Raw genomic sequence first — 57,070 nt, 5'->3', positions numbered from 1 at the left:
TTCTTCAAACTCATCCCACAAAGACGCATAAGACGATGTATAAAGGGGCTCGGACAGGTCCAAATCGGCTTCAATTTCTCTGGCGCTGAGTCCGGGGCCGCTGCTCTGGCGAAGAACCGGGATAGCAGCGCTCTCCATCGACGGGTCGATCGAGATGGGCAGGGGCATCAGGGAAAGCAGTTCATCGGAGTGCTCAAAAATGTAACGCGTCTCAGCGCCTTCGAGCATGGCGATGAGGCTCAAATAGGGCACCAGGCTTTTGAACCCACCTGTGGGATTGAAGACCATGTCGTAGCCGCCGGCGTCTCTCAAGATGCGGTACACTGTGTCGATATACTTCGGCAGCCCTTTACGGCGAAACGCGCTCGCGGAGTCTACCCGCAGGCCTTCGATGCGATGGGAGGTGATCGCGACGTCTTTAACACCGCGCGCCGCAAAGAGCGCGTTGAGTGCCAGCTCCACACCTCGGGCGGCGATCACACCGTCGACGGTGTCGCTGCTGAGCAAATGACACTCCAAAAGCTGATCATCGCCCCGGGATTCGAGGATGCGCAGTGTGCTGTTGATCTCCGCCGACGCGCCGTAACTGGTCTCCACCGCCCAGTCGCGAATCGCCTCGATCAAGGCGCGCGCGGGGTTTTGATGCCCCGTCTTCTCCAGAATGGAGCGGGGCTCCTGAGTCTTAACGAGCGTGCTGAGGGACGCTTCAAAGGTCGCGCGCGCATCTTCTGAAAGGGAGCGTTTGTAGTTGTTGAGAATGCTCGTGCCGGTGTTTGCGATAAGCCAGTAATAAGGCATGAAGAGCTCCATAAGTCATAGGGAAGTGATCGAAAATCACCGGAGTCATACACAGAGCCGGGATTAGTTGGGCTACTATGGGAGGAGAGTGCGTTATCGACAAGACCGGCTCCCGTGAACGCGTCCTCCCGGCCAGAGTTCCGAGCAAAGTCTCCCCGACGACCTTCAGGGCAACGGATTGCCACTTTTGTGAAGGCACGGGGACAACTCCCACGGACAAAAAAAGCCACTCCCCCCCATCCGCGAAGTACGCGTCTACAAAGTCGACGGTGAGCGTGGCATCGCCGTCTTATACGGCGATACCTGGGCCATCTTGCGCACCGACCAGAAGTCGACCCTCCTGGATCGCGGCGTCGTGATGCTTCAGCCGAGCCGCATCTGGGGGGAGCGCCTTGAGCCCGTGAAAGTTCCAAAAGACGGGGAGGATATTGGGTTTGATATGACGATACATAACGCCGTGGTGGATCACCGCCTGGCCCGGCTCATCTTAGAGTTTCGTGACGGGGCGCAAACAAGCCTCGACCTGCACTTTGCCGGCGAGTTTGCGCGCCTGCCGGATCTGTGGTCGGAGGAGGAGGGTTGAGGGGTATGGCAGGCAGTGGTCTCGCCCCCCATCAGACTGTCAGCTTCCCAATCTGAAGGTCGTGGGTTCAAATCCTTCTTCACCCCTCACTCGTCCCCTGAGACGCCCCAAACCTCCCCCGCACAAACTCCCCGGATCCACACGTTGGGCAGCGCAACGCCAGCTCGACAACCTGCCCCCGGTGGACGATCTCACTCACGCTGAGGATGCCCTCGTCGCAGGAGGGGCACGCCACATGGGCGTTGCGATCTTGCGAGAGCGTGACGGCTGTAGCGAGCCAGCGCTGGCGATGTTGATGCGCGGCCAGGTTGGCATCGGAATGGCTTGAAGGTGGGTCGGGCATCGGGACATCCTGCTCGAAAAACAACACGCCAAAGCTGGCGCCAGGCCCATTCTAACGCGCACTCGCCCCATCCTTCCAACGCCACCCTTTTTTCGGATCAAAAAAAAACGGGCGCCCACAAGGGGCGCCCCGATACGAGAAGGGGCACGCGGCCCCCCATGCCCTGGGGTGAGGCCTTGTGCCTCACCCGCACGTGCGTGCCCGGCTTCTAGCTGCCCCCCCATGCCGTAGGGTGAGGCCTTGTGCCTCACCCGCACGTGCGTGCCCGGCCTCTAGCAATTGCTACAAAACCCAAAACTACAACAATTGGACTGACAGACCCTCGAATCCACGCAGAGGGAGCCGTTGGGCACCTTGTTCTGGCAGTCGCCACCGACGTTGCAGAACTGGTTGCTGGAGCAGTGGCCATCGTTGGTGCACTGGGCGCAAAAACCCGCCGAGCAGATGCCCGTGGAGCAGTTGGCGTCGCGCAGGCAGGGGGCGTTGTTGCCCACGTCGTCGACGCAGTTGTTAAAGGCGTCGCAATGCTGGCTTGCGGGGCATTGGGAGTCGTTCTCGCACTGGGCGCAGAAGCCGGCCAGGCAGAGGTCGGTGGTACACGCCGAGTCGCGCAGGCAGGCCGATCCGTTGGGCACATCGTTGACGCAGTTATTAAACGCATCGCAGTGCTGGCTGGCGGGGCACTCGGAGTCGTTTCGGCACTGGGCGCAGAAGCCGTCGAGACACAGGTCGGTGGTGCACGCCGAGTCTTTCAGGCAGGGAGAGCCGTTGCCGACGTCGGGAGCGCAGTTATTCAACGCGTCGCAATGCTCGTTGGCGGAGCAGTTGGCGTCGTTGGCGCATTCGCCGCAGACAAAGGCCGTGCACTGGCCGCTGGTGCACTCAAAGCCCTCGGCGCACACAGAACCGTTGTCTTTGCGCGCGATGCAGGCGCTGGCGCCGGGGGCCGGGTCGAGCGAGCAAAACTCGTTGGAGGCCGGACAGTCGTTCTGCGCGTTGCACTCCACGCAGAAACCCAGGTAGCAGCTGTCGGAGGCGCACTCCAGGTTCTGGGCGCAGGTCGCGCCGTTGGCCTTACGCGCGATGCAGGCGCTTGCGCCGGGGGCGGGATCGAGCGAGCAGAACGTGTGGGCATCCGGGCAGTCGCTCTGCTCGTTGCAGCCGGCACAGAAGCCCAGGTAGCAGCTGTCGGAGGCGCACTCCAGGTCCTGGGCGCAGGCCTGGCCATTGGGTTTGCGATCGATGCACGCGCTCTGGCCCGGCAGCGGGTCCAGCGAGCAGAACTGGTTGGGGTCGGTGCAGTCGGACTGTTCGTCGCAGGCCACGCAGAAGCCCGCAAAGCAGTTGCCGGAGGCGCACTCAAAGGTCTGCGCGCAGGTCTCCCCGTTGGGTTTGGGGGCGATACACGCGCTCTCACCGGGCAGGGGGTTGAGCGAGCAGAAGGTGCCATCGCCGCAGTCGGACTGCTCGTCGCACTCGGTGCAGTAGCCCAGGTAACAGGTGTTGCTGACGCACTCCTGTGCGTTGATGCAGCCCTCACCGATGGCCTTCTTCGGGGAGCAGGTGCCATCGAAGGCGCAGAACTGATCCTCCTGGCAGTCGGAGTCTTGCTCGCAGCCCGTGCAGGTAAAGAGCGAGCAGACCCCGCTGGCGCACTCTTCGGGCTCGGTGCAGAGGCCGCCGCCGGGAAGATCCGCAAAGCAGGCGTTGAACCAGCCGTTGCAGTACTGATCCTCGCGGCAGTCGGCGTTGTCGGTGCAGCTCACGCAGACCCCGAAGAGGTTGCAGACCCCGGCGTCGCAGTCGCTGTCCTGGCGGCAGGTGTCCGGCTGCACCTCGGGGCAGGCCGAGACGATGTCGTTGTCGACACGCGCCCAGTCCAGGGGTTCGGGATCGGCGTTGTAATAGTTGACAAAGATCACGTTGGGCCGGCGCCCCTCTTCCTCCTGGCAGGCGAAGAGGTGGTTCTGCACGTAGCGGTTCCAGCAGGCCGCGCCCACAAAGGTCGACGAGCCCTGGCCGGCGTTATGCACCACGCCATAAACCGGCGAGGAGACGATCGCCTCGGAGGGGCCGATGTTGGTGCTGGTTACGCAGTTGAAGGTGTGGGTGGTGTGCGTCTCCTGCCCGCTGAAGACGATGGTCGGGGGCGGAGTGCGGGGGATGCCGTCGACCACCTCGTAGCGACGCGAGTCGCCCAGAAAGATGTTGAAGGGGGGGACGAAGTCCCGATCGTAGATGACCAGACGCTGGTTGGAGGCGATAAGCTGTGCGCGCGCGGCGGCGAAAGGCTCCAGCGTGGAGAACCCGACGGTGGTGAGGGCGCGGCGGTAGAGAAGTTCGCTTAAGCCGGCCTGGTCGATGACCTCGCGCAGATCGCCACGCTCCAGATACGAGCGCACATAGAGCTGCACGATGCGCGCGGGGTGGCTCAAAAGGTAGTCGCGCACCTCCGCCAGGCGGTCGCGAAGCGGTGTGCTGGCCAGGCCGCAGGTGTCGTCGTCTTTGCAGACGCAGATGGGCCCGGAGCTGGCGCCCGGGGAGCAGTAGTCGACGATGAAGTGAAGCCACTCCACGCCGTCTTCGAGCTGGCGGCGGATCGTCTCGGTCTGGCGGGCGTCGAGCTCGGGGATGCCGTAGGCGATGCTCATCGCGGAGTTCCAGGTGCCCAGCACGGCCTCGTTGTTGAGGGGCTCGTCGCAGGTGAGGTAGGAGGTGGGGGAGGTGCCGCAGCCCTCCCGGACGCAGTCCTCAAAGCAGTGGTTGGGGTTGTTGCGGTACTCGGCGTCGATATCGCAGAAGCCGTCACCGCAGCTTCCGGCCGAGCACAGGCCCAGCTCGCTGATGCAAGATGCGCCATCGAGCTCGCACTTTGGGTCCCCGTTGACGACCACGCAGCCCCCCTCGTCGGGGCGGCACTCAAACGCGGCGCAGCTGCGCATCGACTCCGGGTTGCAGACGTTGTCGACGGGCTCGCAGACCCCCTCGGTGCTGCAGACGCCGGCGCCGCAGGCCATCTCGCAGCTTACGCCCGGGGTGATGCGCTCGGTGCAGCCGCCTTCGCCGTCGCAGGCGGGCACGGTGCAGGGGTTGCCGTCGTCCTCGGCGCAGAGCTGGCCGTCGGGGCCGGCGCACTCCCCGACACACTGGCCCCATGGCGAGCAGGTGTCGTTGATGGTGCTCGGATCGCCGTCGTCGCAGCTTGCGCCCACGTCGATCTCACAGCCTCCGATGCCCTCACGGCAGGCGCCGCCGGTGTGGCAGGGGCCATCGCAGGTCACGGTGCCGTCGCGCTGGCAGCTCCCCTCCTGGCAGGAGTAGGAGGTGACGCAGACGTTGATCTCCGATGACTGGCAGGTGTCGCCATCGAGCGGGGCCGGGTCGTTGTTGCAGTACCCTTCGACGCACTGGTCGAGGGTGCAGGCGTTGCGGTCGTTGCAGTCCGCATCGATCTCGCAGGGGGAGCAGGCCCCCCCGTCGCAGACGTTGGCGCAGTCGTTGGTGATGTCGGCGTCGCACTGGCCGCAGGCGTCTTCATAGGCCGGGCCGTCGAGCTCGCCATTGCAATCGCGGGGGCAGCCGGGGCCCTCCTCCACGCAGTTAAAGCAGCCTCCGTTGAAGCAGGAGGGGTTGAGCGCGTCGCAGCCTGCGTCAATGCCACCGACGACGGTATCGGCGCAGACCGCGCAGGTGCCTGCACCGTCGCAGAACCCCTCCTCCATCTCCGTCTCACCGTAGAGACACGAGGTGCCGGCGCTTAAGGGTACTTCCTCGCAGCCGTTGACGGTGCAGATCGAGGTGACGCAGGGGCCGGAGGGCTCGCATTGGGAGTCGTCGAGATCTTCGCTGATCACACCGGTGGCCGGGTCGCAGCTTCGCTCCACACAGGTGATGGGCTCCATCAGGTCGATCTTCGAGGGGCCCGGCACGCAGCCGGTGGTGGGGTCGGCGCGCTCGTCGCGGGGGGAGCAGAAAGGGGCACGTGCGGCGCAGGCATCGCCCCCACCACAGGAGCTCCCCAGGGGGAGGACATCGCATCTGCCGGTCGAGAAATCGCAGAGGTTCAGGGTACAGCTTGCGCCATCATCGCATTGGGCGTGGTCGGTGCAGCCGGTGCACACGCCGTCCTCACAGCCCAGGCCTTCCGGGCAGTCCGTGCTGTCTTCGCATTGCACGCAGGCCCCATCCACACAAAAGGGCTCGCCGCCACCGCAACCCGAGTCGACGCCGCCTTCGCTATCATCGATGCAGGGGATGCATTGGCCGCCGGAGCACACCATGGTGTCATCCATGCAGAGGGTGCCGTCTTCGGCAGGCTCGATGACACAGCCTTCCACCGGATCGCAGAGGCTCACGGTGCAGGGCTCATCGCTCTCGCAGCGCAGGTCTTCGCCCTGGTGCACGATCTGGTCGTTTTCTTCGTCGCAGAAGTCGAGGGTGCAGCTGATCCCGTCGGCAAGCACCGGGGGCTGACCGGCCACACAGCCGCTCGCGGCGGCCAGCGGGTCTTCGGGGGCGCACATCTCATAGCCGTTGCAGAAGAGCTCGTCGTCGCAGCGGGTGTGCGCGGTGCTCACGACGCATTCGCCGGCCTCGGTGTCGCAAACATCCTCGGTGCAGGCGATGCCATCATCGCAGTCGGCGTCCACCTGGCAGGCCGGGCAGCCCTCGGGGGGGCAGGGGAGCACGGTGTCGCCGGGGCGCGGAATCTGTGTGGCGCCTTCGATGACCCGGGGCTCGCGGACCTTCAGGAGCGTGGCGTCGTCGACATCACCGACATCGTCGGCATCAAGCCCGACGTCGAGGTCGGGGTTTTCACGGTTGGCCGTGTCTTCGCCGGAGCAGGAGAGGGCGCTGAGTGCCAGCAGCATCATCAGGATTATAAACGCCGGACGAAGTCGCGTGCGAGGGTGAGGTCTCATGATCGAGGTCTCTGGGTGAGGTCGCCGCGCTCAAGCGCGGAGAGGTCGGGGGACGTCGAAGTGGGGGCTCGACAGCCGCCAGCGTTACGTGGGGGATGACCTCGGCAGTATCGCGTCGTGTTACCTGATGTGACAATTTGCTGATAAGTAACAGGCATTGCGAAAGGGCGCATAAAATAAGGGGAATCGGGGTGTGGGGCCGGACGAAACCTCGCATAAGGCGCAGATGGTCGTGGGGCTCGGGGAGTCAGATCCGCCGGGCGCTGTTCATCCGGGGGGGAAGTCTGCCATGATGATGTGATCGTGACGCGCCGCGGCACGACGACCACAGTCCGGGGGGCAGACCAGCGAGGATGCAATGGATGATGAAGGGCAACGAGAGGCGGTGAGCGAGGTGTTGGCCAGCGGGGATGCGGCCAGCGAGCGCCTCATCCTGAGCAAGAACGCTGAGCTTGAGGGGCTTGTGGAGGAGGCCCGCGCGCTGCGCGCGCTGCTTGTCTCTTTGAGCGCGCAGGCGGCCAAAAGCGCCGCGCGCGGCCGGGCGCTACGCGAGGAGCGCGCCCGGCTGGAAACAAGACTCGACGCTATCTTCTGCGACCTGGGCGCCCGCGTTTTCGATCTTTTTGATCAGGGGAGCGCGCTGGAGTTCGGAGAGGGGACGGGCTCGCTGGCGAGTGTCGAGTCGGGGGAGGGGGAGGCGTGTGAAGACGGTTCGGCGGCTGAAGAGGCCGAGATCGCGGTGGATGGGCAGGCAACACATACATTGAACGATGATCGTCGGCACGCTGAACCAGGAGAGCCATCAGGCACAGACCTTCCAGACTCGCCGGCGCGCAAACCACCTGTGCTGCGGGTGGCGCCGAGCTTATCCAAAACGATGAAGCTGCGGGCGGGGGCAAAGAGCCACGCGGCCACCGGCGCGCAGATCGTGGCGCATCTCTTGCCGGATATTCGCGATCAGCTCGGGGAGCCGCCTTCGATGGTGCGTTCCTACCCGCAGGTGGTCGGTGAGCTGGGGAGGTTGAAGGCGGCCACCGAGGATGAGCGCCTGCGGGGGTGGGAGGAGCTGCCGCATGAGGTGCAGGTGGCGCTCGGGTGTATGATTACGGCGCGTTATCGCCACCTGCAGGAAGAGACGCCGGCGGCGTGCAGCGGCGTGGTGCAGAACGATAAAGATGCGGTGAAGGTGCTGCATCGCCTGAGCAATCATTTCAACATCACGCGGGCGGGCTTTGTGCACGGGCTCGCGCGCGATCATCAGCCGGCGCATGGGGCGCGCTGGAGCGATGACGCGGCCTACTACCACCGCGAGCTCGCGCGCCTTGCCCATGATCTTTATGGCGAGGAGGTCGAGGAGCAGAGCGCCCCGCAGAACCCGGAGCGGGCGCTGGGGCAGATCGAAGCGCTGATCGACACAAGCCCGCCGGTCGACCGCATTCGCGCGCTGGTCGAAGACATCCTCTCGACTCCGGGGGGCTTAGGCGGCGACGATCCCCGGCTGGTACGCCTGATGCGCCCCTTTCGCGATCATTTGAGCGGCGCGGCCCTCTCGAAACTTCGCCAGGCCATCGACGCGGCCGAGGCCGAAAAAGACGCTGAGCCCGACTTCGTCGAGGAGCTTCTGCCCGAGGGTTGGCCCTGGCATGAGGTGCTTCAAAACTCGCGTGTGGTCATGGTCGGCGGCGATACGCGCAGCGAGGCGCAGGCGCGCATCGAGAAGATCTTTCGGCCCGGGTCTTTTGAGTGGATTCCGGTCAAGAAGGGCGAAAACATGCGCCAGGTGCAGGCCCTGGCCGGCCGCATGCTTCAGGGGAGCGTGGATATTGTGATCCTGCTCACCGACTTCTTGAGCCATAAGGCCAGCGACCAGCTCACCGACGCCGCTGGCAAGTCGTCGGTGGAGCTCGTCTACTGCAACCGGGGCTACGGGGTGGCGCAGCTGCGCGAGGGCATCGAGAACTTCGTCAAGCTCGATCGAGCCGAGCGAAGCGAGGTTTGAGGTGAGGCTCATCATTGTGAAATGTGTGCACATCCTGAAGGTTTGAACTCCCCTGACACCTTTGCTATCGCTCCTCCATCTGAGGGATAGCACTATGTCACACCTTAATAAGGGAGAGGATGCGATGCGCGCGCGAAACCTGATGGCGATGATGATGGTGGTGATGATGACGCTGGCATTTGGGACGGCGGCCTGCGGCGATGATGACGACACCAGCGCCGCCCCCCACACGTCGGAGGATGCGGGCAGCGACGCCGGAGCCGACACAGGCCTGGGATGTACCGAGCCCGATCCGACCGGTTGCACCGACGACGATCAATGCCCGGGGGATCAATTCTGCGCCCGCGGTGAGGATGTATGCCAACCGTCGAGCTGCATATGCTCAGAGGAGGGTGTGTGGTACTGCTCGGAAGACTGTGGAGGCGGGGAGTGCCGCGACCCGGAGGCTCGCTGCGAAGAGCCCAACCCTGCCGGCTGTCTGGACCACGAGGAGTGCGCCAGCAATGAGCTCTGCGTGCCCGACGAGGAGCAGTGTACCCCTACCGAATGTGTGTGCACCGAGGAGGGGGAGTGGTTCTGCAACCGCGATTGCTCTGGCAAGGTCTGCAAGCCGGCCGATGAAGCGTGCCAGGGCCCTAATCCCCAGGGCTGCACCCAAAGCTCGGACTGCGGTGCCGAAGATCTTCGATGCGATATCGACGACGAGGTGTGTATTCCCACCGACTGCAGCTGCCAGGGAGGCGAATGGGTCTGCGACGAAGAGTGTGGTGGCGGGGTCTGTAAGCGGGTGTTAGACGGGCTTTCATGCGATCTCTTCGAGAGACCTCAGGGCTGCACCCCGGGAAGCTGTCCGGCCGGGAGGACGTGTGTGATCGATCCTGAGGTCTGCATCTCTTCCTACTGCGTCTGCACGGACACCGGGGAGTGGGCCTGCGTCGATGACTGCGCCGGCGGGGAGTGTCGCGACATCTAAGTTGGCGTGGCGAGGGGTTAAACACAGGGCCGGAAAGCAATCCGGCCGGATCTGACGAGCTTGCATCTCGCCGGGAGTGTCGACTACAACGCGCGCAATTCTGACTGAGAACACGGTCGATCGTCGCTGACCCTCCCTGGAATGAGAGCATTGAGCCGCCTATGCTTCCGCCTTACCTGCGTATCAATGGATTGCGCCTGGAGTTTCGCCCCACCACCTCGTTGAGCGCCGCCGAAGTTGAGAGGGTCTGCGCCTTTGCCAGCCGCTTTATGGAGGGCCGCCCCGAGGTGATCGAAGAGGGGTATTTGAGCAAACGCGACGTGATCCTTGTGCGCGAGCGCCCCGACGGGCCGCTTGTGGGCGTGGGCACGATGGATGTGCAGCGCTACGAGGTGGAGGGCCAGACGCGCATCGTGCTCTACCCGGGCAACGCGCTTTTGGAGCCCCATGTTCGCGGCAAGAACGTGCTGCAGACGGTGGTGATGGCCTACTTCCTGGAGGCGCGGCTCAAGCACCCGCGCACCCCGATCGACCTGGCGATGGCGGTGTTCAGCTACAAGAGCTACCTGCTGCTTCCTCGCACCTACCAGACCTTCTGGCCGCGCTACGAACAGCCGACGCCGGCGGCCGAGCGCGAGCTGATGCGGCAGGTCGCCACCCGCTACAGTGACAACGTGCGCCCGGGCCCCGGCGGCGAATGGATCGGCACGGTGCCCAAACACCTGCGGGGTGATGTGGCGCCGATCACCGAGCGCGAGCTCAGCGACCCGCACGTCAGTTACTTCTATGCGCAGAACCCGGGCTTTGGTCAGGGGGATGTGCTGATCACGCTCACCCCGCTCGATCTTTCGAACTGGCGGGCGATGGTGCGCACCACGCTCAAGCGGCAGCTGCGGCGACAGGGGAAGGTGGCGGGTGCGGCATGAGAGGGCGTTGATGGGGTGACGAGTCTCTCCCCACCTTGCCTCCACCCCCACCACGCATTACAACTAAGGGCATCGCACCACCCACCCAACCCGTTATTCTGGAGGAGGACCCAATGTCGTATTACAAAGAGATCGATGGCAAGAAGTACGATCGTGAGCTGCTGGAGTTGGCCGAGAAGTTGACCAAAGGCCAGGGCGACGGGCGCCTCTCCAAGAGCGATGCGGACCGGTTGCTGGAGGCGGTCAAGGATGGCAACAGCTACACCGATGTAGAGAAAGACACGGTGAAGTACATCCGCGACAATTTTAGCTGGACCGATGCGGCCGATGAGTACTTCCGCACCGAGATTCGCAAGTGGGCGGCGACCAAATAAGGCGCCGCGCTTCGGCGCGAAGACGATCGAGACGAAAAAAGCCCCGCGACCGATATGGTCGCGGGGCTTTTTTGTGGGTCGTGTTTCAGCTCGACCGGCTCAGCCCTGGGGCTGAGCCGGTCGAGGTAGAGATAGCCTTAAAGGAAGCTGTGCTCAGGTTGGGCGAAGCGCAGGTTGTCGATCCAGCCCTGATCGCTGCCGCCGCTGGCGCTGCTGTCCTTTACGTAGATCCAGGAGAAGGTGTAGATGCCGGCTTCCGGGATGTCGTAGGAAACGGTGCTCCAGTCTAAGTCCCCGTGGATTCGCGTCACATAAGCGTCGAAAAAACTGCAATCTGCCGCGGCACTGTCGCAGAAGACCAGGCCGTCATAGAAAGTGAAGGTCCGTTCGGAGTCGACGTTCCAATCGAAGACGAAGGTGCCGGGGCCATCAAACTCCAGCGTGATCTCCAACTCCGAGCGCTCACTGTGAGTGATGCCCCCGCTGGTCAGAGCGTAGGTGCCCTCCGAGGAGCTGCCGTCGGTGATCTCCCAGGGGAGCACGCCGCCGGTGACGAACTCGGTGGGCAGGGTGCCGTCTTCGAAATCGAAGAGGGTGGTGGAGGGGCTGGAGCTGACGAGCTCAACCGCGCTCGCGAAGTTCAGATACTGCACCAGCAGACGCACGTTACCCTGAGCAGTCTCGAAGGCGAAAATGTTGGCGATGTCGCCGGGGAAGATCGCGGAATCGACGCCATCTTCAAAGTCGAGGAGCACGCCACCGGCGTTGAGCTGGATGGCGCCAAAACCGTCGACGAGATAGTCGGCAAAGTCGCCGACCGCACCCACGGGAAGAGCGCTGACCAGAGTGGCGAGGTTGTCGATGTCGGGACCGGTGCTGACGTCGACGGGGCCGGCGATCTCGGCCAGGTGAACCAGACGCAGGCTGGCGCTGTCTTCGTCGGCCGGTGCGCTCAGATCGTCTTCGAGCAGCGTGAAGTCGAGCGCGCCCCCGGTGCCGTGAGCAACGACCGTATAGTGGACGGCGGGCTCAAAGGTGAAGTCGTCGGAGGTGCCGATCGACGAGCCCTCTTCGAGCACATCAAAACTTGCGGTGCCCGGCTCAAGCTCAAGCAAACTCGCTGTCGAGCCAAAGGTCAGCGCCGCTTCGGACTCGGTGGAGCCGGAGAGGGCAAAGTCAATCTCACCGGCGCCGGGGAAGATATGCACGAAGCGGACATAGCTCAGGTAGGGCTCGACCTCGCCGAAGGTAAGTGTGACGACATCAGTGCCGCACTGGCCGGCGGCCACCACGGTGATCGGCTCAACCTCGCCAAGTTCCTGCGGGGTGATCGTGAAGCTGGTGTTGGAGGCGAGTGAGGGCTCAAGCGCATCGCCGCCTACAAAGGCCAGGGAGACATTGGCGTCGTCGTTGGTCGCCACGGTGATCGGGGCGCTTTCCTGGCCCTGGTAGAGGGCCTGGTCGGCGCCGGTGACACCGGTGATGGCAAAGGCCTCGTCGCAGAGGTCGTTTGCGCCATCGTTCTGGTTGCAGACGGTCTCGGAGGCGTCGACCTCGTCTTCGTCGAGGACGTCGTCGCCGTTGTCGTCGATGCCGACCGAGACGGTGACGCCGCCGTTGGCGCAGACTTCGCCGGGCTCAACGCTCTCGGTGATGACGAGCGAGTTGAGACCCGCTTCGCCGTCGGTGCCGTCGTCGCCGTCGTCGCCGTCTTCGCCGTCGGTGCCGGGCTGTCCGGCTTCGCCGGGCTCGCCCTGCTCACCGAGGGGGCCCTGGGGGCCCTGGGCGCCCTGCTCGGCTTCGGCGCCGCCACAGGCGAGTGCGCCGGTGGTCAGGGCCGCGCAGAGCAGCAGGCGTAATGTATAGGATGGAGATGTGTTCATAGCGTCGGTACTCCAGAAATGGGGCTTCATCGTGCCTTCGAGGCCGGGCGCCTCCGCGAAAAGTTGGGAGGTGCCGCGGCTGCAATGATCGCGTGAGGTTGTGCTTAAGCGCGATCAGGGAAGGCCGGGGGTGAAGGTCAGGTTGTCGATCCACCCGCGATCATCACCTCCAGCAGTAGAGCTGTCTTTGCGGTAGAGCCAGGTGAAGGTGTAGGTGCCCGCTTCCGGAATCTCGTAGGTGATGTTGGTCCAGGCCACTTCACCGCTGATGCGCTCGATGTAGTTGCTGAAGTAGTTGCAGTCCTCGCCCTCGGTGTCGCAGAAGATCAGGCCGTCGTAGAAGCTGTACCCTTCGGGCTCGGAGCTGACACTCCAGTCGAAGGCGAAGACACCGGCTTCGTCGAACTCAACGGTCATCTCAAGCCAGGACGTCTGGTAGTTCTCAATGATGCTGTTGGTGGCCGAGAAGTCACCGGTGTTGGAGTTGGCATCGGTGACCATCCATTCGGCGGCGCCGCCAGTGCGGAACGTGGCGTTGAGCGCGTCGGCGTCAATGGCGACCGGCAAGGTCTCCAGACCGGGAATGAGGATGGCGTTCTGGCCGGCATCGCTGAGCTGTTGGACGAAGATGTGGGGTTCTCCTTCGAGCATGAAGGCGAAGGCGTTAGCGATGGCGCCTTCAGCGAAGGTCATCGACGAGAAGCCGACGTAATCGAAGAGGGTCCCGGCCGAATCGATCTGCACGAACTCTACGCCGGTGGCGAGGTCGGCGGCGTCGGCGGCGGCGGCGAAGGCCAGGTCGGCGACGAGCTCGGCAGCGGAGGTTTCGTCCGCGCCGGCGCTGATGGCGACGTTGCCCACGCCGTCGGCGGCGTGGATGGCGCGCAGACGGAAGGTGTCATCGGCCAGGGGGCTGACGACGTCGTCTTCGAGGATCATGAAGTCCAGCGCGCCGGCGTTGCTGTAGGCGACCACGGTGTAGGATTCACCCAGCAGGAAGTCGGCCGGGTCGGTGGTACCGACGGGGGAGCCTTCGGAGAGGAGGTCGAAGCTGTAGTTGCCCGGGTCGACTTCCAGGGGGCCTTCGGCGGTGGCGAAGTCGATGGAGGTCAGCACCTCGGTGGTGCCGTTGAGGGCCACGTCGACTTCACCGGCGCCTTCAAAGAGGTGCACCAGGCGGATGTTGGCCACCGGCGCTTCAACTTCCTCGACGGTGAAGTTGACCACCGCGGTGCCACACTCGCCATTGGCGATAAGCGCGAACTCAAGGCTCTCGCTCTCGTCGAGGAGGTCTTCGGGGGTGAGGGTGAAGGTGCCGTCGCCGGCGGAGGCGTCGAACTCCGCGCCATGACCGATGAAGCTCAGGCTGAGGTCGCCTTCGCCGTTGGTCTCCACGGTGATCGGGTCGCTGGCGTTGCCGGCGAAGAAGCGCTGGTCGATGCCGGTGAGGCCGGTGATGGCCAGGGCTTCGTCGCAGAGGAGGGAGCCGTCGACGCCGTTGCAGACGTTTTCGGTGGAGGTGATCTCGTCTTCGTCGAGGACGCCATCGGCGTTGGCGTCGACGCCCGAGGAGATGGCCACGCCGCCATTGGCGCAGACATCGCCGGGCTCAATGGTTTCGGTGGCGATCAGGGAGTTGAGGCCGTCGGCGCCATCCTCACCGTCTTCGCCATCTTCGCCGTCCTCACCGTCGGCGCCCGGGGCGCCGTCTTCACCCGGCTCACCCTGGGGGCCTTGCTCCCCTGCGGGGCCTTCGGGGCCGGTGGCCCCCTGCTCAACTTCCCCACCACATGCGACCGCGCCGGCTGCGAACATCGCGCAGATCAGCAGACGAATTCCCTGCTTGCTACCAAACTTCATACGTCTGTGCCTCGGTTGATTTTGTCTTACGACAATGTGCGTCAGCTGCCTCCTGCCACCACGGTCAGGGCGGCGTGCTGACGCCAGAATAAATGACGAGTTGGCGGTACCTTAGCACATTTTGAAGCAAAATGTAGTCGGATGTGTGCCTGCCTCTTTTTCCGGGGTGTTTTTCTCCGGTGGCCAGCGATTTAAACGCGCCGCAGAGGGCTTCAAGCCTTCACGCGCGTGTCACTGTACAAACGCGGCGAGCTTGGGGAGGATACGGGCCTGAGCAGGAGAGCTAATGTTGAGGGCCGAGGGCATGGTGTTAATGCGTGCGCGGTGCCAGCTGCAAGGCGCGCTCTGACGCGCCCTAATGACGTGGAGCAGTAGAGGATGACGATGAAAGCAAAAATTTTGATTGGCGTGCTGGCGAGTCTGGCGTGGAGCGGGTGCGGCGACGATGGGCCGCGTCGCGGGGAGGCCAGCGGCTGCGATGCGGCGGTGGAGGCGAACTGCCCGGGGCTTCCGGATAGCGGTGATGAGGAGGATACGGGCGATCCTCAGTTTGATGTCTCGGAGCCGGATGCTTCAGACCCCGAGCCGGATACCGACCCTGAGCCCGATCCCGATGGCACGCTCTACCCGCTGGGGCCGGAGTTCGGGGTCGTGGACGGGCGTTTTGACGAGCGCCTGGAGGCGGCCTTTGACGGGCAGATCGATCAGGGGGTGGATGCGGCGGCGATCACGCCGATCTATGAAAACCTGGATGATGATCCGCTGCTTTATAAGGAGTTCCGTTGCGAGACGCGGCTGCGACGCCTGGAGGTGCACGCGCCCGAAGATGGGTTCTTCATTTATGACGAGACGAACTTCCCCGCCGGCGGCAGCGGGACGGTGCAGGTGGTGGGGCGCCGCGCCGACAATACCCACTGGTATGGCGTGACCTCCAAGCCTTTTGATGCCGAGAGCCCGGTGGTCTTTACCCCGGAGGAACTGAGCAACGCGCGCGACTATGTAGCCTACGGCGTGACCTTTGCCTCGGATTCGCCCCTGGTTGGCGAGGTGCAGGTGGCTGAGGTCAGCCTCTTTGGCTACTGCGCAACCCCGGAGCACGAGATCGCCTGGGAGGCCACCGAGTGGCTCTGCACCGGGGTGGAGTGTGTGAACGAGACTAACCCCGGCGGCGTGGCCACGCGCACGGTGACGTGTGCGCGCGACGCCGGCGGCTTTGCGCACCCTGAGTTCTGTGAAGGGGAGGAGCCCGCGTCGCAGGGGGAGAGCTGCGAGCTGAGATGCCCCTACACGCTGACCCATGTGGGCGGCCGGCCCTTTACCTACAGCAACGAATCGGGGTGGTTGCATGAGGGCAACGTCGAGCGCCGCGCCGGTCCGCTGCCTTCCAATGTGGAGCACGGCACCACGGTAGAGGCCATTGAGGGCAAACCCTGCTCGATCCTCACCGAGAACCCGCTGGCCTACTACGTGGGCATCTCCTGCACGGTGCCGGTGGAGGAGGGGGAAGAGAGGCTTTACTGTGCGTTCCGGTGTGAGTGATGCGTGCCGAGCGCCCCAGGACGACGCTGGCTGTGTCGCTGCGTCGTCGCGGTAGCGCTGCTACACGCTCCTCCTGGCTCCTTGCCGGCCCCGCCCTGGATGCGCTCGGGGTTTTTATTTTTCGAGAAGTGCCGAGCTCACTCAGGACGACGCTGACGGCGTCGCTGCGTCGTCGCGGTGGCGCTGCCACAGCGTCGTCCTGGCTCCTTGTCAGGCCCCGCCCTGGGGCGCTCGGGTCGGCGGTTTCGGGGGGACTTTCCCGAGCGGGAAAATTGTGGGGGAGTTGGTGAAACGAAGGGGGGATTTTCCCGAACGGGAAGATTGTGTTGATGGGAGGACGTGGCGTTGCTAATTTTCCCGAACGGGAAAGTTGCATCATCGCCGGGTGGTGAGTTCCCGTGTTGCGTGCTGACGCAGTGGAGGAACGTGATGAAGACGCGAGAGCCGATACACAGCGTGGCGGAGTTGGGGGCAAGAATTCGGGAGGCGCGCCAGTCGCAGGGGTTGACCCAGCAGGAGTTTGCCGATGCGTGCGGCGTGGGGGTGCGCTTTCTCTCGGAGGTTGAACGCGGCAAAGAAAGCGCGGAGATCGGGTTGGTGCTGCGGTTGCTCAGCCGAGCGGGGCTCGATGTGATGGTGTTGCGTCGACACCATGAGCAGAGCCGGTACTGGGGCGAGTCGCGGTATGAATGAGGCGGCGCTGTGGGTGTATTATGAGGATCGTCGGGTCGGTAGAGCCGACCTGCATGACGGCGATCGTCTGAGTTTCGTCTACGATTCAGATTGGCTCGCCCACGGTGGGGCTTTTGCGCTGAGCCAGTCGTTGCCGCTTCGGGAGAGAGGTTTCGGCCCGGAGGTGGCGCACGCGTTTTTCGAGAATCTTTTGCCGGAGGGGGGAGCTCGCGAGATGATCGCGGCGCAGTTGGGCATAAGCGTCGAGAATGATGTCGCGTTGTTGGCGGCGTTGGGCGAGGAGACGGCCGGGGCTTTTCGTATCGTCGGAGCCGAAACACAAACGAAGCAACGTTTTGCAAACGCACGAGTTCGTCGCATCCTCACCACGTCTGAATTGGAGCGTTGGGCTGATGGCGAGCCTGTGGGCTGGGCAGAAGAATCAGGTGAGCCGCCGCGTTTATCCCTGGCCGGCGCTCAGCACAAAATGGCGTGCATTCGGGAGGGGGACCACTACGTGGTGCCGGCAAGTCATGAGGCGAGCACCCATATCTTGAAGTTTGACTCTTTGAGGTTTCGGCATCTTTCAGTGAACGAGTTTTTGACGATGCGTTTTGCCGCAGCGCTGGGGCTGCCCGTCTGTCATGTCGACCTTGACGTTGGGGCGAGCACCCCTTTTCTGGTCGTGGAGCGTTATGATCGGCGTGACCTCGATGGGGCGACGGTGCGTCTTCATCAAGAGGATTTTTGTCAGGTCTTCGCTTTGTCACGGCATCGCAAGTACCAGAGTGAAGGGGGCCCCACACTGCTGGAGATCGGCAGGCGTTTAGGTGAGGTGTCGACGCAAGCCGCAAAGGACCTTGTGAACCTGCTGCGGTGGGTGATGTTCAACGCGTTGAGCGGCAACGCGGATGGACACGCCAAAAATCTATCGCTGCTCTATGGCGCGAGAGGTCCTTGTCTTGCGCCCTTTTACGATCTTGTGTGCACCCGGGCGATTGAGGGGGTGCATACGGGGTTGGCGATGGCTGTGGATGGCGAAGTCAACGCAGATCGTTTGCGACCGCGCCACTTCGAAGCGCTCGCCGAGGGCTGGGATATGCGCCCCGCACTTGCGACGCGAGAGCTTGAGCGTCTTTTGGGTCAACGTAAAAGAGCCTGGGAGACGGCGCTCGCTGCATTGCACGAGCATGTTGAGTACTCGCCAGCCGTCGAGAGGGTCGAACGCGCGATGGAGCAACGCGCCCGTGCGCTCGAAAACAACCTGCGTCAGGACCGTCCCTGATCGTGGAGGGGGATGAAGAGGGCGATGACGATCTTCATCTCGCGGGGGTAGGCGAAGGGGGAGGGGCGGGTGTGGGCGGGGCCGCGGTCGCGGTAGCCAGTGATGAGGTGTTCGATGCGCGCGATCAGCGGCCAGCCGGCGTCGAGGAGGCGCGCGGGCATCTTGTTGAGTCGGCGAGGAACGTAGCCGATGCGGCGGTCGCCGGCGTAGAGGGCGATGGCGCGGGCGTCGTAGGGGTTGTCGGGCTCGCGTACCACGCGCAGGCGTTGGCCCAGATCCAGGGGAAAGGCGGCCAGCTGGAACTCATGAAATTGCAGGCCGGCCACCGGGGTGTGGATGAGCAGGGCGTGACCCGGGGGCGGCGGTGGCGAGGTGCGGTGATGGCGCGAGCTTTCGATTCGGTGCATGGGAGCCTCCGGGTTGCGAGTGAGGTTTTTCTCATGCCTCAAGATAGGGGCGTGGATGACGCCGGGACAGCGCGTGTTTGAGCCTCCTGCGATCAAATGATTGAATAGGCTGGTTTTTTTTGCGTAAGAGAGGCCCCTGCGGGGAAGGATGTGGCCCGGATGAATGGAGGCCGTCCTCGCCAGATCCTGGAACCAGGTGTAAGGACGAGGGCCCCACAGGTTGAATATGGAGTGCGACGACGCCTTCGAGGCGCGGCGCGATCGAAGACTTAATGTCGAAATGTGTTGATGGAGAAAGGTATGAAACGAATCATGATCGTCATGTTGGCCGCCGCGTGGATCACCGGATGCTCAAGCGACTCGCCGGATCCCACCCCGATCGCAGAGCCGGACGCCGGTGATATTTCGGATGTTTCGGAGGACGCGGATGTCGATGAGGAGGCGGATGTCGCCGATGCGGAAGACGAGGACACCGCCGCAGACGAAGACGCCGCCGATGTGACGGAAGAGGACACGGGCAACGACGATGACGACGAACTTCCGAGCGACTCTGTGAGGTTCTGGGGCGAGGATGTGCGTTATGCGTATCGCCTCGGGGAGGAGGTGGCGTCGCTGGAAGAGGTCTTCTTGCTGGTGGACGCGAAGCTGGAAAACATCAGCGCGGACCCGGGTGTGGGGATGGCGCTGGAAGATCTGGAGCTTCAGATCTCCACCACCGAGGGCGATGTCTGGGTGGAGGCGATGGCTCTGGGCGCGGAGCTTGAGGGTGGATGCGCTTCGGGCACTCCGGCCGAGATTGCGGCGACAGGTGAAGAGAGCATCTGCACGGTCGCCTTCCGGATCTCTCCGGATACCACGGCGACCTTCTTGCGCTACACCAACCCGCGGATTTTCGGGGGTAAGATGGCTGCGATCTCGATGCCGCTGGACGGGCCGGTGACCGAGACGATGCTCCAGGAGGTGCGCGAGACCTACGCGCAGCGCGTTGTGACGTCGCTCGAAGCGAGCTGCGCCTGCGATAGCGAGCCCTTCTCCAGCGAGCAGGAGTGCGTGGATGCGCTCGTGCACGATATGAGCGGCTGCGACGAGGTGGTGCTGCGCGACCGAGGCGCGATGTATGAGACGATTGAGTGTCTCAACGCCTTCACGCTCATGGAAGCGAACTGCTACGAGACCTGCGGTGAGGCGCAGTCCTGCGTGGACACGCTCGGTTTTGAGAGTTGCTGGGAGATCCTCGATGAGCCGCTGCGTACGGAGCTGCGTGGCTGCTGAAGAGCTGCCGGCTGAAGAGCTGCCGGGCAGGTCGCCGCACATGAGCAGCGAGATGCTGCGCCAGGTTTTTTGCTCATGGTTCAGTGCTCAGTGCGATCCGCTCCCGGTGCCGGGGCGCTCGTTGAGCTGAAGGTCGAGCTCGACCTTTCGCATGCCGATGCCGCGGCTTGTCGTGGCGTCGGGCTCGACGTAGCGAAGATCGCGGATGAAGACGGTGTGGCCCTCCTGGTGGGATCGCACTTCGATGGCCGTGTCCACACCGCAGTCGACCCGGTCGAACGCGTCGACCAGGAAGTCCGCGTCCCGCATGCTGAGGTCCTCGAAGAAGCGGTCGCCCTGGAGCACCGCGCCCCAGTCGATGTCCTTGTCACCGAAGTCGTAGAGCCCCGGCTCGAGCGTCTCCTCCCAGCACGCGCCGAGCAGCGCGTCGACCTGCCCGCCGCTCTTAACAAACTTCCGGTCGGCCAGGACACGCTCCTCGCAGACCTTCATGCCGCGGATGCGGCCCGTGAGCCCCGATGGGCAGGTGATGACGTGGGACATGCGCTCTCCTCCGATACGGTGTTCCCCTCGTGGGGGTCGTCGGAGGACGGCAGGTGCACGGCCTCCATCGGAGTAGAGCCGGGGATGTGGGGGCGTGGGACGGCACACGTCCTGGGACTCGGCCTCGAAAAAATCGGATCGACCCTTGACTCTGTAGTATACTACAGGCCTTACGTTGTCTGTGTAGAGGGTAACCGCCTCCCCGGAGACGACGTGAACAACGCCACGAACAGCACCACGCTCACAATCGGAAAGGTCGCCAAGCGCGCCGGGATCGGCGTGGAGACCATCCGCTTTTACGAGCGAGAGAAGCTCCTACCGGAGCCCGCGCGCGACCCGTCGAGCGGCTATCGACGCTACCCCGAGAGCACGATCTCGCGCTTGCAGTTCATCGCCCGCGCGAAGGAACTCGGGTTCACCTTGCGGGAGACACGGGAGCTCCTCGAGCTCCGCGCGGGACCCGCGACGTGTGGGACTGTGAGAGCGCGTGCCGAGGACAAGATCGACGACGTCCGCCGAAAGATCGAGGACCTCCAGCGAATCGAGCGCGCACTCCTGACGTTGGCGGAGGCATGCCCCGGTGACGGCGCCTTGGACGACTGCCCCATCTTGGGGGCTCTTGAGGGAGGGTTCGGCGATGGAGGTTGAGCTCATCTGGCAGCGTGATTGCCCGAACGTCACCGCGGCCCGGCAGAACCTCATGCGGGCCTTCTCCGTCGCCGGCGTCCCAGCGCGGTGGCGCGAGTGGTGCGTCGATGAGACGGACTGCCCCGATCACGCTCGCGCGTTCGGCTCCCCGAGCATCCTCGTCGATGGAGTCGACGTTGCGGGCCATCCAGCCGGCAACGGTCAATCGTGCCGTCTCTACCACGCGGCCGATGGCGCTCTCCTCGGCGCGCCTTCCGCCGACGTCATCGCCGCCGCGTTGAGGCCTCCGGCCCAGCTTGCCGCTCCACCGAACGGCGACCGGTTCTCCTGGAAACGACTCGCCGCGGCAGCGCCCGCCTTCGGGGTTGCGTTACTGCCCAAGATCGCCTGCCCAGCGTGCTGGCCTGCATACGCGGGGGTGCTCAGCTCGCTGGGGGTCTCGTTCCTGATCGACGCCCGCTACCTGTTCGCCCTGACGGCTGCCTTCCTCGTCGTCGCGCTGTTCTTCCTGGGGTTCCGCGCAAAGCGTCGTCGCGGACACGGACCCCTCGCGCTCGGGCTCATCGCCTCGGCGCTCCTGCTCATCGGCAAGTTCTACTTCGAGAGCGACCCCGCCATGTTCGGCGGCGTGGGCGTCTTGATGATCGCCTCTTTCTGGAATTCGTGGCCTCGCAAGCTGGCCGCATCGCCGGAGTGCTCGGCATGTGAGCCGACCGCGCCGGTCAGGTCGTGCTGTGACACGACAACACCCCAAGCCCCGACCGCACAAAGCGCGTCGGCCATTCAAGGAGAAACAACATGAGTCAACGTCACATCGAAATCTTCAGCGCTGGTTGCCCGGCATGCGTCGACACCATCGATCTCGTCAACGATACGATCTGCGGGTCGTGTTCGGTGGAGGTCCTCGACATGAGCGACACCGAAGTCGCCGCTCGAGCGCGCAACCTGGGAATCAGGTCCGTCCCGGCCGTGGTGGTCGACGGCAAGCTCCTCGACTGCTGCGCGGGGGGGGTCGACAAGGCTTCGCTCCAGGCGGCTGGCGTCGGGAGGCCCACCGCATGAAGCCTCGGCTGCTTCAACTGCTCGTCGGCAGCCTGCTCGCGGCCCTCGCCGCGGGCGGCTGCTCGCGGGCCGAGCCGCCACCGCCTCAGACCTTCGAGGGGGCAGAGCAGGAGTCAGCGGGGTCCAATGAGGCGGCGGAAGCCGAGGCCGTCATCGCCGTCGAGGGGATAGTCTGCCAGGGATGCGCGAACGCGGCCGCCGAGGCTGCTTCCCAGGTGCCTGGCTGTGTCTCTGCGCGCGGCGTGTTCGAGGACGGTACCGTCGTCGTCCGCTACCGCCCAGACGCGACCACGCCAGAGGCCATAGCAGCCGCCATCACAGGCGCTGACCGCGGCGACGCGCCGGCGTTCACGGCACGCGTCGCGTCCCCTTGAGCCAGTGGCCTCCGCCTACTGGATCAGCTCGAAGAAGTCGTAGGTCAGCGTCACCGACTCGATGACGTTCTCGTCGCTCTCGTTGTCCCAGTCGCCAGCGACGAACTTCACGGGCCACGCGCGGGAGAGCGACCAGCGCCGCAGCGTCGTGCCGTCGCGGTCCTGCTGCACGATGTCGAGGTTGCGCTTGTAGTTGACATCGGTCAGGCCGAGGCCGCTCAAGGTGAGCGCCACGTCCTGGAACCAGTCGAAGATGTTGCGGTTCTGGGTAGCGCCGCGAACGAAAATGACGTCTGCGAAGGTCAACCGGTCGGAACTCTTGTTCGGGATGAGCGAGCCGCCCGCGAAGTGCTGGACGTTCGCCACCTCGATCGAGAGCTCGCTGCATTTGTGGAAGCCGGCGTGCGTGATGTTGTATTAGAGTGAAATGTGCTTGATCCACGATGACGCCGTCAAATGCCCTGGAAAAGGACGTGGACCACGGTGGAATGCTGGAGCCGCGCACATGAAACTAACTGTTTCAAAGGACGGCTAGCAGCACCTGGACGTGTGCGCTTCCTCGATGAGAGCAGATGTTTTGTTAGTCTGCGATAAGCCGCCGTATACGGAACCGCGTATACAGTGGTGTGGTAGCCCGGGGCGAGACATCACCCCGGGCTACCCGATTTTTTAGTCGGAGTTGCCGGGGCGCTCGTTGAGCTGAAGGTCGAGCTCGACCTTTCGCATGCCGATGCCGCGGCTTGTCGTGGCGTCGGGCTCGACGTAGCGAAGATCGCGGATGAAGACGGTGTGGCCCTCCTGGTGGGATTGCACCTCGAAGACGGGGAAGCGCACCCAGTTGGCAAAGCCGCGCTGGGAGGGGGCGTTGAGTGCGGCCTGGGCGATGGGGTCGGGTTCTTCGATGGGGACGGGGGCGTAGCGGGAGGTGATGGCGTCTGTGCCGGGCCAGAGGTTGAGTTTGAGGGCGTGGTAGTGGGTGGAGGACCTGGCGAGCACTTCGCGGGCGAAGGGGTTTGCGGCGGCGGGGCCGGTCATCACGGCTTCGGCGTCGACGCCCTGGCTGGCCAGATGCTCGGTGACGCGGGAGGAGGCCAGGGTGTTGCCCAGGCCCATCAGCCCCAGGTAGGTGCAGAAGATGGCCAGGCAGGAAGCCGCCGCCAGGCGGCGTTTGTCGGGGGTGTAGCCCGAGGCGCGAAGGGCAATAATGGCGGCAAGGCCCACCCACCAGGCGATGCGGGCCGGGGTGGGGACCATCTCAGCCAGGGTGATCACGGCGCTCATCGCGGCGCCGAGGATGGCCCAGGCGCCGATGGCCAGGCGACGTTGGGAGTAGGTCAGCACGATGGTGGCGCCCATCAACAACCACATCCAGGGGTCGATGATGAAGAGGGTGTCGCCGTAGAACCAGCGCCCGTCGAAGGGCATCAAAAGTCGCACGCCGTAGGTGTTGAGCCAGTCGAGCGCGGGGTGGCTTAAGGTGCCCAGGTAGGCCAGGCCTAAGGTGACGCGGGGGTCGACGGGGACTTTTTGAGGATCGCGTCGGCGTCGCCAGAGCCGGTCGTAGGCCAGCATCAGGGCGGTGAGGATCAGCGGCAGGAGGATCATGGCGAGCACCCCGTGGGTGTGGCCGCGGCGGTGCAGGAGTGAGGCGTCGTCGCCGAGCACCGAGACGATAACGTCGATGTCGGGGATGTTCGCGCCGATGATCAGGGTGGCGGTCGCCAGCGGGGTGAGCTCTTTGAGACGGGTCTGCGCCAGGGTGGCGCCGGCCAGGGTGTGGGCGATGGGATCCATGATTGAGACTGCCAGAGAGGGAGGGACGAATCGGGAAGACGCCGTCGATTGTGGGGCTTCGGGCAGTCTCGGCAAGGGCGTTTAGCGTATGTTTTGAGGATGCCTCAACGCAACGAGCGCCGCGCCCTCATGCGCTGAGGGGGCGGCGCTCGTTTTTTTCGATCACCCACACACGCTGGACGTGTCTGGGTCTGTGTTTGGCATCACCGGATTAGATAGGTTGGATTGAAAACACCTGACTGAAAAAACCTGATTGAAAAATCGAAAAAATCAGGCGGCGTTTTCGGGGTTGGCGGGGGTCTCTTCGCGGCCGTCGGCGTGGATGGCGAAGCGACCTTTGTCGCGGGGGTGGACCGGGGCGTCGGCGTCAAAGGGCCAGCCGCCAAAGCCGGTGTTCTGGTAGTCGATCATGATCTGGCGGATGTCGCCCTGGTAGTTGCCCACAAAGGGCCCGTGCTGGACCACGGGCTCACCGATGGGGCGGCCCTGCAAGACGAGCACTTCGGCCAGGGTGGAGCCGGTGTTCTGCAGGGTGACCTCGGCGTCGCCTTCGACCTGGGCGCCGTGTCGGGGCTCCATGACGACATCTTCCAGGGTGAGGGCGTCGCCTTCGAAGAAGTAGAGCACGCGGCCGGTCTCGTCGTTGGCGGCCGGAAGCGTGAAGGAGGCGCCGGGTTGAAGTTTGATCGTCCAGATGGCGATGTTGGACTCGTCGCGGGCCGCCCAGGAGCTCGGGGGCGGGGTGGGGGCGTCGAGCCCGTGCAGGGCGCCGGCGATCACTGCAACTTCGCCCACGGTCGCGTCGCCCTCTTTGATGAGGTGGCGCGGGATGGTCTCGTTCCAGAACATCGTGAAGTAGGCGTCTTTCTTTTTGTCTTCGCGCGGCAGGTTCAGCCAGATCTGAAAGAGCTCGGTGGTGTTGGGGTTTTCGCGGTCGAGGAGGGGAAAAGCCTCGGAGTGCACCACGCCTTTGCCGGCGGTCATCCACTGCACGTCGCCCTGGCCAAAGCGCGCGGAGGCGCCCATCGAGTCGCTGTGATCGATAAACCCTTTGCGGGCGATGGTCACGGTCTCAAAGCCGGCGTGAGGGTGGCGCGGAAAGCCGGGGACGGTGTCGCCGTGGTACATCGACCAGCCGTCTTTGCCCGAAAAGTCATTGCCGATGTTGCGGCCGGCCAGAGAGGCGTCGGGGCCCATCTTCTCGTTGGCCACCGGGTAATGGTCGTTGTGGTGCACGCAGAAGAGAAAGGGATCGAGGGTGGGCCAGGGGGTGGAGGTGAGGGGAACAATGGCGCGGATCGCGTCTTTTTTCGTCTCGCTCATGGGGGGCTCCGTGGGGGCAAACAGCGTCATGATGACGGGAAGTTGGGCGCAGTGCTGCAGGGGCAACCTCTGCGCAATCGTCGAAATAACGAGCGAGCAGGGCGGCGCAATCCCCCGCAGGATGGACGGCGATGTTGCGTGAGCGCAACGCGCCCGAGGTGACCTCAGGGGGAGGCGGAGGCGTCGTCGCGGGGGTGAATAAATACAATGCCCTGGTCGCCATCGACGGTGATCAGGTCGCCGTTTTTGATGATCTCGGTGGCGCGGCGAGCGTTGACGACGGTGGGGATGCCGTACTCGCGGGCGACGATGCAGGAGTGGCTTAAGGGACCGCCCAGGCTCATGACGACGCCGGCGGCGGTCAGGAAGAGGGGGGTCCAGCCCACATCGGTGTAGGGGGCGACCAGGATGTCGCCGGGGCGAATCGAGGCGTCTTCGCTGGAGGGATCGAGGATTACGCGGGCCGGGCCGGTGACGCGGCCGGGGCTTCCGCCCAGACCGCTGAGACGCGAGGTGGCGCGGGAGGGGTCGGGGGCGTGTTGATGAGGATCGTCGTCGGCGATGATCTCGTGGCCGCGCAGCAGAAAGGTATCCGGCGGGTCGGGCAGGTGTTTGTAATGGTGAAAGAGCGCGCGTCGGGCCAGCACGCGCAGCGCGAAGGTGGAGGCCAGGTGCGGGGCGCCCAGCCAGGCGCGCAGCTCCGGGGCGGTCAGAAAGAAGACCTCGTCGGGGCTCTGCAGGATGTTGTGTTCGGTGAGACGGCGGCCGCACTCCAGGAAGAAGCGGCGGTAGACGTCGAGGGCGTCGACGACGCGGTCGCGCATGTATTCGCGCTGGCGGGCGTTTTTGCGCGTCAGGCCGATGACCGCCGAGAGCGCTTTACCCAGCGGGGCGGGGAGCTCGGGGGTGGGGAGCTGGCGGGCGCGTTTTTGCTGGCGCACGCTCTCCATGGGGCTGGGGAGGTGCGGGGCGTCGATGAAGCTCTGGAGCACCTCGAAGAGAAAGCTCATGTCTTCGCGCCAGCGGGGTGTGGCGAGCTCGGCCTCGCGGGGGGCGCGGTGGCCGTAGTGTTTGCGAAAGGCGTCGAGCTCGACCAGAAACATCGCCACATCATCATGTTGCGACTGCGCATGCAGCGCTTCATGGACCTCGGCGGGGGCGTTTTCGGTGATCAGGCGTCGCAGGCGCAACGAGCGCCGCGCGATGCGGCCGAGCTCCAGAAGCGCCAGGCCGGGCTCGGCGCTTTTGACGTCCAGGCCGGCGATGAAGTCGCGGGGGGAGGAGGGGGCGTCGATCCCGGTAGCGCCCAGGAGACGGAGTGCCTCGGAGGTCAGCGCGTAGCTCATCAGGAAGTTGGAGCTTACCGAGAGCATCACAAGGCCGGTGCGCTCGAAGAGGCCGTCGAGGTGGTCGAGCTCCCCGAGAAGTTCGGTGGAGGAGAGCTGGGAGAGGTCGCGATCGAAGAACTCGTCGACCTTGCTCGTGAAGTAGCGGCCCCATAAGGGGGCGACAAGCGGCATGGAGAGCTGGGCGCCGAGGATTTTGGGGATGGTGGTGGGCAGGCGTTTGAAGAAGTCGCGTTTGGAGCGGCGCTCGTAGATGTCGCGCACAAGCTCCACGCCGCCTCCGCCGGCCATCTCAAAGAGGCGCTCCGGGCTGAAGATGGGCAGCCCGCTGGCGATGCTCATAAAGCGGGTGAGGTTGAGGTAGATGCGGCCTTTAAAGGCGCGCACAAGCTCGGCGTCGTCGGGCACGCTCAAGCCCAGGGAGCCGAAAGCCTGCTCGAAGCCGCGGCGGCTAAAGCTCTCTAAAATGCTCCAGGTCAGCGGGGTGGCCACCCCGGGCAGGGCTTCGCCGACGTTGGTGTTGGTCCAGACCTGGTCGGGGAGGGCGTTGCGGGTGGCCGAGGTGGTGATGGGGCGAGCCTGGACGAAGAAGAGGGTGGGTCGGTGGGCGCCGGGGTGGGGGAAGGCGTAGGCCCACTCGATGTCGACGGGCAGGCCTAAGGCCGACTCGATGGTGGCGCCGGCGCGGGTGAGCTCGACGCGCTGCTCGGCGCTGAGCGTGGGGGGCTGCTCGGGGGAGGCGTCTTCGCCGCCGGCGGCCACGTGGCGGCGCACATAGCCGGAGTGTTTGTCGAGGTAGAATGTCTCAGAATCCTGGCCCAGCACCACGGCGGTGCCGGCGCCCGGGGCGCAGCTGATCACAACTTCGTTGGTGTCGCCGCTCAAGGGGTTTTGAGAAAAGAGCACGCCGGCGCAGGCCGGTTTGAGCATGGCCTGGACGATGACCGCCATCGGCGCCGGGGTCAGGGTGATGGTGTCGTTGGCCTCGTAGACCAGGCGCTCCAGGCGCAGGGCGCTGGCCCAGACCTGACGGATGGCGTCGACGATGGCCTCGCTGCCCTGCACATCGAGCAGGGAGAGGCCCTGGCCGGCAAAGGAGCGCTGCTGGCCGTCTTCGCCGGTGGCCGAGGAGCGCACCGCCCAGGCGTCGGTGGTGCTCGACGCCAGCCGGGCGTCGATCTCTTCGAGAAGCGTGCGCGGGAGCTCGGCCTCTAAGATGGCCTCTCGGAGCTCAGCGAGGGAGGAGGCCTGGAGGGCCAGGGGGTAGAGGGCGGCCTCGAAGGCTTCGGTGGTGATGACGAAGGCTTCGGGCACGTTAAACCCGGCGCTGACCAGCTGCCAGAGCCCGTAGGCTTTGCCGCCGACGCGCTGGCGGCTGATGGCGCCGCTCTTGCCCGGGGTGCTCAGCCCCAGCGTCCAGCTCGACGGGGCGTCGGGCTGGCGGTGGGGGCCAAAACGGACGATGGGATCAGGTGTCAGAGAGCGTTTCATGAACCCAACTGTGATAGGCGGCGGCCACGCGGGCGCTGTCCAGGGCGATGTCTTCGGGCACGCTGTAGGGGTGCAGCTCGGCCAGGCGTCGGGAGAGCTCGGGGTAGCGCTCCTCGGTGGTCTTGATCAGCAGGGTGTGCTCCTGATCTTCGCAGAGCTCGTCGTCCCACATATAAAAACTGGTGACCCCGGGGATGACGTTGACGCAGGCGGCCAGGCGCTCTTCGACGAGCTGGCGCGCAAGGCGGTTGGCGTCTTCAGGGGGGCAGTTGCAGAGGACGACGCGGACCATGGCTTAGACCTCGGTGGGGGCGGCGTTGTCGGACGTCTCCGTGCGGTCGAGTGCTACCGGCTGGCCGGCGCTGGCCGGCTCCCCGATGGGCTCGATGGTGCCCGCTAAGAAGTGCATGATCAGGTGATCGACAATGGCGCGGGGCTCGGCGTCTTTGAGTGTGCCGTAGACGACGCGCTCGAGGATCACGCGCTCAACCATGCCGATGGTCATCGAGCCCAGGATGGTAAAGTCCATCGGGGCGATGAGCCCGCGCTGGCAGAGAATGCGGTTGAAGTCGGAGAGCATCGCCTGGAGCGTCTCGTAGAAATGGCGGATAAGCTCGTTGATCTCCGGGGCCACGGCCATCGCTTCGTTGAAGAAGATGGCGGTGGAGAGCTCGTTTCTCAAAAGCTCCTCGGTGAGCATCAGGCCGACCCGGGTGAGCTCCTCGCGAAGATCCTCGCGGGAGTCGATCGCGCCGGGCTCCCAGCTGGCCACGGTGGTGACGACCATCTCGAGAAAGTCGCTGATGATCTCGGAGAAGAGCTGCTGCTTACCCTCAAAGTAGAGGTAGAAGGTGCCCTGGGCGACACCGACTTTTTTGACGATCTGGGAGACGCGCGCGGCGTGGTAGCCGTGCTCGTGGAAGACTTCGATGGCGGCCTGCTTGAGCTCTTCGCGGCGTTCATCGCGGCGGGCCTGTCGGCGTTGTCGCTGGGCACTCATCGGGGCTCCAAAAGAAAGAGAGTCGGGCTCGGGCGCTGAGGATTCTCAACCCCCTTACCTCAGTTGAGACAGAAAAGTCAGGCTCAGTCGGCCAGGATATGGTCGATGCGCGAGAGATCGCCGTCGTGTTGGGCGGGCTCCAGCGCCAGAAGATGGGCCATCAGGGCGTAGAGATCCACGATCTTCAGCGTCTCACTTTGCAGGCCCTGCTTAAAGTCGGGGCCAGAGGCGGCGAAGAAGCCGTGCATCTCCTGAAATTCAGGGTCGTAGCCGTGGCCGCCTGGTTTGAACTCCCAGTCCTGACCATAATCGTGGAAAATTGAGTAAGGCGGGTCGGCGATGACAATGATCTCGGGGATGCGTTCGTGGTTGGAGTAGCGCAGACGCTCGGGAAGATCTTCTTTGCGATAGACGGTGTAGTTCTCTTCGGCGGCTTTGAGCGCCTGGTAGACCTCGTCAGCTTTGCCGGCGTCGGGGATAAGGGTGGCCACCGGCGACTGCTCCAGGATGAAAACATCGTTCATATTAATAATTTGGTCGATGCGGATCACTTTGTCTTCGTCCAGCGCGGTCATGCCGTGGTCGCTGACGATGACGATGTTGACGTTGGGCCAGATGCCTGCCGCCTCCAGCTCGTCGATGAGGTAGCCCAGGTTGGCGTCGGCCTCCTGCAACTCATTAAAAAGTCGCGACCCGCGTGGGCCCTGGTCGTGGCCGACGCCGTCAAGGTCAGAGAAGTAGAGGGTGGCGAAGTCGACCGGCTCGTCGCTGCTTAACCATTCCACAACACCGTCGATTCGTTCCCGGTTGGGGGTTTGATAATCATAAGGAACCCACTCCGAAGGTCGTACACCATTGATCTCGGCCTCGGAGCCCACCCAGAAGTAGGTGCCGGCGCGTTTGCCCTGCTTCTCGGCCGTGATCCAGATGGGTTCACCACCCCACCAGCGAGACTGGCCCTGAAGCTCGGCCTTTCTCATTGTTAGAAGGTTGTCGGTAGTAAACCTTCCGGAGTCGGCGTCCCAGACGGTGTTGCCCACAATCCCGTGGTTCTCAGCGTAGAGACCGGTGACGATCGAGTAGAGGTTCACAAAGGTCTTGGTGGGAAAAACCGGCTCAAGCGAGTCGGCGACAACGCCCTGGGCGATGAGGCGATCGAAGTTTGGCGTGGGGGCCAGTGCGAGGTAGTCAGGGCGAAAACCATCGAAGCCGATGAGGATCAGCGGGGTGTCTCCGCTGACCGGATCAGGGGTGGTGTCGTCGCCGTCGGGCTCTTCGGTCGCGTCGGGCTCTTCGGTCGCGTCGGGCTCTTCGGTCTCAAAGCCCGGGGCGTCGGGGGTGTCTTCGGCTGGCGAGGAGGAGCAGGCCGGGGCGGCCAGGAGGAGGGCGGCCAGGAGGGCCAACGCCAGCGCGCGGGTGGGGGAGGTCATGGGAGGCTCGGTGGGGAGAGGGGTGTTGCGGACGCGGGCATAGTGGCGAAGTTGTCTTCCGCACGCAAGGTGCCGGGTTGGGGGGAGCGCGGGGTGGTTAGGAGGTTGTGGGGTTGTGTGGTTGAGGGACGCCGGGGTTCGCGACGTTGGGAGATTTGTGAGGGCGTCTGGTGGGGTGCGTTTTGTGGTCAGGGGGTTATGGGGTTGTGGGGTTGAGGGGCGCCGGGGTTTGCGAAGTTGGTCGATTTGTGAGGGCGTCTGGTGGGGTGCGTTTTGTGGTTAGGAGGTTGTGGGGTTGGGTGGTTGAGGGGCGCCGGGGCTCGCGATGTTGGGCGATTTGTGCGTGCGATGGGGGGCTCGCTTTACGGGCATGTCGCAGGTTGATCACCCGCATATGTTTAAACCCGAGCGCCATCAGGTCGGACGACGCCGAATAATCACCCGCAAATTCCCCAACCCGAGCGCATCCAGGGCGACGTCCAGCAAGGAGGCAGGGATGAAGCTGTAGCTTTAGCTACCGGCGACGACGCAGCGACGTCGCTGGCGTTGTCCTGGGTGCGCTAGGCACGGGTGAACCATGCGAGATATTCGACATTTCCGGCCGGGCCGTGGACGGGGCAGTCGATGCCTTTTACGAAGTGCATGCCGCTGGCGAGTGCCTGAGCGATGACGCGTTCGATGGCGTCCTGGCGAGCCTGGGTGTCGCGGACAACGCCGCCTTTGCCGACGTTGTCGGGGCCGACTTCGAACTGGGGTTTGATGAGCGTGATGAGGTCGGCGGTGGGGGAGAGGAAGGGGAGGGTGGCGGGCAGGACGAGATCGAGCGAGATGAAGGAGCAGTCGATCACGGCCAGGTCGCAGGAGGCGTCGAGGGCGTCGGGGGCCAGGTGGCGGATGTTCTGGCGTTCCATGTTGATGACGCGGGGGTCCTGGCGGAGTTTCCAGGCGAGCTGGCCGTAGCCGACGTCGACGGCAAAGACTTTGAGGGCGCCTTCCTGGAGGACGCAGTCGGTAAAGCCGCCGGTGGAGGCGCCGACGTCGATGACGACTTTGTCGGTGCAGTCGTAGCCGAAGGCGTCGAGGGCGGCTTTGAGTTTGAGGCCGCCGCGGGAGACGTAGGGGAGCTCGTCTCCCTTGAGCTCGATGGGGGCATCGAGGGGAATGCGGGTGCCGGCTTTGTCGACGCGCTGGCCGTTGACGAAGACGTCACCGGCCATGATGCGGGCCTGGGCGCGGGTGCGGGTCTCGACGAGCTCGCGCTCGACCAGCAAGAGGTCGAGGCGTTGTTTGGTGGCCATGGGTACGGCTCTGCAGCAAAGAAATGAAAAGATCGACGACGAGGTGGTGTTAGCTCTCTTCGTCGTAGCCGTAAACGTCGGCCAGGAAGTGGGGGCGGCCCTCATCGTCGACGCTCACGGTGTAGTACTCGATGTGCACCGGCACCTGGTGGGTGAGGAAGATGGGGGTGTATTCGCCGCCTTCGAGGATGCGGTCGACGTTGGGATCCTGGCCGTCGAGTTCCAGCAGGGCTTCGGCCATGGTCAGGGGCTGCTCCATGCGGATGCAGCCGTGGCTGTAGCCGCGCACCGGCTGGGAGAAGAGGGGCTTATGGGGGGTGTCGTGCAGGTAGATGTCGTGAAGGTTCGGGAAGATGATTTTTACAAAACCCAGAGCATTATCTTCGCCGGGGAGCATGCGCACGTACTCCCACGTGCGGCCGGGGAAGGCGACCTCGTAGCGGTTCTCCTCGTACCAGGAGGGGATGTGGTCGGGGTTGGTCACCGAGACGTCGACGATGCCGGTGGCCGGGTCCAGGTAGGGGAACTGGGCCTTGAAGCGTGCAGCGCCATCCTCACCGGGGAAGTGGTGGTTGATGATGCGCTGGAGAAGATCGCTTTTGAAGGCGCGGGTGCGGCCGGTCTCGGTGGAGCGCATGGTGGTGAGCGACTCCAGAAGATCGACGGGTTCGGGGGCGACGGGGATGGCGGGACCATCATCGGGGTCGCCGGCGGCCGGTGCGCGCGCAGGCTGGTCGACCGGCGCGTTGGCGGCCTGGGCAGAAGCATCTTCTTGAGGAGGGCGCCCCACCATCCCGGCTTCGCGCTGAGGGGCGGCGGTCGACGGAGCGGCGCCGGGCTGTGAGCCGAGCAAGTTCGGGCGGAAGACGCCCTGCGTGGGAGCGGATGTGGGTCGGGCGGTGGCGGACTTGAGCATGTTGCTCAAGCGCGCCGCGTAGCCGCCCATGACCTGCTTTTTGACTTCGGGGAGGATCGACTCGGCGCGGATGCGCGGGGTGACGTTCCAGTAGGGGTTGTAGATGATGCGGTCGATGTAGGCGGAGACGGTGGGCGTCTGGTTGGCGCGCTCTTCTTCGCCGGTGAGGGGGTTGACCTCTTTGTTGTTGTTGCCCACGACGACGGCAAAGCGCAGCCTGCGCTCCTGCTCTTTCCAGAGTTCGACGTTGAAGTCGGGGATGTTGATAAAGACGTAGGAGTCGTCTTCGGCGTGGCGGGTGTTGGTGGAGTGCCAGCGCTTGATGTTGCGCGCGATCTGCTGAAGACGGCGCTCCGCGGGCACGTTGACCGAGTACCAGAAGACGTTATGGGGCCGGCCGTTGGCGACCATCTGGTGGGTGTGCTGGTACTCGCGCACCGCCTCCTCCAGCGCCTCGTCGTAATGCTCGTCGATGGGGGCGTCTTCAGGATAAAAGCCCTCAATGCGCAGGCGCTGCTTGAGGTGGGTGACGGCCTCGGAGCGCTGCCCGGGCTTAAGCGAGCGCGGCGTGGGGACCTCTTGCCAGCCGCCGGCCTCGACGATGTCGCGGTAGCGGCGGAAGGCGTTGACCAGGCCCATATACTGCGGGTTTTGCGGGGGCAGGCCGTCGATCACGCGCTGCGCGTCTTCCAGGGACTCGGTGGCGATAAGCGCGCTGAGCGTATCCTGAATCCCCTGATTGAAAATCTCGTCTTTGCGGCGGTTGGCCATCTCGGTGGCCACATGGGAGGCCTGGCGCCAGACCTGGCCGGCGCGGAAGGGGCCTTTGGCCTTGTCGGGACGCGTAGAGCGGCTGTCGGGCTCGTTGTACTCATCCCAGTGGCGCTCGTGCACAAAGATCTCTTTGAGGCGGAAGTAGCGCAGCTCGCGGGCATAGCGGGCAAGGCCCAGGGCCAGCAGGCGCTCGAGTTTGGCCTCGATGGCAATCACGTCGGCGGACTTCTCCTCGTAGGCCTTCAGGGCCTCATTGAGGCGCTGGCCTTCGGGGGCGTTGAGCAGAGCGTCGGTGAGCTGCGGGTGGCTCTCTTCGGTGAGCGCAAAGGTGGAGACGGGCTGCTCGGTGAGCCAGGCGGTGGCCGCGGCGACCTCGGCCTCGGTGGGTTTGAGGCCTTCGAAGTCGGCGTAGGCCTGCTTTCTGCTCTCAAGCTCTTCAAAGAGGCGGGCCAGCTCATCGAGGCGGTAGGGGACGGCGTCGAGCTGATGATCTTCGACAAGCTGCAGGGCGTTCCAGAGCGCTTCGCCGGCCGGGGTCAGTGTGGCGTTTTTGACCAGCGCGGGCTCATACTCCCGCTCGCGGTAGATCTGGTTGACCAGGGTCGCATAGGGGGGCTCACCGCTCTTCTGGCCAGCCTCATCGCCCTTCTCAAAGGCGCCTTTGAGGGCCTGACTTGCGGCGGCCGAGGCGCTCTTCTCGCGCAGGGCGTCTTCGAGCGTGGGGGCCCACTCGGCGGTGTAGCTCTGGGCGGCCGCCGGCTCAATGGTGGGCTCGGAGCAGGCGCTCAGGGCGAAGATGGACGAGGCCAGAAGTCCCATCGCCAGGCGGCGCAGCGAGTGAGGGGCGCGATGCGGGGTATCGAAGTTCATGGGTGTCGGGGCGCCCGAGAGGCGCGGTAAGAGGGCCGAAGAGGCGGCTGGAATGCTTAAGAAGTATAAACCAGGGGCTGCGAAAGATTAAGAAAAGCTGATCCGCTTTTCTGTAAAGTAAAGCAGCGATCGCATCCGTCAGGATAAAAAATCCTCAACAAACATCCGATCTTAGCTCGCCGCGCGCCTGTCGGGGGGTAGATTTCAGCGCACGCGTTGCCAGCGGGAGCGGGGGATCTCCGAGGAGGTGGGCGGCGCGCCATTACCCAGGATGTAGATGGCGCGTCGGTTGGCCTCCTCCGCCGTCTCATCCGGCGTAGATTTCGCCAACACCGACTCGCCGAACCCCTGATAAAAGACCGGGATGTCGAGGCCCTGTGCGGCGAACCAGCGGCCGATGGCGCGGGCGCGGCGCTCCGAGAGCTCCTGGTTGCTCGACGCGTTACCCACCGTGTCGGTGTACCCGGCGATGTAGAGCTGCATCTGCAGGCCCTTGTCGCGGTGGGCGCGCATCGCCTCCTGCACGCGCTCCAGAGTCTCGGTGAGCTTGGGCAACTCAGCGTCCTGCCAGGTGTGTTCCCCGCTGTCGAAGACCACGCTCTGGTGAGGAATCTCGACCCAGAAAGGCTCCAGGATGAAGGACTCCCAGAACCCCTCGGTGTCGTGTACGGCCACGCGCAGCGCGGCCAGATCGCCCTCGGGGACTTCAAAGCGAAGCTCGATGTTGCCGCTGGCCCCCCGATGCTGCGAGGTGTGCGTGCCCAGGGGGCGGTTGTTGGCGTCAAAAAACTCGATCTCAACCTTCTCCACCGGGCGGTTGACGTGAATGGGCAGGCGGCCCTGGCCGAGCTCAACCTCGTCGGTGTCCACCTCGACTTTGAGCGCTTCGGTGTAGGCGACGTCAAAGGTGAGCTCGAACTCCACCGGCTCCCCGTCGATGTCTTTTGCGCGCAGGGTGACGGTGTAATCAAAAGTTCCCGGGGGCTGCTCGATGATCACCTCTTTGACCTCACCGCGCTCAAGGCTCCCCAGCCGCCGGGTGGTGGTGTGGCCGTCGGAGCGCTTAAAGGTGAGCTCGGCGTCGCTCAGCGCCGCCGGAGAGCGCAGGGTAAGCGAGGGTTGGCCCTGGCCGACCTGCACGCGGTTGTTAACGCGGTACTCAAAGTCCTGGGCGCTCGCCGCGCCAGCGCTCAACGCGAGCATCAGCAGCGAGGCGCCGCTGAGGTGAGCCAGGGTGCGCAGGGGCTTTCGAGTCAGGTTGGAGAGTGAGGGAAGAGTCAAAAACTTCATCGTCGGGCGCCGGGGGTAAGAGGGGGGCCGATGGCCGGTGCGTCGCACTGTGGTATACGACGTGGCGAGGCGTCGATTCAATGCGAGTCGACGCCGCAGGTGCGGGTCAAGCGAGGAGAAGTGCGATGGGTGAGGCGGTCAAGGTCCGCGATGCGGCCACGGTGATGCTGGTGCGCGAAGGCGCACAGGGGCTTGAGGTGCTTTTGATGCGCCGCCACAGCGGGCATGCCTTTATGGCGGATCGCTGGGTGTTTCCGGGCGGTCGGGTCGATGGGCACGACGCCGATGAGGCGCTCAAGCAGGCGTTGTCGCCGGGGTTTGAGCCGACTGAGGGCCTGGCCGAAGATGAAAACACCGCGCGTGCGCTCTATGTGGCGGCGCTGCGTGAGGTTTTTGAAGAGACGGGGATGATGCTGGCCACGCTCGCAGACACCGCTGACAATAACACAAACCTCGCCGCGATCTTTCAGGCCGAGCCGGAGCGCTGGCAGCGGTGGCGTCAGAAGCTCGATGCGGGGAGTGTCTCGATGGGGGTGTTTTTAAACGCGCTGCAGGAGGCCGCCGGCCGACCGGTGCGCCTGGACGCCGCCGGGCTTCATTATTACGCGCGCTGGATCACGCCGACCTTTGAAAATCGGCGCTACGACACCCGTTTTTTTGTGGCCCGGGCGCCGGCTGGCCAGACGGTCCAGGTCGACGCACGCGAGCTTGTGGACAGCCGCTGGCTTCGCCCTGCGGAGGCCATCAAGGCGTACCGCGAGGGTGAGATTTTGCTCGCGCCGCCGACCCTCTGCGTGCTGGAAGATCTGCAGCGTTTTGAGGCCCCCGGCGACCTTGCGCGTTTGTTTGCAGACATCGAAAAAACCTCGATCGACCCCGTCCTGCCTCAACTTCTCGAGGATGCCGCCGGGGGCGGTGAGGCGGTGCTTGTGCTCCCCGGCGACGCGGCCTACCGCGAGGAGCGAGTCGATGTGGAGGTTGCGCGCTGCCCCCCGGGCCACACGCTGCGCGAGCGCAGCGGGGTGACCCGTGTGGTGCGCCGCGACGGTCAGTGGTGGACCGAGCGGGGCTGAAAAACCGTCAGGAGGGCCGGCCTGTTTTCAGGGGGAGGCCGACGCGGCGGCTTTTGATGCCTCCGGGGTGGGGAGCTGGCGCAGGGGCTGGAGCGCCTCGGTGGTGCGGCTGATATCCGCGCCGGAGGGCGCCTGAAACGCGCGCAGCCCGAAGCGGGGAAGCGATGCCAGGATATGATCAAAGACATCGCCCTGAATCGCCTCGTACTCAGTCCACACCGTGGTGTTGGTAAAGACATAAATCTGAAGCGGTAGCCCCTGGGGAGTGGGCTCCAGCTGGCGCACCATGAAGGTCATGTCTTTATGAATGCCCGGATGTTCGCGCAGGTAGAGCCCGATGTAGGCGCGCAGCGTGCCGATGTTGGTGAGCCGGCGCTGGTTGATGCTCTCGGTGGCGAACTCCTCGGAGAGTGTTTTTTCGTTATGGTCGCGGATCTCTTTGAGTTTTTGATCGAGGTAGGGGCGCAGTACCCGGATGGTGCGCAGCCCGGCGATGTCCTCGTCGTCTAAGAAACGCACCGAGCCCAGGTCCAGGTGGATTGCGCGCATGATGCGCCGGCCGCCGCTCAGCTGCATGCCTCGCCAGTTTTTAAAGGAGTGCTCCAGAAACTTATGGGTGGGAATGATCGTGAGCGTGCGATCCCAGTTCTGCACCGTGACCACGTTGAGCGCGATGTCGGTCACGTCGCCGTCGGCGTTGAACTGGGGCATCTCGATCCAGTCGCCCACGCGCAGAAGATCGTTCTGGGTGAGCTGAATGCCGGCCACAAGGCTCAAGAGGCTGTCGCGGAAGACCAGCAGGATCACCGCGGTCATCGCGCCCAGACCGCTCAGGAGGATCAGCGGGGAGCGGTCCAGCAAAAACGAGACGATCAGGATGCCCGCCACGCAGTAGACGAGCACCTGCACCACCTGAAGATACCCCTTGATGGGGCGGTCGCGGTTGACCGAAAAGCGCCGGTGCAGCTCATTGAAGGTCGAGAGCAGGGCGCTGATGCTGCGGGCGATCGCCACGATCACCAAACACAGGCAGATCAGTCGGACAGCCTCGCTCAGCGCCGGGGGAAGATGCGGCACCCAGGTGATGCCCAGCTGCAGGGTGAGCAGGGAGGGGAGCGCCGCCAGCCGGTGCAAGACCTTTTGCTCCACCAGGATATCATCCCAGGCAATCGAGCTCATTTTCGCAAAACGGAGCAGCGCCGGCAGGGCGATGCGCCGCGAGATCAGCGTGACGATCGCCAGCGCTAAAAGAAGCGCACCCAGCCCGAAACCCAGCGCGTAGAGCGCCGAGGGGTCGAAGGCCTCAAGCCAGTCTTTAAAGGGGAGGATGTCCATACGAAGCTCCTGGAAAGATGCAGGGGCCCCGGGCAGACGTGGTGAAAGGCGGACTAAAAGAGCCCGGAGCGCTTAACAGTGACAAGGCCGGCGGAGGGGCCTTCGATGACCTGAAAGCGGGTGAGGTGTTGGCCCTCACAGAGGCCTGTGTGGCACAGACCGGAGCGCGGGTCAAAGCGGGCGCGGTGCATCGAGCAGACGACCGAGGCGTCACGTGGATCAAAGAGCCGCGAGGGATCTTCGCCAAGAGGCACGCCCCAGTGGGGGCAATAATCGTCGAAGGCGACCAGCGTGTGTGCATCGACGCGCAAAAGCACCCCGCGGCCTTCGCCGCCGGTGCGGTCGCGGTAGGCAAAATGGCAGGCGTCGCCGGGCGCTTTGAGCGGGCGGCTGTCCACGATGGCCAGGGCGTCGGAAGGTGTGGAGGGCATGGCAACGTTTGGGGGGGGCAAGGTCGAAGAAGTTGGCTCAGGCTGCGGCGATCAGGCCTCTGCGATAACCCGGCTCAGCGCCAGGGCCTGGGCCATGATCGTGACCTGGGGGTTGGCGCCCAGCGCGCTGGGAAAGAGCGAAGAATCCACAATATAGAGGCCCTCGTGGTCGTAGGTGCGACCATCCTCCTGGCGAGCGACACAGAGCTTCGGGTCGGCGCCGATGCGGCAGGTGCCCATCGGGTGGCTCGCGTAAAGCGAAAGATCGCCGGGGGTGTGGTGGATGCGCACGTGATCGTTGGCCGCGTTCACGCTCTCAAAAAAGCGGCTCTTGCGCACCATCGGCATCACGCGTCGCGACCCGGCCTCAAAGAACATCTCCACCAGGGTGTGCAGCCCGGCGGTGAGCTTTTTCTGGTCGTCGCGACCGAGCACATAACGCACGTTGGCGCGCTGATCTTTGCCCGGACTGACCTGGCCCGAGGAGCTGTCGCGGATGAGCAGGCCGCAGGCGGCGATGTTGCGAAATTCTCGTAAAAACTCCGCGCTCACATCCACGCCGGCGCGTGCGGCCTGGCTCAAGAAGACGTCGGGGGAGGCCGAGAAGGTCTCCAGCAAGATCTCCGGATCGTCGGGGTGGTGGGCGTAATAGCCCTGGGTGGCGCCGGCCCACAGGCGGATGGGATGGTCGAACTTTGCGAGCACGGCCACGGTGGGGTGCACGTGCAGGTTCAGCCCGACCTGGCCGCTGGAGTTGGCGAGCCCCTGATTGAGCAGCAAAATCGGGGTGTTCACCGCGCCGGCCGCAAGCAAGGTGCGGCTGGCTTCAATGGTGTGTTGCACGCGCACCTGGCGCGTCTGGGGATGGCGGGTGTGGGCAACAAGTCCGGTGACGCGGCCCTGGGCGTTGAGGGTGAGGCGCTCGCAGCGGGTGTCGGCAAAAAGACGCGTATTATAGCGGAGCGCACGGGGAAGCCAGGTGATGTCGGCGGTGGCTTTGCCGCCGGTGGGGCAGCCGGTCTGGCAGGTGCCGCAGCCCACACACCCCGGGGCGTTTCGGGGCATGTAGGCGTGATCGAGGCCCAGCTGGCTAAAGCCGCGCTGCGCCACCCGGGCGTTCTCACCCGCAAGCGCGGCGGGGGTGGGCGCCACACCGATGACTTCCTCGACTTCCGAGAAGATCCGATCGCGGCGCTCCGACCCAAAATGGGCAAGCCCCCACTGCTCGACCCACTCCTCAAGCACCGCATCCGGCGCCCTGAAACAAATCGCCGAGTTCACCAACGTGCCTCCCCCCACCCCTCGCCCGCTGGCCAGGGGAATGAACGCGTTTCCCTGCATCACGCGCGTGGCCTGCTCCTGCATCAGGTGTTTGGCCGCCCAGCTTTGCTTTCGTTTAAAGCTGTGGCGCGGCCAGAAGCGCCCGTCTTCGACGATGAGCACGCTTAAGCCGGCCGCCGCAAGCGTCGCCGCGCTCACAAGCCCGCCGGGCCCCGCGCCCACAATGGCCACGTCGACCCTGTGGGTGATCTTCTCGGGGGCGTTTTGCGCCTCGAAAGTCTCGTAGGTCTGCAGCTTCTGACCCAGGTGATCTTCGGCGGAGTAGTCCAGGATGGTCTCGCTCATCGTCGCGCTCGCTGGCCGGTGGGGCCGTGAAAGTTCATTCCCACTCCCCGCAGGTGTAGTCGATGCCCGCAGCGAGTATGACCTCGGGGGCCTCGCAGTAGCCCATGGCGAAGATCATCTTGAGCGCCTTAAAGGCGTCCTGGCGCGCGCCGAAGCTGGAAGTGTCCCAGGCGCGCAGGATGGCCTGGCGCTGGCGGCGGCTGCGCTCCGAGAAGGCGCGCGGGGGGAGCGTGGCCAGGCGCCCGAAGTCGTCGATGGCGTGCAGCAAGAGGCGTAAGAGGTTGGCGGTGTCTTCGGGGATGGCGCTTAAATAATCGTCGACGGCCTCGACCACGCCCACCGCGTTGCCGGGCGGCATGCCCAGGTGGTCTCCCGGGTAGAGGGCATCGCAGATGGCGCGGCAGATCTCGACCTCGCGCGCGCTCAAGGTGGCCGTCGACGGGGACGCCGGCTGATCGTACCAGCCTAAGCCGACGCGAGCGGTGCCGGCGGCCAGCACAAGCGCGGGCACGCCCATCGCGCTGACTTTCAAAAAGGTGCGCCGTCGCATTGCGTCCATCGCCAGCCCTCGTTTGAGCCCTGTCTTCGGGGGATTCGCCCTGTGGAAAACCTGTGCAGAACCACCCGGCCGAGTGTTTTAAATCGCCTCAGAACCCCAAGGATAACGCTTCAGGAGGTTGAAGCGTAGTAAAAACCGACCGGTGGGTTGGTTTGTTGGAAAACATGGCCAGGCGCTCAGGGATTCCCCCGGTCCCGATCGCTTCCCGGCGGTGCGACGCGCCACGTTGCGATGCTCCGATGATCCGATGATCCGATGATCCGATGCTCAGATGAGCAGCGCGTGGTTGAGCACGCCGATGCCCACGCCGAGCACGATCGCGTTGAGGGCGACCAGGCGATGGCTGAGCCCGGCCTCGTGCAGAGCGGCCAGCACGAGGGTGCTGGCGAGCAGTTCGGGGAGCAGCCCGTCGCGAAGCGCCTCGGAGGTCTGCGGGTGCATCAGAAAGGCCGCCGGCGGCATCAGGCTGAGCATGGCGACCACGAGCGCGCGAAGTTGAAGGGGCAGAGTTTTGAAAAGATGCTGCTGGACTGCGCCCTGCCAGAAGAGGGCGGCCAGCGCCAGGCCCAGGCCCAGCATCAGGCCGAGGGTGGCGCTCTCGCTGAGCCAGGTGACCGGGCGGAAGCGGGCCGGGGTGTTGGTAAGTGACATCACGCCCAGGGTCAGCGGAGCGACCAGGGCTGCAAAAAGGGGGATATGGTGCGGCCGGAGCGCGGGGGTGGCGCGGGCCTGGCCGGGCTGCACCTGACCCACCAGAAAGGCCAGCGCGGCCAGTGTGGCCGGGGCGAAGAACCAGGCGCCGGCGGCGGCCTGAAGTTGGCCCTGGGCCAGCGCCACCAGCGGTGGCGTCAGCAAAAAGTGCGCGGCGGCAAGCCCCACCGCGGCGGCCAGCGCCAGGGGCAGAAGCATACGCGGAGGCGTCGAGGCGATCTCCGACGAACGATCAGAAGCGTTCTCCGAGCGAAGATCGGTGGAGGGCTGGGAAGATGGCTCGGTCATGAGGTGGCCTGCTTTACCCGGGGGAAGTCGGGGGCATATTTGAGAGGAGGGGACGACAAGGGTCTTTGACGAGGTGCGATCATGATCAGCCCGAATTGGCTTGTCCAGTCCAGTGCGATCGGTGCCGCAGGCATCCTGGCGTTGGGCATGGGGATGTGGGGAACAGGGGTGTGGGAGACCGGGGCGAGTGGGGACAGGGAGGTGAGCCCGCCAACATCATCGCAGGTGATCTGGGTGCACGGGGAGCGCGGGCTAAGGGCCGCCGGCACCATTCGCTACACCGAAGGCGTCGCGCGTGAATCACGTATCGAGCGCGCCCGACGCCTCAACGCGGAATACAGGGAGGAGCGCGAGGCGCGGCGTCGCGCGCAGATCCTCACGCAGCGCGCCTTTGAGGCCAGCCGCCAGGCCGCCGAAGAGGCTGCCAACGCCGACGCCGCAGTAAGCTGGGCCGAGCGTCGCGCGCAGCGCCAGGCCGAGCTGGCCGCGCGCGAGGTGCGCGCGCAGGCGGTGCGCACCCATCTCTTTGAACTCTACGCCGGGCCTCAATGCGTCGATGTGATGTTTGAGCCGGCCGAGACTCCCGAGCCGCACGAACATACCAGCGACCCCGATGCCTTCTTGCATCCCGCGTCGCAGGAGGCCACCGAGGTCACCCGCCAGAAGGTGGAAGATAGCCTGGAGCGCGCTCTGGAGGAGATGCAGCGCGCCTTTACGCCCTGAGCGCATGCATGAGTGAAGTTGGCCGTGCGTCGTTGCGCGCGCGCTCCTGACACGCCACGCGACGTTGCATGCCTGAATAAACCTGAATAAACCTGAACAAAAAACAAAACCCCCGCGGGCTGACGCCCGCGGGGGTTTCTTCATGCGTTGGTGCTAAGCAGCCTTAGCCGATGATGCAGGTGCCAAACTCCGAACCGGAGACCGGCGCGCACTGGCCGCTGCAGCAGTCGGCGTTGCTGGTGCAGGCGACGTTGGCCGGGAAGCAGCCGAAGCCACAGGTGCCTTCGCTGCCGCAGACCAGGTTGCCGCAGCAATCCGCATCCGACTCACAGCTCGAGCCGTTGATGGAGCACTCCGGGCAACCCTCATCGACGCGGCCATCACAGTTATTATCAACACCGTCGCAGGTCTCCGCCGAGCAGCTCTCACACTCCAGCGGCTCGCCGCAGGTCTGGTAGTAGAGGTCGCAGAGGCCGGTGGGCTGCTCGGGCACACAGGCGTTGGCGCAGCCCATCTTGATCTGCAGGTCGAGGGCCTCGGCGTCGATCGCGCGGACCTGCGAGCAGGCCGACTCCGAGAGGGTCAGCACGTTGTCGTTGGCGTTGTAGGAGAGGTCGCTCTGGGGCAGGTAGGTGCCGTTGACCGAGACCCAGATCTGATTGGGATCGGGCGGGGTCTGGTCGAGGTTGTAGGAGCAGCTCACCAGGATGTTGGAGATGTCGCGCACGGCGTTCGCCAGCTGGGTGGCGTCGCTGGCCAGGTATGGCGAGCCGGTGCCGCCGGCGGTGGCGAAGGTCTGCAGACTGGGAGAGTCGAAGGCGAAGCCGACCACGAAGGTGTAGACGCCGCGGTTGCGCAGTTCGACGATCTTCTGGCGCGCGCCTTCGACCTCGCCGCAGCCCGGCTCACCGTCGGTGATGAGCAGCACGGACTTGACACGCTGATCGTCGAGCGGGTCGTTGCCGTCGCTGACGCGATCGTTGTTGATCACGTTCTGAAGCGCCCAGTCCAGCGGGGTGCCGCCGTTGGGGTTCAGACCGCTGTAGGAGTTCTGGATGGTGGCGGCGTTATGGTCGCCCATGGACAGGCGGTTGGTCAGCGCGGAAAGGTTGCAGTTGCCGGTGAAGGTGCCCACGCCAAAGCGAATCTCATCATGAAGTTCGGTGGCCACGGTGTTCATCCCGGCCACGGCGCGCTCCCAGCGGTTGGGTCGGCTGCTGTCGCTCGGTCCACCCACGCCGTAGTCCATGGAGCCGGAGAGGTCGAGCACGACGTAGACGTTGGGGTTAAGGCGCTCAAACTCGGTGGTCTGTTCTTCGCAGATGGGGATCTGACCGGGCTCCGGCGCGCAGGCGTCACCCACCACAAGGCCGTTGTCGCCGGTGGGGTTGCCGGGGCTGGCGGTCTGGTCAACGTTGGCCGCAAAGGGGCAGTTGTCGCAGGCATCGCCGATGCTGTCGCCGTCGCTGTCGGCCTGGTCGGCGTTGGCCACGTCCGGGCAGTTGTCCAGGGTCGAGGGGGTGCCGTCGCCGTCGTCGTCGGTCACCGTGTCGACGTACTCCACACCCGGGGCGCAGGCGTTGCCCATGACAATGCCGCGATCATCGACGGGGTTGGTCGTAAACGCCGCTTGATCGGTGTTGGAGGTGTCCGGGCAGTTGTCGCAGACATCGCCGATGCCGTCGCCGTCGCTGTCGGCCTGATCGGGGTTATGGGCAAAGGGGCAGTTGTCGTACTGGTTGGGCACCCCGTCGCCGCTCTCATCGTCCCAGGGGGGAAGATCATCGCGCCCGTCATGAGGATGGTCCGCATCGATAAGATCACCGCCGCCATCGGTATCGCCGTCACCGGCGTCACCGGGATCGCCCCCGTCGGGATCATTGGAGTCTTCACCACCGGGGCGGCATTCGCCGCTGACGGGGTTGCGCTCCTGGCCGTCCGGGCAGCTGGTCACTTTGGTTTCATCTGAACAGGCCAGAGCAGTCAGCGCGATCAGCGCGGGGAGCGTCCATTTTATGAGCGTTGTTCGCATGGTTCGTACCCTGTGAGGTGAGGAGCGCGTTGCAGGGAAGTCAGCGTGGCGCGAAATGATGTGGACCGGGAATAACCCAAACTCTGTAGACGCGATGGTATCAAAAGCCCGCGAAGCTTTCGACAGAATTTCAGCCGCTTTTAGGAGCTTCAGGTGTAAATCGTCGTAAAAGTCGGCAAGTTTTGGTGACGTGCAACGTCTTACGATGCTGTGAGCACATGTTGCGGGCGCTGGCTACGACGTTCAAAACTTCGCATCGTCGACGCTTTGCGACGCAGTCCACGACGTTCTCAACGCAGCAGCGATGATCGCTGACGGTGTCCTAATCCATGTCGCGGCGGCGCAGCGTGAGCGCCACGCCGCTGAGCAGCACCAGGGTAAAACCTCCCAGCGCCCCCAGATCCGGAAGCTGGCCGGCCTGCGCCTCCCCGTAAAAACGATCGAGGGGATGGGGCATCAGCGGCATCGCTACAGGCATCTCCGGGGTGGCCATGGGCAGCTCATCGAGCGGGATCTCGTAGGCCAGCGCGCGATCTTCGGTGTGGATCATCGCCTCAAAGCCAAAGCGGCTAAAGGTTGTGGCGCTGAGCGCGCGGGTGAGCGTGTCCATGCGCTCCACCGGCATGATCGCCCCGCCTAAAATCACCTGGGGGATGAGCACAATCGGCACCAGCGCAATCGCCGCCTCGCTGGTGCGCACCGCCGCCGAGAGCAACAGCCCGGTGGACAGCCCGGCCAGCGCGCAGAGCCAGAGCGTGAGCAGGTGCACCAGCGGGTGGCCGTGAAAACCCAGCGGGCCGTAAGTCAGCGAGAGCAACGCCACACATTGGATCAGGCAGAAGAGCCCCAGCACCACAAACTTGCTCGCCACATAGGCCGGGATCGAGAGGTTGACCATGCGCTCGCGGCGGTAGATGGCCTGCTCCCCCACGATCTCGCGCGCGGCGTTGGAGCCCCCGAACCAGATCGCCGAGATCACCAGCAGAAAGAGCGCCAGCGGGGTGTGCTCCATGCGGGTAAAGACCCCACCCTCATCCTGAAAAAAGACCAGGTTGAGCAGGAGCGCCACGATCGGGGCCTGGATCAACAGGATCAGCGTGCCGACGCGATCTTTGAGTTTGATGTTGAGGTAGCGGTGGATCAGCGTGCGCAGCTGGCGCAGCTCAAAGGTCGGGGGCTTTCGGCGAGTATCCGGGCTGAGGTGAACCTCCTCGGAGGCGCGTCTTCGCGCGGCCACAAACTCTTCAAAATACGCGCTCTGGCGGTAGCGCGCCGCAAAGGTCTCCATCGGCTCGCCGGCGCGCGCGGCGGCCACCAGCGGGCGCATGCAGCTTCCCGGATCGTTTAAAAGGGGCTCGGCGGCCTCCGAGTCGGCGTCGACCTCCGGATTAAAATAGAGCATCGAGTCGGGGAAGGCCGGCCCGTAATAGACCTGCTCGCCATCGGCCAGGTAGAGCGTGTTGTCCATCAGCCGATAGGCTTTAAGCGAGGGCTGGTGGATGGTGAGCAGGATCGTCTTGCCGCGGTCGGCCAGGCGCCGCAGAAGCTGCATCACGTTAAGCGCATCTTCGCTGGCCAGGCCGCTGGTGGGCTCATCGAGGCAGAGCAGGCTGGGGTCGGTCAGAAGCTCCATCGCCAGGTTCACGCGCTTTCGCTGCCCGCCGCTGATGCCCTTTTGCTCCGGGGAGCCGATGCGCAGGTCGGCGGTCTGGGCGATCTCCAGATCATGGAGCACCTGCCAGATGCGCTGGTCGATTTCCTGGTCGGTGGTGTCCGGCGGAAGACGTAACTTCGCGGTGTAGTAGAGCGACTGGTAGACGGTCAGCTCGCTGTGAATGATGTCTTCCTGAGGCACATAACCGATGGCGCCGCGGTAGCGATCGTAATGCGCAAAGATCTCATCGCCGTTGAGCAGTGTGCGTCCGTACGAGGGGCGCGTGTAGGCGATGAGCGCGTTGAGGAGCGTGGTTTTCCCGGCGCCGGATGGGCCGAGAAGTCCAACGATTTCCGTGGGATACACCGTAAAGGAGATGCCATCGAGCAGGCGGCGCGTCCCTTGCGGGGTGGGGACCTCCACGCGCAGGTTCTCGGCCTGCAGCAAGATGTCGCCGCGGTAGGACTTCTGAAGGCGCATCTTCTGAAGATCCAGGCGCAGCGCGAAGCTGCCCAGGCTGAAGATCTGATCGTGCTCAATGGGCGCGCGGCGGATGCGCTGGCCCCCCACAAAGGTGCCGTTTGCGCTGGAGAGATCTTCGAGAAAAAGCCCGCCGGACTCGCGCACAAGCCTGGCGTGATGGCGCGAGACCTGCGGCGACTGCAGCACAATATCGTTGGTGGGTCCTCGCCCCAGCGTGATCACCGCCTTATCGGGCGGGAGGCTCAAAGGGCCGCCGGAGCGCGGGCTGGCGGCGCGTTGCGTAAACTCTTTGAGGCGGCTTAAGGGAAAGCGGTAGCTGCCTAAAAAGAGCACGTCGTCCTGGCCCACCTCGGCCTGGGTGAGCCGGCGGTGGCGGTCGCCCAGGTAGGTGCCGTTGGCCGTGCCCAGGTCGCGCGCAAGCCAGCGCTGGGGGCCCAGCGGGGTGAGGCTCACATGTCGGCGAGAGATCTGGGGGGCGTCGAGCACGATGTCGCAGCCGTGGTCGCGGCCGATGATCAGCGTGCGCACCGAGGTGCCGCTCCGGGTGTTGAGCGCTGGCAGGCGCACCCGCTGCTTGCCGACCTGCTCGCGGCGCGCGCGCTGCTGGGGGCTCTGAAGTTGAATCTCGGTGCGGGTGATCTCGGCGTCGAAGTCATCAAACGCCGGCGCGCTGAGCTCGCGCGCTCCGCACGCCGGGCAGAAGGGCGCGCCGGGCTCGATCGGGGCGTCGCATTGCGGGCAGCGCTGGCGCGTCATCAGCAGTCTCAACCGAGGGTGGGGGGAGGCCTTATGACAGGCTCGTCTCCACAGGCTTGCCACGCCAATAGCGTTTTGACAATTCCGAGCGCGCTCACTTATAAGAGTGCAGATTCTCTCCGACCCTGATTGCGCGCGGCCGAGCGGGTGATGGCGCCCGCGACGGCTGACAGGTCTGTGGTAGGCCGGGCGCGTGTGGCTCAGGATGGAGAGCGAAGCGGAGACGTCGATGGCGCGACTGAAAGTAGGTATCGTAGGCGCGGGTAGCATCTCGGAGCTGCACGCCAGAGGATATCAAGAGGACCCGCGCGCGGAGATCGTGGCGGTGTGCGACCGCGATGAAGACCGCGCCATTCAACGCTCTCTGGATTGGGGTGCGCGCGCCTATTACACGAATTTTAGTGAGATGCTGGAGAATAAGGAGATCGACGCCGTCGAGATCCTTACCCCTCACTATCTGCACGCAAGCCAGGTCATCGACGCCCTGCAGGCCGGTAAGCACGTCTCGGTGGAGCGCCCCCTTGCCCTCTCGATCGAGGAGGCCAACCAGGTCGTGCAGACGGCCCGCCAGGTCGGAAAGATCGTGCAGGTCTATGAGCCCTGCCTCTTCTACAAGCCCCTGCTCGACGCCCGTAACCTGATTGACGCCGGGGAGATCGGAAAGCCTACCGGCATCCGCGTGGCGATGACCGTGGCAAAGGGGCAGAGCGATGTGTGGGATTTTGCCTCCATCGAAGACGAAGCCTCCCTCTGGCGGTTCGATCCGCAGCTCTCCGGCGGCTCGCCGATGCTCTACGATGTGGGTTATCAGACCTTCTGCATCGCGCTCTTTTTGATCGGCAATGTGGAGAAGATCGAGGTCTGGCGCTCGGAGACGGCCATCCGCGAGGGGCTGAAGCTCGACGCGCCGACGGTGGCGATGTGGAAGCATTTCCAGCAGGACTGCTACGGGACGATGACGCTCAACTACGCGCCCGAGCGCAAGCTGCGCACCCCTTATCACCCGCTGGAAGCGACCATCGCGGTGGAGGGCACCCGGGGGACCATCGACATCATCCGGTCCTCCGATCCGACGCAGCTTGAGGCGCCGGTGGAGCTTCGTCGCGACAGCCGCAAGGTGGCCTACGGCCAGCGTAACACCGCCTTTGAAGACAGCTTCGTGCGCGCCACGCGCAACTTCATCGGCGCCTGCCTGGGCGAAGAAGATCCGCTGCTGGGGGCCAATGAAGCCCGCCAGCTCCTGCTGCTGACCCTGGCCTACCAGGAGAGCTCGCGGCGAGGACGGGCGGTCAACCTGCAGCACGGCTGAGTGGCGGCCGGTGGTCGGGGTGTTGCCCGATCGCGGCGGCTCACGATGGAAATGAATTAAAAATCAGGTACCAAGAGGCTTCATGACCGAGCAGCATGATCTGGGGCGTATTTTTGTAGTGGAGGCGCCGCGGCGCTATGCGGTGCTGCTCAATGCGCGCGCCAAGGCCTGGACTGGCGAGGTCCATGAGGCGGTGCAGCGTTTTGTGCCGGCGCGTGATCTTTACCTGACCGACGACTTCCGCCAGGCGCAGACCACGGTGGAGCGCATCCTGGCGCAGGACTACGACGTGGTGTTTACCGGCGGGGGCGATGGCACGATCATGTTTTTGATCAACGCCATTGAGGCCGCTGTGAAAGCCGGCAAGATCGCCCGTGAAGACGCGCCGCCCGTGGGTGTGCTGCGCCTGGGCACCGGCAACGCGGTGGCCTCGTATGTGGGTGCCGGCCCGATCATCGAGGATCTGCGCGCTCTGCACGCCGGCGCTCCGCTCAAAGTCCACGAGGTCAACATGGTCGAAGACGGAGAGCATCGCTTTCCCTTCGGCGGCTTTGGCTGGGACGCCGACATCCTCAACGACTACGACCGCTTTAAGGCCGCGGTGCGCGACACCGCCCTGGAGAACTTCGCCACGGGGCTGGGCGGCTACGCCCTCTCGATCGGCTCGCGCACCATCCCCAAAGCCACCATCCGCGGCTCGCGCAACGCCCGCTTCACCAACCTCGGGGAGGTCGCCTACGAGCTCGATGAGCACGGCCGCATTGTGCGCGAGGTCGGCCCCGGAGAGCTGATGTATGACGGGCCGATGAAGATCACCAGCTCGGCCACGATCCCCTACTGGGGCTTTAAGATCCGCATGTTCCCCTACGCCAACTTAAAGCCGGGCTTCTTTGAGCTGCGTTCCTACAACGGCTCGATCTCCAGCATTCTGATGGACCTTCCGGCCTTCTGGAAGGGGGAGGTTGAGGAGGGCAAGCTCGGCGACTGGCTGGTGCAGCGGGTGGCAGTGGAGGTCGAAGAGGCGATGAGCTACCAGGTCGCCGGCGACGCGGCCGGCTACCGCACGAAGGTGGAATGGTCGCTCTCGGATCATCCCAGCCTGCTGGCGGTGCCGCTGCAATAAGGCGTTCGGCCCGCGCGGATGCGCTCTTTGCGCGGGGCCGGTTAAGCGCGCTTTACATCATGTCAAACACGGGGGGCTTGCGTCGCGCGCGCGCATTGGGGAAGGTGGGTTGATGTAGGTCTAATTCAACCTCCGCCCCCTGCTCGCGCTCTGATGCGCGTGGAAGAGGGCGCGGAGGTCGCCAACGCGCGCGGCGCGGGAGGAATGCGATGATGTCGAGAATGAAGTGGCTCTGCGGGATGCTGGCCCTGAGTACGGTGGGCCTTATGATGCCGGCCTGTGGCCCGAGTCAGACGATTGATCTTCGGGACGACGCCGGCGATGAGCGCGACGCCGACGATGAAGATCGCGACACGGGCAACGACCCCGACACCGGCTTTGATGCGGATGTGGACGATGATCCGGACGCCACCGAGGATCCCGACGCCGACGTCGATCCGGATGGGGGCAACGACCCGGATGCCGATGAGGATCCCGACGCCGATGTGGATGACGAGCCTGACGCCGACGATCCCGGCCCGCTCACCGATGGGGAGGCTGCGGCCCGGGCGATGATTGCCGGCTTCTGCGATGCGGTCTGGAGCTGTCCGGATGGCTCTCAGCAGGTGGCCTTTTTGAGCCTGACGCTGGGGCGCTACCCCGACGCTCAGGCCTGCACCGACGCCTGGCGCGCCGGCGCAGGCTCAATGGACCTCTCCGAGCTTATTCGCAGCGTCGATGAGGGCCGCATCGTCGTGGACCGCGACCTCCTCGACGCCTGCACCGACGCCATCGCCGAGGCGGCCTGCAACGCCGAGGGCGATCAGACGGGTATGCAAATTCCGGAGGCTTGCCGCACCGCGATGGCCGGCCAGGCCAGCGCCGGCGACGCCTGCATCAACCTGCAGGACTGCGCCTCCGGGCTTCGTTGCGACTACAGCTACGAGCAGGACGCCCCCTGCTACGGCACCTGCGTGGACCCGGCGGTGGCCGACGCCTGCGGCAATGATGGCATCTGCGATGAGGCCACCTCCTACTGCGATCGCAGCGGCACCGAGCCCGAGTGCGTGGACTACGAAGTTGGCGATGAGTGCACCGAAGGCGGCGGCGAGTGCGCCGAGGATTTTGTATGCGTGCGCGGCTACTGCCAGTTTGATTATGCGCCTGAGCCCATCAATCTGGCCGGAGAGGGAGAAACCTGCTCGCAATTTGACCAGACCTTCTGCCTGCCCGGGCTGACCTGCCAGACCTCCGCGGCCAATGGCAGCGTCACCACCTGCGAGCGCCCCCTGAGCGCCGGAGAGACCTGCGTCCAGACGGGCGACTGTGAGGCCGGCCTGCGATGTGGCGAAGAAGAGAGCGGCGGCGCCTCGATCTGCGGAGGGCTTCTGCCCCTGGGTGAGCCTTGCCAGGAGAGCGGTGAGTGTGAGAGCAGCTACTGCTTCTATGATTATGAGGTCACCGGCGATCATGGCACCTGCGCGATGCGCGAGGTCTGTGAGCTGCCTTAAACCTTGTGGGTAAGCCACAAAGCGCTGCCGCTCCCTATGGGGGCGGCAGTGCTGATATGGTGTAAGTGTTTGATCATGTTCAGGAAGTCGATGTTTTTAAGGAGGCAAAGATGAACGTAAAACAATGGACGATGCGCGCTCTGGCGCTCGCGATGGCCGCCGCGCTTATGGTGGGTTGCAGCGATGATCCCGATCCCTCGGTCGCCGAGCGTCAGGATGCCGGTCCGGACGCGGAGCTCGACTCCGATCCGGAGCCCGATACCACCGAGGAAGATGCCGGCGACGATGTCGATCCGGACGAGGATGTGAATCCCGACGCCGATGTCGATCCCGACGCCGATGCCGATCCGGACGCCGATGCCGATCCGCAGCCCGAGCTCACCGACGTGGAGCTGATCACTCAGGTGCTGGCCACGGGCTTCTGTGAGGCCGCCTACACCTGTGCCGACAGCTCCAATGAGGCCGCCTACCTGGTCGCCCGGCTCAGCCGTTTCGGCTCGGTGGAGGCGTGTGTGGCCGGCGGGGCCGAGTGGCTCGCGTTGTGGGGCTTCACCGGCCCGATCGACGCGGTGGCGGATGGGCGAGTGATCCTCGATCGCGACGGGGCCGATGCCTGCGCCGAGGCGCTGGCGACAGCCTACTGCGAAGCCTCGGCGCTTGATGGACCGCCGCCGGAGTGTGAAGCGATCCTCGAACCCACACGCAACGAGGGCGAAGCCTGCGTCGAGAACGAAGAGTGCATGGGCGATCTCGAATGCAGCCATGAGGGTTCCACCGAGTGCTACGGCACCTGTGTCGACCCGGCCATCGCCAATGCCTGCGGTGATGAAGGTGTCTGCCAGCCCTGGGAATACTGTGACGAGAGCGGTGCGGCGCCCACCTGCGTGCCTTACGCCGGCGCCGGCGACGAGTGCACCGAAGGCGGCGACGAGTGCGCCGAGGGTGAGCGTTGCACCTTCGGCCACTGCGAGGAGCCGCAGGCCGTGGAGATCGAGCTCATCGCCGAAGGTGAGGCCTGTGGTGAGAGCCCGCTGGCGATCTGCACGCCGGGCACGATCTGCGGCGCGGTCTTCGACAGCGAAGGTCAGCTCGACGAAGAAGCCGGCACGATCTGTGGTGCGCCGCGTGAGCTCGGCGCGTTCTGCGCAGAAGCCAGCGAGTGCCTCTTCGGACTGACGTGCAACGACGATGGTGTCTGCGCCGAGCTTGCAGCTGAAGGTGAGTCCTGCGAATCGGGCCTGGACTGCGCCAGCGGCACCTGCGACGACGGCGTGGAGTCGGTCTGCGGCGCACCGCTGGTCTGTGAAGTGCCCGCGCCCTGAGCTCCTTAAATAACGCCGGCGCTTTTGATGTCCGAAGCGCTGGTGTTCGAAAAAAGCCTGTTTTGATCCTCCGCGGATTAAAACAGGCTTTTTTTATGCCGAATGCCCGACGCCGGGCGCTGAGCGTTGCGGCTTAAAGGGCGTCGTAGTCGCGACGCCAGCGCTGGGAGAGGTCCACGTCGTGGAGGTAGCGCGCGACCTGCTGGTCGACCTCCTCTTCGCTCCAGCCCAGCTTTTTAGCCATATGCGCGGCGATGCGGGGCGCGGCCTGGCGGCCCTGATCGGCGGCCCGGTAGAAGATCTGGGTACGCTGCACGAGCATGTCGGTGAGGGTGGCGGCCAGCTCGTGGGTGATGGCCCAGTCGATCTGCACAAAAAGCTCGGGCCGGCCCTCAGTAACAGCCTTTCCGAGCTCCGGATCGACCGCCACAAGCTCGCCGAGGGCCGGGGCGCGGGTACCGTAGGTGTGGGCCAAAAAACGCGCCGAGAGTTCGCTGAGGTGGCCCTGGCTGGCTTCCAGGGTGTGTTGGGCGATGAGCTCAAAGGCCTCGTCGTCGCTCTCGGCCTCGGGCCAGTCGGCGGCGCCGGGCAGCGGGGAGGTGTCGGTGCGCGGGTTATGCACCGTCTCGGGGAGATGATCGCCCAGGCGCAGCATCTTCAGGGCCGTCTCCACAACTTCTGCCGACATGCGCCGGTAGGTGGTGAGCTTGCCGCCGGCGATGGTGATCAGGCCGTCTTCGCCCACCACGATCTGGTGCTCGCGGCTGACCTCGCTCTCGGAGATGTCGGCGCCCGAGGCGCTCCCCTGGGCCATCAGCGGGCGCAGCCCGGCCCAGGTGGCGATGACATCGTCGGCCGTGAGGGGATGTTCGGGGAAGTAGTCGTTGGCGGCGGTGAGCAGGTACTCCACGTCGCTGGCCTCGGCGTAGACCTGGCCCGGATCCCCCTTGTAGTCGGTGTCGGTGGTGCCGATGTAGGTCTGCTCACCCCAGGGGATGGCAAAGAGCACGCGTTTGTCGTCGGGGTGAAAACAGACCACGGCGTTGTTGACCGGCAGACGCGCGTGGTCGACGACGATGTGCACGCCTTTGGTGGGGCGCAGCAGCGTGGAGGTGGGCTCGGCGCTCAACGCGCGGGTGCGATCGGTCCAGGGGCCGGTGGCGTTGATCACGGCGTGGGCGCGGATCTCTTTAAGCCCCCCATCGCCGAGCATATCTTTGACGACGGCGCCCTGGATGCGGCCACTCTCTTCGTCTTTGATGAACGAGAGGGCGCGGGTCCAGGTGGCGATGGTCGCCCCGTGAGCGGCGGCGTCGAGGGCGCTCTCCAGGGTCAGGCGGGCGTCGTCGGTGGAGCAGTCGTAGTAGAGGGGCGCGCCTTTGAGCTCCTCGCGGGTCAGCGCGGGCTCTTCTTTTGCGACGTCGCGCACCCCGAGCTTGCGGTGGCGTTTGGGGGAGCGAAAGAGCGAGAGCCCCTCGTAGAGCCACATCCCCGCCTTGAGCGTGAGCAGGTTGTGGGGGGAGTTGCGGTAGACCGGAAAGAGAAAGCCTAAGGGGCGCACAAGGTGCGGCGCGATATCGAGCAGGATGCGCCGCTCGCTCACGGCCTCAAAGACCAGGCTGAACTCGAACTGCTGGAGGTAGCGAAGCCCGCCGTGCACGAGCTTGGAGGAGCGCGAGCTTGTGCCGTAAGCCAGGTCGCGGGCCTCCACCAGCGCGACCTTGAGCCCGCGACGCGCAGCGTCGCGGGCGATGCCCGCGCCGTTGATGCCGCCGCCAATGATCAAAAGATCGACGGGCTCTCCGAGCGCGTCCCACATCGCCTGTCTTGAGGTGTTTTTGCTCATAAGTCTTTGAATTTTTTGTGGAATTTAGAGGGGTTGGTGCGCAGGTTTGTGCCGCCCTCGGGCCGACGCCGGTCAACTTAATGACGGGGTGCGTCAAAAGCAACGGGGGGCTTCGATTCGTCGCGGCTGACGAGCGTGGGCCGGCGTCGGGGCGTACTATTACGCCGTGAGCTATCGTTGACGCTGTGTCTGCTGCATTGAGAGCACCGCGGGCTGCGTTGCAAAGCCTCGACGATGCTAAAGCATCGCCTGCGTTTTGCGCCTTGCCCGCGTCACTCTCAATTTCGCATCCACCAGCGTCAACTTCTGCTCACAGCGTAGTACTCAAGGCGTTGAAGATGTTTAGCTTTTCATGAACTGAAACGTCTGATGGGAGGGGGGATCGATGTGTGGACTTGCGGGGTTCTGGGACCGGCGCTGCGCGCGCTTTGAGCCGGTGATCTTTGCGATGACCAACGCCTTGCGCCACCGGGGGCCGGATGGGGCGGGCTACTGGTTTGACGGGCGTCACGGGCTGGCGCTGGGGCATCGACGCCTGGCGATCCTGGACTGCTCCGACCGGGGCCGCCAGCCGATGTTCTCGGCCGACGGGCGCTGGGCGCTGGTCTACAACGGGGAGGTTTATAACTTCGCCGAGCTCAAGGCCCGGGTGCTCGAAGCCACCCGCGGAAACTACCCCTTTGTGGGAGGCTCGGACACCGAGGTGATCCTGGGGGCGGTGCAGACCTTTGGCCTCGAAGAGAGTTTGAGGCAGATGGTGGGCATGTTTGCCATGGCCCTGTGGGATCGGGAGCGCGCCGAGCTGCATCTGGTGCGCGATCGCTTAGGGATCAAGCCTCTTTACTGGGCCTGGCACGGGCAGGTGCTGCTCTTTGGCTCGGAGCTCAAGGCGCTGCGGGCCTACCCCGGCTTTGATCCTCAGATCGACCGTCGCGCCCTGGCCGGGTTTTTGAGCCGCTCGGCCGTCGGCGGCGCCCACGCCATCTACGAGGGGGTCTACAAGGTGCGCCCGGGCGCGATGCTCACCATCCGCGATCCGGGCAAAGCCCGGGTCGAGGAGCATCGCTGGTGGCGCGCCGAGGAGGTCGTCGCGCTGGGGGTGCGCTCGCCATTTATGGGCGATGAGGAGCAGGCCACCGATGAGCTCGAGCGCGAGCTGCGCCGCGCCGTCGGTCAGCGCATGGTGGCCGATGTGCCCCTGGGGGCCTTTTTATCCGGCGGCATCGACTCGACGACGGTCGTGGCTCTGATGCAGGCGCAGTCCGGTCGCCCCATTCAGACCTTTTCGATCGGCAACGCCGAGGCCCGCTACAATGAGGCCAATGATGCCGCGCAGGTGGCGCGTTTTCTGGGCACCGAGCATACCTCGCTGATCGTGGAGCCGGCCGATGCGCTGGAGGTCATCGCAAACTTGCCCGCCCTCTACGATGAGCCCTTTGCGGACGCCTCGCAGATCCCCACCTTTCTGGTCAGCGAGCTTGCGCGCCAGAAGGTCACCGTGGCCTTGAGTGGCGACGGGGGCGATGAGGTGTTTGGGGGCTACAACCGCCATGTGTGGGGGCCGCCGATCTGGGAGGGCATGAGCCGGGTGCCCGTGCCCGTGCGCGAGCAGGTGGGGCGCGCGCTTTTGTGGCTGAGCCCGGGGCAGTGGGAGGCGCTTCTGGCCGGCCTCAACCAGGGCGCACTGCGCCCGAGCGCCAGGCTGCGCCGCCTGCTGGAGGAGCTGCGCGAGCGTCTTTTGGGCGCATCGGGAGCATCCTCCACAAGCTCCGAGCCCACCCCCGGCCGACTTCGACTGGTCGGCGACAAACTCCACAAACTCGCCGAGCTCCTCGACACCCCCGACGCCGAAGATCTTTACCGGCGCCTGCTCACCAACTGGCCGACCGGCCATCTGGCGGTGCGCGATCTGCAGGAGCCCCCCCGCACCTGGAGCTGGGACCAGGAGCCCCAGGTCGCAAGCCTGGCCGAGCGCTGGATGTACCGCGATCTGGTGGGTTATCTGCCCGACGACATCCTCACCAAGGTCGATCGCGCCTCGATGGGCGTGAGCCTGGAGGCCCGCGTGCCCCTGCTCGACCACCGCGTGGTGGCCTTTGCCTGGCGCCTGCCTTTAGGCATGAAGGTGCGGGGGCGAGAGGGCAAACATATCTTGAGGCGCGTGCTTTATCGCTATGTGCCGCGGGCGCTGGTGGAGCGGCCGAAGATGGGGTTTGGCGTGCCGCTCGATGCCTGGCTGCGCTCCGAGCTGCGCCCCTGGGCCGAGGCTCTGTTAAGTCCGGAACGCCTGGAGCGGGAGGGCTTCTTTCACCCC

General features: G+C 64.8%; 45 protein-coding genes and 1 tRNA gene (2 of these 46 cut by a window edge). 21 read left to right on the top strand and 25 right to left on the bottom strand.

Annotated features, from left to right (window positions below; genetic code table 11):
* Positions 1–798 carry the 5' portion of a hypothetical protein gene (locus tag FRC98_RS13025; RefSeq protein ID WP_230467575.1) on the bottom strand. 408 nt of this gene lie to the left of the window's left edge, so only the first 798 of its 1,206 coding nucleotides appear in the window; it begins with the start codon at positions 796–798; its stop codon lies off the left edge, out of view.
* 358 nt (positions 799–1,156) lie between these two features.
* On the opposite strand from FRC98_RS13025, the gene FRC98_RS13020 reads away from it, so the two are divergent.
* Entirely contained in the window at positions 1,157–1,381 is a 225-nt protein-coding gene (locus tag FRC98_RS13020; protein ID WP_146981869.1) for a hypothetical protein, read from the top strand.
* Positions 1,380–1,470, top strand: a tRNA-OTHER gene (locus tag FRC98_RS13015). Before FRC98_RS13020 ends, FRC98_RS13015 begins: the two co-directional genes overlap by 2 nt.
* Here FRC98_RS13015 and FRC98_RS13010 read toward each other — a convergent pair.
* Both FRC98_RS13010 and FRC98_RS13005 read right to left on the bottom strand, forming a co-directional pair.
* The gene (locus FRC98_RS13010) at positions 1,461–1,724 is read right to left on the bottom strand and encodes a hypothetical protein (protein ID WP_146981868.1); all 264 of its coding nucleotides are present in this window, start codon (positions 1,722–1,724) and stop codon (positions 1,461–1,463) included. The two genes, FRC98_RS13015 and FRC98_RS13010, sit on opposite strands and share 10 nt — an antisense overlap.
* 272 nt (positions 1,725–1,996) lie before the next feature.
* Positions 1,997–6,646 carry a PI-PLC domain-containing protein gene (locus FRC98_RS13005; RefSeq protein ID WP_146981867.1) on the bottom strand — a complete coding sequence of 1,550 codons (4,650 nt, stop codon included), beginning with the start codon at positions 6,644–6,646 and terminating at the stop codon, positions 1,997–1,999.
* Positions 6,647–7,031: 385 nt separating this feature from the next.
* Between FRC98_RS13005 and FRC98_RS13000 the strand changes: the two genes are divergently transcribed.
* The 4 genes from FRC98_RS13000 (at position 7,032) to FRC98_RS12985 (ending at position 10,918) form a co-directional block, all read left to right on the top strand.
* The gene (locus FRC98_RS13000; protein ID WP_230467574.1) at positions 7,032–8,645 is read left to right on the top strand and encodes a DUF2325 domain-containing protein; all 1,614 of its coding nucleotides are present in this window, start codon (positions 7,032–7,034) and stop codon (positions 8,643–8,645) included.
* Between the two features lie 124 nt (positions 8,646–8,769).
* Positions 8,770–9,618, top strand: coding sequence for a hypothetical protein (locus FRC98_RS12995; RefSeq protein WP_146981865.1), 849 nt, complete (start codon positions 8,770–8,772; stop codon positions 9,616–9,618).
* Between the two features lie 161 nt (positions 9,619–9,779).
* A complete protein-coding gene (locus tag FRC98_RS12990) occupies positions 9,780–10,544 on the top strand; it encodes a hypothetical protein (protein ID WP_146981864.1) in 765 nt (254 codons plus the stop codon).
* 113 nt (positions 10,545–10,657) lie between these two features.
* Positions 10,658–10,918 carry a hypothetical protein gene (locus FRC98_RS12985; protein ID WP_146981863.1) on the top strand — a complete coding sequence of 87 codons (261 nt, stop codon included), beginning with the start codon at positions 10,658–10,660 and terminating at the stop codon, positions 10,916–10,918.
* 137 nt (positions 10,919–11,055) lie between these two features.
* Here the strand turns inward: FRC98_RS12985 and FRC98_RS12980 are convergent, their stop codons facing one another.
* Positions 11,056–12,801 carry a DUF4397 domain-containing protein gene (locus FRC98_RS12980; protein WP_146981862.1) on the bottom strand — a complete coding sequence of 582 codons (1,746 nt, stop codon included), beginning with the start codon at positions 12,799–12,801 and terminating at the stop codon, positions 11,056–11,058.
* Positions 12,802–12,915: 114 nt separating this feature from the next.
* Positions 12,916–14,661, bottom strand: coding sequence for a DUF4397 domain-containing protein (locus FRC98_RS22045; protein WP_146981861.1), 1,746 nt, complete (start codon positions 14,659–14,661; stop codon positions 12,916–12,918).
* Between the two features lie 378 nt (positions 14,662–15,039).
* On the opposite strand from FRC98_RS22045, the gene FRC98_RS12970 reads away from it, so the two are divergent.
* The 3 genes from FRC98_RS12970 (at position 15,040) to FRC98_RS12960 (ending at position 18,157) form a co-directional block, all read left to right on the top strand.
* Positions 15,040–16,200 (top strand): hypothetical protein, encoded by a 1,161-nt coding sequence (locus tag FRC98_RS12970; RefSeq protein ID WP_146981860.1) that lies wholly within the window; start codon positions 15,040–15,042, stop codon positions 16,198–16,200.
* A 429-nt stretch (positions 16,201–16,629) separates the two neighbouring features.
* Positions 16,630–16,893, top strand: a complete 264-nt coding sequence (locus FRC98_RS12965) for a helix-turn-helix domain-containing protein (protein ID WP_146981859.1) — start codon at positions 16,630–16,632, stop codon at positions 16,891–16,893.
* The gene (locus FRC98_RS12960; RefSeq protein WP_230467573.1) at positions 16,886–18,157 is read left to right on the top strand and encodes a type II toxin-antitoxin system HipA family toxin; all 1,272 of its coding nucleotides are present in this window, start codon (positions 16,886–16,888) and stop codon (positions 18,155–18,157) included. The genes FRC98_RS12965 and FRC98_RS12960 overlap by 8 nt, the downstream gene beginning before the upstream one ends.
* On the opposite strand, the gene FRC98_RS12955 is transcribed toward FRC98_RS12960, so the two are convergent.
* Entirely contained in the window at positions 18,142–18,564 is a 423-nt protein-coding gene (locus tag FRC98_RS12955; protein ID WP_146981857.1) for an HIRAN domain-containing protein, read from the bottom strand. The two genes, FRC98_RS12960 and FRC98_RS12955, sit on opposite strands and share 16 nt — an antisense overlap.
* Before the next feature lie 300 nt (positions 18,565–18,864).
* On the opposite strand from FRC98_RS12955, the gene FRC98_RS12950 reads away from it, so the two are divergent.
* Positions 18,865–19,836, top strand: a complete 972-nt coding sequence (locus FRC98_RS12950; protein WP_146981856.1) for a hypothetical protein — start codon at positions 18,865–18,867, stop codon at positions 19,834–19,836.
* A gap of 87 nt (positions 19,837–19,923) precedes the next feature.
* Here the strand turns inward: FRC98_RS12950 and FRC98_RS12945 are convergent, their stop codons facing one another.
* Positions 19,924–20,379, bottom strand: coding sequence for a hypothetical protein (locus tag FRC98_RS12945; RefSeq protein WP_230467572.1), 456 nt, complete (start codon positions 20,377–20,379; stop codon positions 19,924–19,926).
* Between FRC98_RS12945 and FRC98_RS12940 the strand changes: the two genes are divergently transcribed.
* Genes FRC98_RS12940 through FRC98_RS12925 form a run of 4 tightly spaced genes read left to right on the top strand, consistent with a single transcriptional unit; the run spans position 20,371 to position 22,463 of the window.
* Entirely contained in the window at positions 20,371–21,027 is a 657-nt protein-coding gene (locus FRC98_RS12940) for a MerR family transcriptional regulator (RefSeq protein WP_230467571.1), read from the top strand. The two genes, FRC98_RS12945 and FRC98_RS12940, sit on opposite strands and share 9 nt — an antisense overlap.
* Complete coding sequence (locus FRC98_RS12935; RefSeq protein ID WP_146981855.1) at positions 21,017–21,829, top strand: MerC domain-containing protein; 813 nt, start codon at positions 21,017–21,019, stop codon at positions 21,827–21,829. Before FRC98_RS12940 ends, FRC98_RS12935 begins: the two co-directional genes overlap by 11 nt.
* Entirely contained in the window at positions 21,826–22,089 is a 264-nt protein-coding gene (locus FRC98_RS12930) for a thioredoxin family protein (RefSeq protein ID WP_146981854.1), read from the top strand. Before FRC98_RS12935 ends, FRC98_RS12930 begins: the two co-directional genes overlap by 4 nt.
* On the top strand, positions 22,086–22,463 hold the full coding sequence (locus tag FRC98_RS12925) for a heavy-metal-associated domain-containing protein (RefSeq protein ID WP_146981853.1): 378 nt from the start codon (positions 22,086–22,088) through the stop codon (positions 22,461–22,463). Before FRC98_RS12930 ends, FRC98_RS12925 begins: the two co-directional genes overlap by 4 nt.
* 15 nt (positions 22,464–22,478) lie before the next feature.
* On the opposite strand, the gene FRC98_RS12920 is transcribed toward FRC98_RS12925, so the two are convergent.
* From FRC98_RS12920 to FRC98_RS12875, 10 genes are all read right to left on the bottom strand, one after another.
* Positions 22,479–22,874 (bottom strand): phage tail protein, encoded by a 396-nt coding sequence (locus FRC98_RS12920; RefSeq protein ID WP_146981852.1) that lies wholly within the window; start codon positions 22,872–22,874, stop codon positions 22,479–22,481.
* Between the two features lie 258 nt (positions 22,875–23,132).
* Positions 23,133–24,257, bottom strand: coding sequence for a metal-dependent hydrolase (locus tag FRC98_RS12915; protein ID WP_146981851.1), 1,125 nt, complete (start codon positions 24,255–24,257; stop codon positions 23,133–23,135).
* Positions 24,258–24,527: 270 nt separating this feature from the next.
* Positions 24,528–25,580 carry a pirin family protein gene (locus FRC98_RS12910; protein ID WP_146981850.1) on the bottom strand — a complete coding sequence of 351 codons (1,053 nt, stop codon included), beginning with the start codon at positions 25,578–25,580 and terminating at the stop codon, positions 24,528–24,530.
* 164 nt (positions 25,581–25,744) lie between these two features.
* On the bottom strand, positions 25,745–28,417 hold the full coding sequence (locus FRC98_RS12905) for a PEP/pyruvate-binding domain-containing protein (protein ID WP_146981849.1): 2,673 nt from the start codon (positions 28,415–28,417) through the stop codon (positions 25,745–25,747).
* Positions 28,395–28,709, bottom strand: a complete 315-nt coding sequence (gene cutA / locus FRC98_RS12900; protein WP_146981848.1) for a divalent-cation tolerance protein CutA — start codon at positions 28,707–28,709, stop codon at positions 28,395–28,397. The genes FRC98_RS12905 and cutA overlap by 23 nt, the downstream gene beginning before the upstream one ends.
* Before the next feature lie 3 nt (positions 28,710–28,712).
* On the bottom strand, positions 28,713–29,417 hold the full coding sequence (locus FRC98_RS12895) for a TetR/AcrR family transcriptional regulator (protein WP_146981847.1): 705 nt from the start codon (positions 29,415–29,417) through the stop codon (positions 28,713–28,715).
* An 83-nt stretch (positions 29,418–29,500) separates the two neighbouring features.
* Positions 29,501–30,847 carry an alkaline phosphatase family protein gene (locus FRC98_RS12890; RefSeq protein ID WP_146981846.1) on the bottom strand — a complete coding sequence of 449 codons (1,347 nt, stop codon included), beginning with the start codon at positions 30,845–30,847 and terminating at the stop codon, positions 29,501–29,503.
* A gap of 560 nt (positions 30,848–31,407) precedes the next feature.
* Positions 31,408–32,145: a TlyA family RNA methyltransferase gene (locus FRC98_RS12885; protein WP_146981845.1), complete on the bottom strand. Its 738-nt coding sequence runs from the start codon at positions 32,143–32,145 to the stop codon at positions 31,408–31,410.
* Positions 32,146–32,194: 49 nt separating this feature from the next.
* Positions 32,195–34,705 (bottom strand): L,D-transpeptidase family protein, encoded by a 2,511-nt coding sequence (locus FRC98_RS12880; RefSeq protein WP_146981844.1) that lies wholly within the window; start codon positions 34,703–34,705, stop codon positions 32,195–32,197.
* Positions 34,706–34,909: 204 nt separating this feature from the next.
* Positions 34,910–35,995, bottom strand: coding sequence for an OmpA family protein (locus FRC98_RS12875; protein WP_146981843.1), 1,086 nt, complete (start codon positions 35,993–35,995; stop codon positions 34,910–34,912).
* A 125-nt stretch (positions 35,996–36,120) separates the two neighbouring features.
* On the opposite strand from FRC98_RS12875, the gene FRC98_RS12870 reads away from it, so the two are divergent.
* Positions 36,121–37,068, top strand: a complete 948-nt coding sequence (locus tag FRC98_RS12870) for an NUDIX hydrolase (RefSeq protein ID WP_146981842.1) — start codon at positions 36,121–36,123, stop codon at positions 37,066–37,068.
* A 27-nt stretch (positions 37,069–37,095) separates the two neighbouring features.
* Here the strand turns inward: FRC98_RS12870 and FRC98_RS12865 are convergent, their stop codons facing one another.
* From FRC98_RS12865 to FRC98_RS12845, 5 genes are all read right to left on the bottom strand, one after another.
* Positions 37,096–38,403, bottom strand: coding sequence for a mechanosensitive ion channel family protein (locus tag FRC98_RS12865; RefSeq protein WP_230467569.1), 1,308 nt, complete (start codon positions 38,401–38,403; stop codon positions 37,096–37,098).
* A 53-nt stretch (positions 38,404–38,456) separates the two neighbouring features.
* On the bottom strand, positions 38,457–38,834 hold the full coding sequence (locus FRC98_RS12860; protein ID WP_146981841.1) for a Rieske (2Fe-2S) protein: 378 nt from the start codon (positions 38,832–38,834) through the stop codon (positions 38,457–38,459).
* Positions 38,835–38,885: 51 nt separating this feature from the next.
* The gene (locus tag FRC98_RS12855; RefSeq protein ID WP_146981840.1) at positions 38,886–40,460 is read right to left on the bottom strand and encodes a GMC family oxidoreductase; all 1,575 of its coding nucleotides are present in this window, start codon (positions 40,458–40,460) and stop codon (positions 38,886–38,888) included.
* A gap of 34 nt (positions 40,461–40,494) precedes the next feature.
* Complete coding sequence (locus FRC98_RS12850) at positions 40,495–41,019, bottom strand: gluconate 2-dehydrogenase subunit 3 family protein (protein ID WP_146981839.1); 525 nt, start codon at positions 41,017–41,019, stop codon at positions 40,495–40,497.
* Between the two features lie 267 nt (positions 41,020–41,286).
* A complete protein-coding gene (locus tag FRC98_RS12845; RefSeq protein WP_146981838.1) occupies positions 41,287–42,018 on the bottom strand; it encodes a hypothetical protein in 732 nt (243 codons plus the stop codon).
* 81 nt (positions 42,019–42,099) lie between these two features.
* On the opposite strand from FRC98_RS12845, the gene FRC98_RS12840 reads away from it, so the two are divergent.
* Positions 42,100–42,741, top strand: a complete 642-nt coding sequence (locus FRC98_RS12840; protein WP_146981837.1) for a hypothetical protein — start codon at positions 42,100–42,102, stop codon at positions 42,739–42,741.
* Positions 42,742–42,904: 163 nt separating this feature from the next.
* On the opposite strand, the gene FRC98_RS12835 is transcribed toward FRC98_RS12840, so the two are convergent.
* On the bottom strand, positions 42,905–44,695 hold the full coding sequence (locus FRC98_RS12835; RefSeq protein ID WP_230467568.1) for a VWA domain-containing protein: 1,791 nt from the start codon (positions 44,693–44,695) through the stop codon (positions 42,905–42,907).
* A 400-nt stretch (positions 44,696–45,095) separates the two neighbouring features.
* The gene (locus FRC98_RS12830; protein WP_230467567.1) at positions 45,096–47,666 is read right to left on the bottom strand and encodes an FHA domain-containing protein; all 2,571 of its coding nucleotides are present in this window, start codon (positions 47,664–47,666) and stop codon (positions 45,096–45,098) included.
* Positions 47,667–47,895: 229 nt separating this feature from the next.
* Here FRC98_RS12830 and FRC98_RS12825 point away from each other — a divergent pair, with 229 nt between their 5' ends.
* The 4 genes from FRC98_RS12825 to FRC98_RS12810 all read left to right on the top strand — a co-directional run bounded on the left by FRC98_RS12825 (position 47,896) and on the right by FRC98_RS12810 (position 52,910).
* The gene (locus FRC98_RS12825) at positions 47,896–48,975 is read left to right on the top strand and encodes a Gfo/Idh/MocA family protein (protein WP_230467566.1); all 1,080 of its coding nucleotides are present in this window, start codon (positions 47,896–47,898) and stop codon (positions 48,973–48,975) included.
* Positions 48,976–49,057: 82 nt separating this feature from the next.
* A complete protein-coding gene (locus FRC98_RS12820) occupies positions 49,058–50,098 on the top strand; it encodes a diacylglycerol/lipid kinase family protein (protein ID WP_146981833.1) in 1,041 nt (346 codons plus the stop codon).
* A gap of 212 nt (positions 50,099–50,310) precedes the next feature.
* Positions 50,311–51,588, top strand: a complete 1,278-nt coding sequence (locus FRC98_RS12815; protein WP_146981832.1) for a hypothetical protein — start codon at positions 50,311–50,313, stop codon at positions 51,586–51,588.
* A gap of 110 nt (positions 51,589–51,698) precedes the next feature.
* Entirely contained in the window at positions 51,699–52,910 is a 1,212-nt protein-coding gene (locus FRC98_RS12810; RefSeq protein WP_146981831.1) for a Dickkopf N-terminal cysteine-rich domain-containing protein, read from the top strand.
* Between the two features lie 133 nt (positions 52,911–53,043).
* Here FRC98_RS12810 and glpD read toward each other — a convergent pair whose 3' ends face one another.
* Positions 53,044–54,729, bottom strand: a complete 1,686-nt coding sequence (glpD, locus tag FRC98_RS12805) for a glycerol-3-phosphate dehydrogenase (protein ID WP_230467565.1) — start codon at positions 54,727–54,729, stop codon at positions 53,044–53,046.
* A gap of 412 nt (positions 54,730–55,141) precedes the next feature.
* On the opposite strand from glpD, the gene asnB reads away from it, so the two are divergent.
* A protein-coding gene (asnB, locus tag FRC98_RS12800) for an asparagine synthase (glutamine-hydrolyzing) (RefSeq protein ID WP_146981829.1) crosses the window boundary here: on the top strand, positions 55,142–57,070 show its 5' portion. 186 nt of this gene lie beyond the right edge of the window; only the first 1,929 of its 2,115 coding nucleotides appear in the window; its start codon is at positions 55,142–55,144; its stop codon lies beyond the right edge, outside the window.

Origin of the sequence: Lujinxingia vulgaris (genome assembly GCF_007997015.1) — a bacterium.
GTDB classification, from domain to species: domain Bacteria; phylum Myxococcota_A; class Bradymonadia; order Bradymonadales; family Bradymonadaceae; genus Lujinxingia; species Lujinxingia vulgaris.
This window is presented reverse-complemented; position numbering and strand designations above follow the sequence as displayed.

Excerpts from the sequence above, each read along its gene's own strand:
- FRC98_RS13010 (WP_146981868.1), bottom strand. The coding sequence starts at position 1,724 with ATGCCCGACCCACCTTCAAGCCATTCCGATGCCAACCTGGCCGCGCAT.
- FRC98_RS12875 (WP_146981843.1), bottom strand. The coding sequence starts at position 35,995 with ATGAAGTTTTTGACTCTTCCCTCACTCTCCAACCTGACTCGAAAGCCC.
- FRC98_RS12895 (WP_146981847.1), bottom strand. The coding sequence starts at position 29,417 with ATGAGTGCCCAGCGACAACGCCGACAGGCCCGCCGCGATGAACGCCGC.
- FRC98_RS12825 (WP_230467566.1), top strand. The coding sequence starts at position 47,896 with ATGGCGCGACTGAAAGTAGGTATCGTAGGCGCGGGTAGCATCTCGGAG.
- FRC98_RS13020 (WP_146981869.1), top strand. The coding sequence starts at position 1,157 with ATGCTTCAGCCGAGCCGCATCTGGGGGGAGCGCCTTGAGCCCGTGAAA.
- FRC98_RS12815 (WP_146981832.1), top strand. The coding sequence starts at position 50,311 with ATGTCGAGAATGAAGTGGCTCTGCGGGATGCTGGCCCTGAGTACGGTG.
- FRC98_RS12950 (WP_146981856.1), top strand. The coding sequence starts at position 18,865 with ATGAAACGAATCATGATCGTCATGTTGGCCGCCGCGTGGATCACCGGA.
- FRC98_RS12985 (WP_146981863.1), top strand. The coding sequence starts at position 10,658 with ATGTCGTATTACAAAGAGATCGATGGCAAGAAGTACGATCGTGAGCTG.
- FRC98_RS12865 (WP_230467569.1), bottom strand. The coding sequence starts at position 38,403 with ATGGACATCCTCCCCTTTAAAGACTGGCTTGAGGCCTTCGACCCCTCG.
- FRC98_RS22045 (WP_146981861.1), bottom strand. The coding sequence starts at position 14,661 with ATGAAGTTTGGTAGCAAGCAGGGAATTCGTCTGCTGATCTGCGCGATG.
- FRC98_RS12840 (WP_146981837.1), top strand. The coding sequence starts at position 42,100 with ATGATCAGCCCGAATTGGCTTGTCCAGTCCAGTGCGATCGGTGCCGCA.
- FRC98_RS12995 (WP_146981865.1), top strand. The coding sequence starts at position 8,770 with ATGCGCGCGCGAAACCTGATGGCGATGATGATGGTGGTGATGATGACG.
- FRC98_RS12925 (WP_146981853.1), top strand. The coding sequence starts at position 22,086 with ATGAAGCCTCGGCTGCTTCAACTGCTCGTCGGCAGCCTGCTCGCGGCC.
- FRC98_RS12830 (WP_230467567.1), bottom strand. The coding sequence starts at position 47,666 with ATGACGCGCCAGCGCTGCCCGCAATGCGACGCCCCGATCGAGCCCGGC.
- FRC98_RS12850 (WP_146981839.1), bottom strand. The coding sequence starts at position 41,019 with ATGGACGCAATGCGACGGCGCACCTTTTTGAAAGTCAGCGCGATGGGC.
- FRC98_RS12960 (WP_230467573.1), top strand. The coding sequence starts at position 16,886 with ATGAATGAGGCGGCGCTGTGGGTGTATTATGAGGATCGTCGGGTCGGT.
- FRC98_RS12980 (WP_146981862.1), bottom strand. The coding sequence starts at position 12,801 with ATGAACACATCTCCATCCTATACATTACGCCTGCTGCTCTGCGCGGCC.
- FRC98_RS12860 (WP_146981841.1), bottom strand. The coding sequence starts at position 38,834 with ATGCCCTCCACACCTTCCGACGCCCTGGCCATCGTGGACAGCCGCCCG.
- FRC98_RS12870 (WP_146981842.1), top strand. The coding sequence starts at position 36,121 with ATGGGTGAGGCGGTCAAGGTCCGCGATGCGGCCACGGTGATGCTGGTG.
- FRC98_RS12890 (WP_146981846.1), bottom strand. The coding sequence starts at position 30,847 with ATGACCTCCCCCACCCGCGCGCTGGCGTTGGCCCTCCTGGCCGCCCTC.
- FRC98_RS12885 (WP_146981845.1), bottom strand. The coding sequence starts at position 32,145 with ATGGCCACCAAACAACGCCTCGACCTCTTGCTGGTCGAGCGCGAGCTC.
- FRC98_RS12945 (WP_230467572.1), bottom strand. The coding sequence starts at position 20,379 with ATGTCCCACGTCATCACCTGCCCATCGGGGCTCACGGGCCGCATCCGC.
- FRC98_RS12910 (WP_146981850.1), bottom strand. The coding sequence starts at position 25,580 with ATGAGCGAGACGAAAAAAGACGCGATCCGCGCCATTGTTCCCCTCACC.
- FRC98_RS12990 (WP_146981864.1), top strand. The coding sequence starts at position 9,780 with ATGCTTCCGCCTTACCTGCGTATCAATGGATTGCGCCTGGAGTTTCGC.
- FRC98_RS12965 (WP_146981859.1), top strand. The coding sequence starts at position 16,630 with ATGAAGACGCGAGAGCCGATACACAGCGTGGCGGAGTTGGGGGCAAGA.
- FRC98_RS12855 (WP_146981840.1), bottom strand. The coding sequence starts at position 40,460 with ATGAGCGAGACCATCCTGGACTACTCCGCCGAAGATCACCTGGGTCAG.
- glpD (WP_230467565.1), bottom strand. The coding sequence starts at position 54,729 with ATGTGGGACGCGCTCGGAGAGCCCGTCGATCTTTTGATCATTGGCGGC.
- cutA (WP_146981848.1), bottom strand. The coding sequence starts at position 28,709 with ATGGTCCGCGTCGTCCTCTGCAACTGCCCCCCTGAAGACGCCAACCGC.
- FRC98_RS12905 (WP_146981849.1), bottom strand. The coding sequence starts at position 28,417 with ATGAAACGCTCTCTGACACCTGATCCCATCGTCCGTTTTGGCCCCCAC.
- FRC98_RS12930 (WP_146981854.1), top strand. The coding sequence starts at position 21,826 with ATGAGTCAACGTCACATCGAAATCTTCAGCGCTGGTTGCCCGGCATGC.
- FRC98_RS12820 (WP_146981833.1), top strand. The coding sequence starts at position 49,058 with ATGACCGAGCAGCATGATCTGGGGCGTATTTTTGTAGTGGAGGCGCCG.
- FRC98_RS12955 (WP_146981857.1), bottom strand. The coding sequence starts at position 18,564 with ATGCACCGAATCGAAAGCTCGCGCCATCACCGCACCTCGCCACCGCCG.
- FRC98_RS13005 (WP_146981867.1), bottom strand. The coding sequence starts at position 6,646 with ATGAGACCTCACCCTCGCACGCGACTTCGTCCGGCGTTTATAATCCTG.
- FRC98_RS12845 (WP_146981838.1), bottom strand. The coding sequence starts at position 42,018 with ATGACCGAGCCATCTTCCCAGCCCTCCACCGATCTTCGCTCGGAGAAC.
- FRC98_RS12970 (WP_146981860.1), top strand. The coding sequence starts at position 15,040 with ATGACGATGAAAGCAAAAATTTTGATTGGCGTGCTGGCGAGTCTGGCG.
- FRC98_RS12880 (WP_146981844.1), bottom strand. The coding sequence starts at position 34,705 with ATGAACTTCGATACCCCGCATCGCGCCCCTCACTCGCTGCGCCGCCTG.
- FRC98_RS12935 (WP_146981855.1), top strand. The coding sequence starts at position 21,017 with ATGGAGGTTGAGCTCATCTGGCAGCGTGATTGCCCGAACGTCACCGCG.
- FRC98_RS12915 (WP_146981851.1), bottom strand. The coding sequence starts at position 24,257 with ATGGATCCCATCGCCCACACCCTGGCCGGCGCCACCCTGGCGCAGACC.
- FRC98_RS12810 (WP_146981831.1), top strand. The coding sequence starts at position 51,699 with ATGAACGTAAAACAATGGACGATGCGCGCTCTGGCGCTCGCGATGGCC.